This window comes from Bacteroides rodentium JCM 16496, from assembly GCF_000614125.1.
GTDB classification, from domain to species: domain Bacteria; phylum Bacteroidota; class Bacteroidia; order Bacteroidales; family Bacteroidaceae; genus Bacteroides; species Bacteroides rodentium.
Window position 1 is genome coordinate 1 of sequence record NZ_BAKJ01000030.1, and the last position, 57,671, is coordinate 57,671.

Annotated in this window: 30 protein-coding genes, 17 pseudogenes and 1 riboswitch (1 of these 48 running past the window's edge); of the genes and pseudogenes, 24 read left to right on the top strand and 23 right to left on the bottom strand. The window is 49.2% G+C overall.

The genetic code is table 11. The features are described from left to right. Positions 1 to 99 precede the first annotated feature (99 nt). The 4 genes and pseudogenes from JCM16496_RS13510 to JCM16496_RS13525 form a co-directional block, all read right to left on the bottom strand. A pseudogene (locus tag JCM16496_RS13510) lies at positions 100 to 3,132 on the bottom strand (serine hydrolase domain-containing protein). Positions 3,133 to 3,152: 20 nt separating this feature from the next. Further along, positions 3,153 to 5,900, bottom strand: a pseudogene (locus JCM16496_RS13515) (serine hydrolase). Position 5,901: 1 nt separating this feature from the next. Beyond that, positions 5,902 to 6,819: a bifunctional metallophosphatase/5'-nucleotidase gene (locus tag JCM16496_RS13520; RefSeq protein ID WP_025834933.1), complete on the bottom strand. Its 918-nt coding sequence runs from the start codon at positions 6,817 to 6,819 to the stop codon at positions 5,902 to 5,904. Positions 6,820 to 6,841: 22 nt separating this feature from the next. Beyond that, positions 6,842 to 7,611, bottom strand: a pseudogene (locus tag JCM16496_RS13525) (5'-nucleotidase C-terminal domain-containing protein). Between the two features lie 313 nt (positions 7,612 to 7,924). Here JCM16496_RS13525 and rplS point away from each other — a divergent pair. Further along, complete coding sequence (gene rplS / locus JCM16496_RS13530) at positions 7,925 to 8,278, top strand: 50S ribosomal protein L19 (RefSeq protein ID WP_009122351.1); 354 nt, start codon at positions 7,925 to 7,927, stop codon at positions 8,276 to 8,278. Between the two features lie 164 nt (positions 8,279 to 8,442). On the opposite strand, the gene JCM16496_RS13535 is transcribed toward rplS, so the two are convergent. From JCM16496_RS13535 to JCM16496_RS13545, 3 genes are all read right to left on the bottom strand, one after another. Continuing rightward, positions 8,443 to 8,652, bottom strand: a complete 210-nt coding sequence (locus JCM16496_RS13535) for a winged helix-turn-helix domain-containing protein (protein WP_025834937.1) — start codon at positions 8,650 to 8,652, stop codon at positions 8,443 to 8,445. A 261-nt stretch (positions 8,653 to 8,913) separates the two neighbouring features. Then, complete coding sequence (locus tag JCM16496_RS13540; RefSeq protein WP_025834940.1) at positions 8,914 to 9,255, bottom strand: hypothetical protein; 342 nt, start codon at positions 9,253 to 9,255, stop codon at positions 8,914 to 8,916. 144 nt (positions 9,256 to 9,399) lie between these two features. Continuing rightward, positions 9,400 to 9,942, bottom strand: a complete 543-nt coding sequence (locus JCM16496_RS13545; protein ID WP_025834941.1) for a hypothetical protein — start codon at positions 9,940 to 9,942, stop codon at positions 9,400 to 9,402. Between the two features lie 130 nt (positions 9,943 to 10,072). Here JCM16496_RS13545 and JCM16496_RS13550 point away from each other — a divergent pair, with 130 nt between their 5' ends. Next, positions 10,073 to 10,315 (top strand): hypothetical protein, encoded by a 243-nt coding sequence (locus JCM16496_RS13550; protein WP_025834943.1) that lies wholly within the window; start codon positions 10,073 to 10,075, stop codon positions 10,313 to 10,315. 98 nt (positions 10,316 to 10,413) lie between these two features. Here JCM16496_RS13550 and JCM16496_RS13555 read toward each other — a convergent pair whose 3' ends face one another. Further along, positions 10,414 to 11,283 carry a mechanosensitive ion channel family protein gene (locus JCM16496_RS13555; RefSeq protein ID WP_025834945.1) on the bottom strand — a complete coding sequence of 290 codons (870 nt, stop codon included), beginning with the start codon at positions 11,281 to 11,283 and terminating at the stop codon, positions 10,414 to 10,416. Between the two features lie 101 nt (positions 11,284 to 11,384). Further along, positions 11,385 to 11,481: riboswitch (TPP riboswitch) on the top strand. Between the two features lie 34 nt (positions 11,482 to 11,515). On the opposite strand from JCM16496_RS13555, the pseudogene JCM16496_RS13560 reads away from it, so the two are divergent. The 3 genes and pseudogenes from JCM16496_RS13560 (at position 11,516) to JCM16496_RS13570 (ending at position 15,159) form a co-directional block, all read left to right on the top strand. Next, positions 11,516 to 13,824, top strand: a pseudogene (locus JCM16496_RS13560) (TonB-dependent receptor). After that, a complete protein-coding gene (gene pnuC / locus JCM16496_RS13565; protein ID WP_025834947.1) occupies positions 13,824 to 14,474 on the top strand; it encodes a nicotinamide riboside transporter PnuC in 651 nt (216 codons plus the stop codon). The pseudogene JCM16496_RS13560 and the gene pnuC overlap by 1 nt, the downstream one beginning before the upstream one ends. A 7-nt stretch (positions 14,475 to 14,481) precedes the next feature. Continuing rightward, on the top strand, positions 14,482 to 15,159 hold the full coding sequence (locus JCM16496_RS13570; protein ID WP_025834949.1) for a thiamine diphosphokinase: 678 nt from the start codon (positions 14,482 to 14,484) through the stop codon (positions 15,157 to 15,159). On the opposite strand, the gene JCM16496_RS13575 is transcribed toward JCM16496_RS13570, so the two are convergent. After that, the gene (locus JCM16496_RS13575; protein ID WP_025834951.1) at positions 15,119 to 16,027 is read right to left on the bottom strand and encodes a DMT family transporter; all 909 of its coding nucleotides are present in this window, start codon (positions 16,025 to 16,027) and stop codon (positions 15,119 to 15,121) included. The two genes, JCM16496_RS13570 and JCM16496_RS13575, sit on opposite strands and share 41 nt — an antisense overlap. Positions 16,028 to 16,096: 69 nt before the next feature. Between JCM16496_RS13575 and JCM16496_RS21960 the strand changes: the two genes are divergently transcribed. Together JCM16496_RS21960 and JCM16496_RS13580 are read left to right on the top strand one after the other, a co-directional pair. After that, on the top strand, positions 16,097 to 16,264 hold the full coding sequence (locus JCM16496_RS21960) for a hypothetical protein (protein ID WP_165860120.1): 168 nt from the start codon (positions 16,097 to 16,099) through the stop codon (positions 16,262 to 16,264). Next, positions 16,249 to 16,572 carry a type II toxin-antitoxin system RelE/ParE family toxin gene (locus JCM16496_RS13580; protein ID WP_025834952.1) on the top strand — a complete coding sequence of 108 codons (324 nt, stop codon included), beginning with the start codon at positions 16,249 to 16,251 and terminating at the stop codon, positions 16,570 to 16,572. Before JCM16496_RS21960 ends, JCM16496_RS13580 begins: the two co-directional genes overlap by 16 nt. Before the next feature lie 36 nt (positions 16,573 to 16,608). Here the strand turns inward: JCM16496_RS13580 and JCM16496_RS22720 are convergent, their stop codons facing one another. From JCM16496_RS22720 to thrA, 4 genes and pseudogenes are all read right to left on the bottom strand, one after another. Then, positions 16,609 to 16,746: a hypothetical protein gene (locus JCM16496_RS22720; RefSeq protein WP_159102458.1), complete on the bottom strand. Its 138-nt coding sequence runs from the start codon at positions 16,744 to 16,746 to the stop codon at positions 16,609 to 16,611. Positions 16,747 to 17,057: 311 nt separating this feature from the next. Further along, the gene (gene thrC / locus JCM16496_RS13585; protein ID WP_025834954.1) at positions 17,058 to 18,359 is read right to left on the bottom strand and encodes a threonine synthase; all 1,302 of its coding nucleotides are present in this window, start codon (positions 18,357 to 18,359) and stop codon (positions 17,058 to 17,060) included. An 80-nt stretch (positions 18,360 to 18,439) separates the two neighbouring features. Next, positions 18,440 to 19,699 (bottom strand): cofactor-independent phosphoglycerate mutase, encoded by a 1,260-nt coding sequence (locus JCM16496_RS13590; RefSeq protein WP_025834956.1) that lies wholly within the window; start codon positions 19,697 to 19,699, stop codon positions 18,440 to 18,442. Between the two features lie 146 nt (positions 19,700 to 19,845). Further along, a pseudogene (gene thrA / locus JCM16496_RS13595) lies at positions 19,846 to 22,277 on the bottom strand (bifunctional aspartate kinase/homoserine dehydrogenase I). A 448-nt stretch (positions 22,278 to 22,725) separates the two neighbouring features. Here thrA and JCM16496_RS13605 point away from each other — a divergent pair. The 9 genes and pseudogenes from JCM16496_RS13605 to JCM16496_RS13645 all read left to right on the top strand — a co-directional run bounded on the left by JCM16496_RS13605 (position 22,726) and on the right by JCM16496_RS13645 (position 35,946). Next, positions 22,726 to 23,763, top strand: coding sequence for an asparaginase (locus JCM16496_RS13605; RefSeq protein WP_025834958.1), 1,038 nt, complete (start codon positions 22,726 to 22,728; stop codon positions 23,761 to 23,763). Between the two features lie 400 nt (positions 23,764 to 24,163). Then, positions 24,164 to 25,531 carry a DNA repair protein RadA gene (radA, locus tag JCM16496_RS13610; RefSeq protein WP_025834960.1) on the top strand — a complete coding sequence of 456 codons (1,368 nt, stop codon included), beginning with the start codon at positions 24,164 to 24,166 and terminating at the stop codon, positions 25,529 to 25,531. A 157-nt stretch (positions 25,532 to 25,688) separates the two neighbouring features. Further along, positions 25,689 to 26,060: a GxxExxY protein gene (locus JCM16496_RS13615; RefSeq protein WP_025834962.1), complete on the top strand. Its 372-nt coding sequence runs from the start codon at positions 25,689 to 25,691 to the stop codon at positions 26,058 to 26,060. Positions 26,061 to 26,137: 77 nt separating this feature from the next. Next, positions 26,138 to 27,760, top strand: a complete 1,623-nt coding sequence (locus JCM16496_RS13620) for an NAD(P)/FAD-dependent oxidoreductase (protein WP_025834964.1) — start codon at positions 26,138 to 26,140, stop codon at positions 27,758 to 27,760. 106 nt (positions 27,761 to 27,866) lie between these two features. Further along, positions 27,867 to 31,858: pseudogene (locus JCM16496_RS13625) on the top strand (hybrid sensor histidine kinase/response regulator transcription factor). A gap of 90 nt (positions 31,859 to 31,948) precedes the next feature. Beyond that, positions 31,949 to 32,559, top strand: a pseudogene (locus JCM16496_RS13630) (response regulator transcription factor). A gap of 143 nt (positions 32,560 to 32,702) precedes the next feature. After that, positions 32,703 to 35,109, top strand: a pseudogene (locus JCM16496_RS24645) (TonB-dependent receptor). Between the two features lie 119 nt (positions 35,110 to 35,228). Beyond that, a pseudogene (locus tag JCM16496_RS13640) lies at positions 35,229 to 35,536 on the top strand (nucleotidyltransferase domain-containing protein). Further along, positions 35,533 to 35,946, top strand: coding sequence for a HEPN domain-containing protein (locus JCM16496_RS13645; RefSeq protein ID WP_025834967.1), 414 nt, complete (start codon positions 35,533 to 35,535; stop codon positions 35,944 to 35,946). The pseudogene JCM16496_RS13640 and the gene JCM16496_RS13645 overlap by 4 nt, the downstream one beginning before the upstream one ends. Positions 35,947 to 35,959: 13 nt before the next feature. Here the strand turns inward: JCM16496_RS13645 and JCM16496_RS13650 are convergent, their stop codons facing one another. The 3 genes and pseudogenes from JCM16496_RS13650 to metA all read right to left on the bottom strand — a co-directional run bounded on the left by JCM16496_RS13650 (position 35,960) and on the right by metA (position 39,857). Then, positions 35,960 to 37,015: a hypothetical protein gene (locus JCM16496_RS13650; RefSeq protein ID WP_025834969.1), complete on the bottom strand. Its 1,056-nt coding sequence runs from the start codon at positions 37,013 to 37,015 to the stop codon at positions 35,960 to 35,962. 41 nt (positions 37,016 to 37,056) lie between these two features. Next, a pseudogene (locus JCM16496_RS13655) lies at positions 37,057 to 38,921 on the bottom strand (peptidase U32 family protein). 18 nt (positions 38,922 to 38,939) lie between these two features. Further along, positions 38,940 to 39,857: a homoserine O-acetyltransferase MetA gene (gene metA / locus JCM16496_RS13660; protein ID WP_025834971.1), complete on the bottom strand. Its 918-nt coding sequence runs from the start codon at positions 39,855 to 39,857 to the stop codon at positions 38,940 to 38,942. 344 nt (positions 39,858 to 40,201) lie between these two features. Between metA and JCM16496_RS13665 the strand changes: the two are divergent. The 5 genes and pseudogenes from JCM16496_RS13665 to JCM16496_RS13685 all read left to right on the top strand — a co-directional run bounded on the left by JCM16496_RS13665 (position 40,202) and on the right by JCM16496_RS13685 (position 46,293). Next, a pseudogene (locus JCM16496_RS13665) lies at positions 40,202 to 42,129 on the top strand (fimbrillin family protein). Positions 42,130 to 42,220: 91 nt separating this feature from the next. Beyond that, positions 42,221 to 43,173, top strand: a pseudogene (metF, locus tag JCM16496_RS13670) (methylenetetrahydrofolate reductase [NAD(P)H]). Positions 43,174 to 43,252: 79 nt separating this feature from the next. Beyond that, on the top strand, positions 43,253 to 44,380 hold the full coding sequence (holB, locus tag JCM16496_RS13675; protein WP_025834972.1) for a DNA polymerase III subunit delta': 1,128 nt from the start codon (positions 43,253 to 43,255) through the stop codon (positions 44,378 to 44,380). A 73-nt stretch (positions 44,381 to 44,453) separates the two neighbouring features. Continuing rightward, positions 44,454 to 45,830: a regulatory iron-sulfur-containing complex subunit RicT gene (locus tag JCM16496_RS13680; RefSeq protein ID WP_025834973.1), complete on the top strand. Its 1,377-nt coding sequence runs from the start codon at positions 44,454 to 44,456 to the stop codon at positions 45,828 to 45,830. Then, positions 45,808 to 46,293, top strand: a complete 486-nt coding sequence (locus JCM16496_RS13685) for a gliding motility lipoprotein GldH (RefSeq protein ID WP_025834975.1) — start codon at positions 45,808 to 45,810, stop codon at positions 46,291 to 46,293. Before JCM16496_RS13680 ends, JCM16496_RS13685 begins: the two co-directional genes overlap by 23 nt. A gap of 318 nt (positions 46,294 to 46,611) precedes the next feature. On the opposite strand, the pseudogene rodA reads toward JCM16496_RS13685, so the two are convergent. The 6 genes and pseudogenes from rodA to purH all read right to left on the bottom strand — a co-directional run bounded on the left by rodA (position 46,612) and on the right by purH (position 54,081). Continuing rightward, positions 46,612 to 48,068, bottom strand: a pseudogene (rodA, locus tag JCM16496_RS24965) (rod shape-determining protein RodA). Positions 48,069 to 48,152: 84 nt separating this feature from the next. After that, positions 48,153 to 50,021 carry a penicillin-binding protein 2 gene (gene mrdA, locus JCM16496_RS13695; RefSeq protein WP_025834977.1) on the bottom strand — a complete coding sequence of 623 codons (1,869 nt, stop codon included), beginning with the start codon at positions 50,019 to 50,021 and terminating at the stop codon, positions 48,153 to 48,155. A gap of 19 nt (positions 50,022 to 50,040) precedes the next feature. Then, the gene (mreD, locus tag JCM16496_RS13700) at positions 50,041 to 50,544 is read right to left on the bottom strand and encodes a rod shape-determining protein MreD (protein ID WP_025834979.1); all 504 of its coding nucleotides are present in this window, start codon (positions 50,542 to 50,544) and stop codon (positions 50,041 to 50,043) included. Positions 50,545 to 50,568: 24 nt separating this feature from the next. Continuing rightward, positions 50,569 to 51,413, bottom strand: a pseudogene (gene mreC, locus JCM16496_RS13705) (rod shape-determining protein MreC). Then, positions 51,413 to 52,434 (bottom strand): annotated as a pseudogene (locus JCM16496_RS13710) (rod shape-determining protein). Before JCM16496_RS13710 ends, mreC begins: the two co-directional pseudogenes overlap by 1 nt. 124 nt (positions 52,435 to 52,558) lie before the next feature. Beyond that, positions 52,559 to 54,081: pseudogene (gene purH, locus JCM16496_RS13715) on the bottom strand (bifunctional phosphoribosylaminoimidazolecarboxamide formyltransferase/IMP cyclohydrolase). Between the two features lie 429 nt (positions 54,082 to 54,510). Here purH and JCM16496_RS23925 point away from each other — a divergent pair. Then, positions 54,511 to 54,894, top strand: a pseudogene (locus JCM16496_RS23925) (DUF1016 N-terminal domain-containing protein); the annotation flags it as partial. 355 nt (positions 54,895 to 55,249) lie between these two features. Here JCM16496_RS23925 and JCM16496_RS13735 read toward each other — a convergent pair. Then, complete coding sequence (locus tag JCM16496_RS13735; protein ID WP_025834984.1) at positions 55,250 to 56,116, bottom strand: AraC family transcriptional regulator; 867 nt, start codon at positions 56,114 to 56,116, stop codon at positions 55,250 to 55,252. A gap of 130 nt (positions 56,117 to 56,246) precedes the next feature. Between JCM16496_RS13735 and JCM16496_RS13740 the strand changes: the two genes are divergently transcribed. Together JCM16496_RS13740 and JCM16496_RS13745 are read left to right on the top strand one after the other, a co-directional pair. Continuing rightward, positions 56,247 to 56,873 carry a nitroreductase family protein gene (locus JCM16496_RS13740; RefSeq protein WP_025834986.1) on the top strand — a complete coding sequence of 209 codons (627 nt, stop codon included), beginning with the start codon at positions 56,247 to 56,249 and terminating at the stop codon, positions 56,871 to 56,873. 9 nt (positions 56,874 to 56,882) lie between these two features. After that, positions 56,883 to 57,671, top strand: the 5' portion of a protein-coding gene (locus JCM16496_RS13745) for a DMT family transporter (RefSeq protein ID WP_025834988.1). The gene runs 126 nt beyond the window's last position; only the first 789 of its 915 coding nucleotides appear in the window; it begins with the start codon at positions 56,883 to 56,885; the stop codon falls past the right edge of the window.

The following is a 57,671-nucleotide window of genomic DNA, read 5'->3' on the forward strand; positions in this document are numbered from 1 at the left end:
AGGTTCTGATACAAAGTTATAAAGTTTTCCGGGAAAAAGATGATTTTCCAAAAGAAACTTTACGCCACATCAATTTCTATGCAAACAGCAATCTTGCCCTTACTTCACCAGACTCTTATATACAGCTTCCTGAATCCTCGTCCTTATATCCAGCCTCATCAACTTGTTATTCCACACATCCGGATAGGTGCGATTGCTCAAAAAGACATAAACCAAGCCGTTCTCCGGGTCTGTCCAGGCGCAAGTACCCGTGAAACCGGTATGACCGTAAACCGAAGCAGGTGCAGAGACTGCGCAGGGACTCTTCTGGGGGTTACGCCTATCCGGCTTATCAAATCCCAGTCCCCGGCGGCTTATCCTTGAGACGGTGGTAGTAAACAGTCTGCAGGTCTCCTTGCTCAAATAGCGCTTACCGTCCAGTTCCCCCCCATTCAGCAACATCTGATAGACTTTTGCCACTTCTTCGGCAGTGGAGAATAGCCCGGCATTACCGGAAACACCACCCTGAAAAGCTGCGGATTCATCATGTACAAATCCTTGCAGGGTAGTCTTACGTAAGAAAGGGTCTGTTGATGAAGGTACAATATCTTCCTTCTTCAAGAAGCGCAGAGGAAGATACCCCGTACGCTCCAATCCCATCGGAGTATAGAATTCCTTGGCCAGATATTCGTCCATAGACATGCCGGTGCGCGCCTCGACCAACTGCTGCAACAAGATAAAGCCCACACAACTATAACGGTAACGCTTGTCCCTGAGCGGAGTATCCACAATCTTCTGCAAGTACTCTTGCTTGAAGGAACGGTTCAGCCAAAGGCTGTCGGACACTTGCATCGTATATTCCGGTGTCTGCACCTTCGACGTCAGTCCCTGGCGGAAGCGGAACTTAGGATTCGCCCAAGTCTGCCGTCCGATGCGTGCGGAATGCTGGGCATCGGGGCGTGCCTTGAACAAAGTGCCGGTGTAGCTCTCTTCATCAATCGCCTCCTGATAGAACAACAAAGTAGAAGGCAGACCGGATTCATGCATCAGCAGTTCGCGTACCGTAATATTCTTCTTGTCCGTATCCTGCAGGAAAGGCAGATAGGTTGACACCCGGTCCGTAAGGCTGAGACGTCCGCATCGTACAACTTCATCACGGCAAGTAGCGTGGCCGTGGTCTTTGTCAGCGAGGCGATGTCGTACACATCCGTTTTCTTCACGGGAAGCGCCTTGCTTCCGGTCTTGTTCCAGACGTGGGTACCGAAAGCTTTATTATACATCTCCCTGCCATCCTTCAGCACCACCACCTGGCAACCGGGATAAGCCCCTTCACGAATGCCTTCTTCGGCTATCTTGTCTATTTCAGCCAGCAGACGGGAATTCATACCATGCTCTTCGGGCACAAAGCGGGGGGCGCTTTGAGGAGTCAGCGTCACTCCCGCACCGGCACCAAACCGGCTACCGATACTGGCAGACAAGCGTCCCTCTGAACAAGCACTGCCATAAACAATCCGGGCAACCTGCTGCTGTACCTCCCCGTTGGAGGAGTGTGCCAAAACCACCGCTTCGGCAGCAGCGCCCCCTTGCTTTATCTGCAGCATCTGCTTGCCGGGAATAAAGAACAGATAGACCACCGGTACGTCAGGAGCAAACTTTGCAAAGAAATTCTGATAGGGTGTCAAACGGTGTTCGGTGACACAGACCAAAATACGTTTGTACTTGGCCAGCGCATTCCTCAAACGGTTCCCGTCAGCCTCCGGCAGATTCTTGCCCAAACGGAACTCCACAGGACGGGTATACTGCGACAGTTCCTTGAGGAACGGCTGGATTTCCTGCGCTTCTCCACATTGAGCACGGCAACTTCACCGATGGAAGGGTCCAGCGGAAGCACCTCGTCCCGGTTATCCAGCACAGTGATGGCCGCCAAGTTCAGCCGGCGCATCAAATCACGCGTTTTCGGAGTATTGATGCGGGGCCCAAACCGGAAAGCTGCACATGGGGTTTCTTTTCCAACCCAAGGGCATATTTATATTTCAGCACTTTACGGCATTTCGCCTCTATCTCTTTCTCTGTCAGCTCCCCTTTTTTCACAGCGGCAAGCACAGCCTCCACTTCTTCCTTTATACGTCGGGGAACAAGCAGCAAATCATTGCCAGCCTTCAGCGCCTGCAAACAGATGCTTTCACTACCCGATACCCCTTTCATAGCAAGGGCATCCGTAAAGACAAGCCCCTGAAAGCCGAGGTCATTCACCAACAGACCGGAAACTACCTTACGCGAAAGCGAAGACGGAAGCCCCCTTTGCGGCTCTATGGCAGGCACCTCCAAGTGCCCCACCATCATACCTCCCAGTCCGGCACGAATGGCTTTTCTGAAAGGATAAAGCTCTATACTGTCCAGACGGGCACGGGTAAAAGGCAGTACGGGCAACGCCTTATGAGAATCCACATCCGTATCCCCATGCCCCGGAAAGTGCTTGCTGACAGAAAGCACACCACCATCCTCCAACCCTTTGGAGTAGGCAACAACCTTGTTGGCCACATTCAGCGGGCTTTCACCGAAGGAACGGGTATTGATAACCGGATTCTTGGGATTGATATTCACATCCGCTACGGGAGCAAAATTCACTTGCACCCCCAGTTCACGGCATTGACGGGCCACCTCGCGCCCATATTCATAAATCAGCGTATCGTTCTGTATGCAGCCCAGCACCATGTTTCGCGGAAAGTTCGGAGTACCGCGAAGGCGCATAGCCAGTCCCCATTCACCGTCAAAGGTAATCATCAGCGGAACTTCCGCCATCCGCTGCGCCTCATTGGTCAACATCACCTGATTCTGCATCAATCCGCCGGAGAATAACAGACCGCCTACCTTATAGTCCTCCACCACCTTACGCAACAGTTCCTTGTTGGCCTTGTCCTGTTGGGGGGCAATCGTATAGATGAACAGTTGTCCGATGCGTTCTTTCAAAGTCAGACGCTGCATGACGGAATCCACCCACTGCCTGCACCGCACGTCACTGTTCAAGAGACGTACAAGCGAAGGGTCGTTCGGCGGCACCGGAGTAAACGGCATCGGGCCAAGCTGCGCTTTCAGAAGCGGACAAAAGCAACACAATATAGCGATATAGGCAAGCAGGTATATTCTCTTCATTCCTTATAGATAGATTGTTTTTAGGGGATTTGCGGAATCATACTTTTATAAATCAATTCCTGGATATCTCTTCTTATATTCATGTCACCCTGTTTCGTGTTCCATACATTGGGGCACAAGCGGTTGCTGAGGAATACATACACCGTCTTGTTTTCCGGGTCCACCCAAGCACAAGTACCGGTAAATCCGGTATGTCCATATACCGCTTCCGAAGCGGAAGGGGCACAAGGACTGCGCTTCACAATGGATACATCCGGCTTATCGAACCCCAGACCGCGACGGCTGATGGCGGATTTCTCCGTCGTAAACAAACGGCAGGTAGCCTCACTCAGGAAGCGCTTGCCATTGAATTCACCGCCGTTCAGCAACATTTGATAAACCTTTGCTACCTCTTCGGCCGTAGAGAAAAGTCCTGCATTGCCGGACACCCCACCCATGCAGGCAGCAGTCTCGTCATGCACATATCCGCATATATCCTGGCGACGCAGGAAATCATTGGATGCTGTGGGCATGATTTCCGCTTTAGCGAACTTCGTCAAAGGCAGAAACATAGTACGTTGCAATCCCATCGGGGCATAGAACTCACGGGCAAGGTACAAATCCATCGGCAGCTCCGTCACCTTCTCCACCACCTGCTGCAACAGCACGAAGCCGAGGTCGCTGTAAACATAACGTTTGCCGTCCAGCTCGCACTTGGCTATCCGCTGAAGGATAGAATTCCTGAAACTCTTGTTCAGCCACATGCCATCTGCCATGTGCAGGGTATAGACCGGTGTATTCTTGCCGGACACCATCCCTTTCCGGAACTTAAAATCGGAACAATAATAGCTATGCTCGCTTACCTGTGTACGATGCCACTCGTCCACCCAGCTCTGGGAGTACGGGCCGTGTACCGAATTCGGGTCTATGATGTCCAGGTAGAAACGGATATAGGGAGGAAGCCCCGATTCGTGGAACAAAAGTTCGCGGATGGTAATGCTCCGCTTGTTGCCATTGCGCAAAAAGCAGATAAGCGGAAACCTTGTCATCCAGTTTTATCTTGCCCTCATCATACAGTTTCATGACGGCAAGCAACGTAGCCGTAGTCTTGGTCAGCGAAGCCAAATCAAAAAGGTCCGAAGGACGGACGGTAGTGGTATCCTTATCAGAGTGGGTGCCGAAGCCTTTGTCATATACCGGCAGTCCGTCTTTCCACACCAATACGCGGCAACCGGGATAAGCTCCCGCTTCCAGTCCCTTCCGGGCAACGGCATCGATACCTTGCAGCACATACGACTTCATGCCGTAATCTTCCGGAACAGTCTTTCCCGGTTTCATGCCCGGCTCAACCATACAGCCCGTTCCCGCCGGAAACAGCCTTCCGATATTCACCGACATCCTGCCACTGGCAGGCTCTTTGGCAAAAAGAACATCAGCCACGTATTGCTGCAAATCCGTCTCTGCCGAATGTGCCAGCACCACAGCACTGGACTTGGCTATGGCAGGCTGCAGAGAGAGCAACGTATGATAAGAAGTAAAGAAAGCATAGACCAGAGGTGCACGCAAATTCAAGTTTTCCAAAAAGGCCGCATCACGGTCGCCGACATGAACCGAACCGGTGATACTGATAACCACGCGACGGAAAGCTGCCAGCTGTCCCTGCACTTCCTGCCAAAGAGCCTCACCGGCATTCCAAGGCAAGTGGAAATGGCTGATGTCTGCATTCTTTTTCATAGCTTCCACAAAGGGAGCATCCGCCTCCTTCTCTCCGATGCTGAGCACGGCAATACCGCCTTCCACCGATGCCAACGGAAGGATATTGAAATAATTGTTCAATACGGTTACTGCCGAACGACGCAACTTGGCAGCCAACGTTTGTGCCTCCTCTGTATGGACACGATAGCTCATCCCGCTAATCCGAAGCTTCGGTTGGCGGTCCCTCAAGCCAAGCACATACTTATAAGCCAACACCTTGCGGCATCTGGCATCAAGTTCTTCCTTGCCCAGTTGTCCCGTTTCCACAGCTTTTACCAGTCCCTGCACGGCACACTCCGCATCTGACAGCACCCATACGATATCGTTTCCTGCCAGCAACGCTTTAACGGTTGCCTGCGAAGTACCGGACACATCATTCAGTTCCGGGCGTACACGTTCATAGCGCAAGGCGGGGAGTGCAAGACAGGAATCCGCATAGCCCTGCCCCCTGTAAGCGGGAAGCACGCCTCCGCTTTCAAGTCCATGGCCGTATGCCGCCATCTTATTGGCATTAATATATGTTTCAGGGGCCAGATGGGCACACACACCCAATTCGCGGCACTGGCGAGCCACCTCACGTCCGTATGCTTCAATCTGCCCATCGTCCACGATACATCCCAAAGCGGCATTCCGGAGATAGCAAGAAGCGCCTTTCGCCCCCATTGACACTCCCCGCTCGCCATCAAAGGCCACCATTACGGGAATCTTGCATCCTTCCGGGCCATATTGGTCAGGATAGCCTGCTCTTCCGGAGTACCTTCGGAAAACAGCAAGCCACCGACCTTGTATTTCTTTACCAGCTCGCGCATCTGCTTTTTCGTGGCCTTGTCTGCTCTGACCGGAATGGTGGCAACGATGAGCTGCCCCACTTTTTCGTGTACATTCAGACCTGACAACACGGAGTCCACCCATTGCCGGCACCGGTTGTCTGCAGCCGAAGGAAGAAACGGGCCTCCCGTCTGGGCATGAAGTGAAGATAATCCCAATATAAACAATCCTGCAACCCATAAAAGGAGGGTGAGTCTTTTCATCATGCTATTTTTCAGTTAAAGTAAGTACCATTTCTCCTACGTAGATGCCACTCTTGCCAGTGTGCAGTACGGAAACACTCTTGCCGTCCGCATTCAGATAGACGGCAGGCTTTTCCATAAAGGTATGCGAATGTCCACCCAAAATGACATCAATGCCACGTGTCTTGCTTACCAGGTTCTCGTCGGAAGCGCCTTCGGGATTTGCACTGCGGATACCCAAATGGGACATGCAAATCACGACCTCGCAATTTTCCTTCTCCCTGAGAAGGCCTGTCATTTCCTGGGCCACCTTTATCGGGTCGTTGTAGACAATGCCTACGCATTTATCCGCCTGCACCAGCCCTTCCATTTTGGGAGCCAGGCCGAAGATTCCGATTTTCACCCCTTCGCGCACCAAGGTGATATAAGGCTTCACCAGCCCTTCGAGTACAGTACCCGTCACGTCATAATTGGAACAGACCACGGGAAAATCCGCCATACGGAACAATTCCGCCATATTCTCAAGTCCGAAATCAAATTCATGATTACCTATCGTCATGGCATCATAGCCCATGAGGTTCATCATCTTGACCTCCAGCTCGCCTTTGAAAAAGTTATAATAAGGGGTGCCTTGCGAGATGTCTCCGCAATCCAACAACAACATATCCGGATGCTTGCCGCGAAACTGCTTTACAAAACCGGCACGGCGCACCACACCGCCCATCCCGGCATACTCGTCGGCAGCCTCGGCGCTGATGGGCTCTATGCGGCTGTGCATATCGCTGGTGTGCAGGATAAACAGTTGTTTTCCGGATTGGCCGGACGATACAGAATCGGCAGACACCAGGCAAAGGGGTTCTTCAGTAATGACACGCTCCTTTTGTTGTGCCGATGCGGGGAGCATGAAAAGCAGCAGGGCTGCCAAGGAATATATATGTTTCATAGAACTTCTGTTTTTTTAATGCTTACTCTTTAACGACCACTCTTCCCTCCATGCGCGAAGTTACCTTCTTGCCGGCTGCCGTCTGCTTCTCCACATACTTCATGAACAGACCACGCAGTGTAGCCCCATCCGGGCACTCCCTTTTATCCGCCTGCAGGAAAGCCGTCAGTCCGTCGTTTCCATCAGCCAGATAATCAATCGTGGCAACCGTATAGTCACGGTCATCCTCCACCGGCTTGCCGGCAATGGAAGCCCGGAGCAGCTTGCCATCCTTGCTGATTTCCAACTGTATACCACTCACCCCTTCACCAAGTCTCACCGCAATGTTTTCAAACAAGTGCTTCATGGCAGAGCCTTTCATCGTCAGCACACAGAGCGAATTCTCAAAAGGCAATATCTCATAGATGTTTTCGATAGTGATGTCTCCTTCCGTCAGGGAATTCCGGATTCCACCGATATTGATTAGCCCCATATCGGCCGGTTTGCCCAGTACTTCCACCGCAGCCTCACGCAGCACGTCTGCAATCAGATTGGATAAAAGGCTTTCGGGTCGGAATCTGTCCATTGACATCTCTGCAGTTCCCACCACATGATACATAACGCTGTCCATCCGGCTTTGTAAGGCGCCAGCAGAGCCACGGCTTCGGCATCCGGCTCGGCGTCCCAAACAGAGTTCATGGGAATTCTGCCCCCCTCTACCTTGGTCACTTCGTAGGAAGAATGGCAGGAAACCAATAGAAGTGCAACCGACAATACTGCCCCCGAAAGGAGACTGAAAGTTTGTTTCTTCATATTCATTTAGTTTTAAATTGCTACAAAGATAATTCTTTTTTCACCACAGAGGCACAGAGGAGCACAGAGTTTTACCAATTAGGGTACATTATACCCCATCCTCCTGTTGCCGCTGGATAGTTAAGAAAGAAAAAAAACTCTGTGCTCCTCTGTGTCCTCTGTGGTGAAAAACAAGAAAAAAGTCCAGAAGTATTTGTCTATCTGGCAAATAATTCGTTCCTTTGCACCGCTTTCGCGCAATCGCTGTCAGGACACCAAGAGAGAAGCCTGGTATGTTGCGTTGTAACGATGAAACAATTTAATAATAAAAACAATGGATTTAATTAAAATTGCAGAAGAAGCATTTGCTACCGGAAAACAGCACCCGAGCTTCAAGGCAGGTGACACTGTAACAGTAGCATATCGTATTGTCGAGGGTAACAAGGAACGTGTACAGCTGTACCGTGGTGTTGTTATCAAAATTGCCGGACACGGAGACAAGAAGCGTTTTACAGTACGTAAGATGTCAGGAACCGTAGGCGTAGAACGTATTTTCCCGATTGAATCACCGGCTATCGACAGCATCGAAGTGAACAAGGTGGGTAAAGTTCGTCGCGCTAAACTGTACTACCTGCGCGCTCTTACCGGTAAGAAAGCAAGAATCAAAGAAAAAAGAGTTAACGGTTAATTCCAGACTCCTATTTCGAAATAAAAAAGGGAAGCTGACAATGTCGGTTTCCCTTTTTTAGTAATATGCCGTTCCCTGGAAAGGAAACTTTTAATGGGTCAGCCATTTGCACAAGAAAAAACAGTATGTAAGCAAAATGTGTGGTAAACCTATTGTATATTTTTTCATTTTGCGATGACCCCATAGTAAACCATGTTATCAATACGCTTCTGATAAATCTGGTTATTCTGCAGCAGATAACCCAAGGCCAAACACAAATCCACATCCCTGAACTTCGTCAGTTTCTGTAATTCAAAGATTGTACACTTCTTAAGATTGCACAGAATGGAATATACCATTTTCATATTATTGGTCGCCTTCTCAATATTCTTCATATTATTATCTTATTATTAGTTCCTTTCTTAAAATGATATCCTATATTATCTACTCAAATATAAGATAAAGACAGAGCAATGACAAACATTGCCCATTCTTTTCATTTCAGATAACATTCTTTGAACTACATATACCTAAAATCTGCAAAAAATATAGAACTTTATAAATATCAGCACTTTATAGAAAGATATATTCACATTATACTATATCCGGAAACGATTACCTTTGTTTCGCTACTCTTGTCGGAAGATTCTTTTTTCTCATTCATGAAACTCTTGTCCCGCGAAGTGGTAACCGGATAAGTATCCTCCAGACAGCTCTTCCTCCAGATAGCTCTGCATTTCGTCCACTTCTCCGTCTTTGAACCACACCTTGACAGCCGACCACCTCGCAGGAGTATAAGCACGAAATGTCCAAACCTCTCCCTCCTTATTCAAATCTCTAAATGCAGGCTCTCCTAAAATGGTACACACTTCTTTAAAGCTCATACCACGTTCAATGCTGCTCAACTGCTTATAATCAAACCCGTAGCTCTCATAAATGCCACAGCCCATCACCAAGGCAGTGAGTAACAAGCCTAAAACAACTGACATCTTTTTCATAATAGAAAGTTTTAGTATTTATCCATACAGCAAATGTAGTATGATAAAAACATCCAATATTGCCGCATTAATCGAGAAAGCAGCAGAAATCTTTAAGAAGAGCATTCAGTTCCTCATCGGATGTCTTGCATGGGGGGATGAAAACTATAGCCCCTTCGTTATCACCGGCAATCCGAAACCTCCTTTCTGCAAAGTCAGGACTTTCGGTTTGCCTTTTCGTGCTTTGTTGTATGTGGCTGTGGAAACATGCAAGGTCTCTATCGCTCCATCGTCGAAAGCCACCTTTAAGTAATACTCCTTACGTACTCCGTCCGACACATAACGATGCTTGCCTACTTTACGCCTCTTTTCATGTTCTTTTATCAGCTTCTCAAGTACGGTGACCGTCACCTCCTTTGTCGAAGCAGGGGCCGCCATCTGATAATTCCCTACCAGAAAAAGCGAACAACTGATGACACCCACGCACACCACATGGCACAATATATTCACGGCCTTTTGCTCCATCGTTGTCAGCCATATCCATTTTTTATATAAAGGAAGTGTAACGACTGCCACCACAAGTCCTACCCCTACGGGTATCCACACAGCAGCCAACGTATCTTCATAGATGTTATATCCGATGCAGCCCAAAGCTACGACCAGTACAAACATCAGAGAACGGAGTATTTTTATAAACAGTTCTTTCATTGCCGCGCTTATATTTTTTGCAAATATAAAAAGAAATATCGTTCGGCCGACCATCAAGCCTGTTCAATCTACATGAACTAACTTGCTTGATAGAATGTTATAACTATAATAACTAAAAACAGAAAATATCATGGAAAAGAGCCTAATTCATAGTAATGAGCTGCATTTAATCAGTAAGAAACGCATTCATCAAGCAGTAGAGAAAATGGTTGAGTCATTGGATTTGGCTGCAGGTTCCACAATCGGCTTCAACATCTATGCAGTAGTGGAGAGCTATTTCACGGATTTGGAAAAACGAAAAGAAATCAATCAGCTACTCAACCTGGAGCAAGATGTCTGCGAAGAAATAGAGGCAGAATTAAGTTACAAATAAGCTACGGAGTTACAAGTTTCGGGCTACAAGTTGTCCTGCGGTATGATAGTGCAGGATAACTTGTAGCCCGAAACTTATGGTAGCTAATTGTAGCTCACTCAGTCTTTCGCCTGGTGTACCGTCAACTGCGGGAACGGGAAACCGATGCCCTCTTCGTTGAATACGGAGTAAATCTTCTTGTTCATATCAAAATAAACGCCCCAGTAATCTCCACTCTTCACCCAAACACGGATAACTACATTCACGCTGCTGGCATCCAAGGCATGGAGGGCTACAAACGGTTCGGGAGTATCCAGGATACGGTTGTCTTCGGAGATGATACGACGCACGGTACTTTCTACCTTGTCATAATTTTCACCGTATTCCACCCCGATCACCCAATCTACACGACGCGTATCCTCACGGCTGTAATTAGTCACAGTACCGCTACTCAAAGCACCGTTGGGGATATAAATCACTTTATTGTCGGCTGTAGTCAGAATCGTATGGAAGATTTGGATTTCGCGTACTGTGCCGGACACTCCCTGGCTTTCAATCCAGTCGCCTACCTTGAAAGGACGAAACAGCAAGACAATCAGTCCACCCGCAAAGTTCTGCAAGTTTCCGGAAAGTGCCATACCGATAGCCACACCGGCAGATGCCAACAAAGCTGCAAATGAAGTGGTTTCCACTCCCAGTTTGCCGATAACGGCAATGATTAACAGAATTGTCAGCAAGATATTGACCAAACTTTTCACAAAGCTCTGGATACTGGCATCCACATGTCTTTTTTCCAATAACCTCGCCAGCATTTTCCGAAGAAGGGATATCAAGAATCGTCCCACCACAAAGATTATAACGGCTCCAATGATGCGCCCACCGGCATTCACACTCCAATCTATCAATTGCTGAAGAAATATTTGCAGTTTGCTGAAACCATCATCAGCAGTTTGAGCGGCAAAAGCTGCCATGAATAAGGATAATAACATAACTGTACTTTTTAAAATTAACGCTACAAAATTAACAAATAACTCCGATTTTCGTTCACTTAGTTTGTCTTTTTCGACAGAAACTCCTACTTTTGCTCCCGATTTCAACTAAGGGGTGCCCTAATACGACGGGCTGAGATCATACCCATTGACCTGATCCGGGTAGTGCCGGCGGAGGGAAAAGAAGAAAAGTCTCCCCTTTTCTGTATTCATCTAAACGAAACAATTGCAAATGAAGAGACATGCAATGGCAGCCTGCCTCCTTACGGCAGCACTGGATGTCTGTGCGCAGACACAAGAGCAAGACAGCCTGCGGGTGATAAACCTGCAGGAAGTGGTAGTCATCTCCACACGTGCCACAAACAGCACACCGGTGGCATTCACCAATATAGGCAAAGAACAACTGAAAAAACAGAATTTCGGACAAGACCTGCCGTATCTGTTGAGTATGACACCCTCCGCCATTACGACCAGCGATGCCGGTGCCGGGGTGGGTTACACCACGCTGAGAGTCCGCGGAACAGACGGCACACGCATCAACGTCACCGCCAACGGCATTCCCATCAACGACGCGGAGAGTCACACGGTATTCTGGGTCAACCTGCCGGACTTCGCCTCCTCCGTCAAGGACATGCAGGTGCAACGCGGGGCTGGTACCTCAACAAACGGTGCAGGAGCTTTCGGTGCCAGCATCAACATGCAGACGGGTGATTTCTCCATGAAACCCTATGCAGAATTCAACGGTTCCTACGGCTCCTTCCATACGCACAAGGAGACGGTGAAAGTGGGAACGGGGCTCATCAACAATCATTGGTCGTTCGATGCGCGACTTTCCAACATCAGTACAGACGGGTATATAGACCGGGCGTCTGTGGGACTGAACTCCTATTATCTGCAAGGAGGGTACTACAATGACAACACCTCCGTCAAGCTGATAACCTTTACCGGCAAAGAGCGCACTTACCACGCATGGAACTATGCCAGCAAGGAGGAGATGGAACGTTACGGACGGCGTTATAATTCCTGCGGATTCATGTACGCCACCGACCGGGACGGCCATGTATACAACAAAGAATATTATGAAGAAAACGGCGAGAAGCATTACCTCACGGACGAAGGAGGTGCACTGCATTTCTATGACGACCAGACCGACAACTATACGCAGAAGAATTACCAGCTGCTGTTCAACCACAACTTCACTCCGCAATGGAACCTGAATATCGGCCTGCACTACACCAAAGGCGACGGATACTATCAGGAATATAAAGGCAAACGCTCGTTGGCAGAGTACGGTATGTCGCCTTTCGAATACAATGGCGACAAGATAAAAGCAAGCGACCTTATCCGCAAGAAGGCAATGGACAACCGGTTTGGCGGCGGAATCTTCTCCGTAAGCTACAAAGCCGACCGTCTGCATGCCTCCTTGGGCGGTGCACTGAACCGCTATGACGGCGACCACTTCGGCCGGGTGCTTTGGGTAAAAAACTATATCGGCCACTTGGACCCCGACCACGACTACTACCGCAACAACGCCACAAAGAATGACGGGAACATCTACCTGAAAGCCAACTACGAACTGGCAAGCGGCCTCAGCGCCTACCTCGACCTGCAATACCGCCACATCGACTACAAGATAAACGGACTGAACGACAAGTACGACTGGACTGCCGCCACTCCGGGAATGCAAAAATTGGACATTGACGAAGACTTCGACTTCTTCAACCCGAAAGCCGGACTGTCCTGGCAAATCGACCGCAACCACCGCCTATACGGTTCGTTCAGCGTGGCCCATAAAGAGCCTACGCGCAACAACTACACCGACGGCTACTTCACCGAACATCCCAAGGCCGAGCGTTTGTTCGACTACGAACTGGGATATACCTTCGCCAACTCATGCTCCATGCGGGTGCCAACTTCTACTATATGGACTATAAAGACCAGCTGGTACTGACGGGAGAGCTGAACGAGATAGGCGAAGCCATGGCCAGCAACGTGCCCGACAGCTACCGTACGGGCATTGAACTGATGGCCGGCATCAAACTGGACTGCGGCTTGCAATGGGATATCAATGCCACACTCAGCAAGAACCGTGTGCAGAACTTTACCGAGACACTTTTTGAGGACGAGGAGGCAGGGTCTGAAGCATGGGTCATCAAACACGGAGATACCCCCATCGCATTCTCTCCCGACTTCATACTGAACAACCGCTTCGGCTATACGTTCAAGGGATTCGAAGCCTCGTTGCAGTCACAATATATCAGCAAGCAATACATGAGTAACGCCAAGCAAGAGGAGTGCACGCTGGATGCCTATTTCGTAAGCAACCTGAATCTGTCCTATACCTTCAAGTTGCCTAAAGTAAAGTCGGTAACCGTAGGGTGCACCATCTACAATCTGTTCAATGAAGAATACGAAAACAACGGATACGCAGGCAGCGGATACTATCACGACGATAACGGAGGAAAAGTCCGTTACAACTATGCCGGCTACGCTGCCCAGGCGGGAACGAATGTATTGGGACATATAGCAATCAATTTCTGATGGAACATATTCTTGAGATTATAGGCACTGTGGTCGGGATTCTCTATCTCTGGTTGGAGTACCGGGCAAGCATTTATCTTTGGATAGCGGGCATCATTATGCCTGCCGTCTATATTTTTGTCTACTATGATGCGGGGTTGTATGCAGACTTCGGCATCAATATCTATTATCTGGGTGCTGCCATCTACGGCTGGATGATGTGGAAGTACGGAGCATTTCTGCGCCGGACTATCTTGCGGCAGAAAGGTGCAGGACAGAAAGGAGAGGACAAAAGAACAGAAGAACAAAAGCGGGAACTTCCTATCACCCATATGCCGGCTCGCTACTTGCTGCCACTTACCGCCGTATTCATCGCCGCTCTGCTTGGCATTGCCTGGATATTGATAAACTTCACGGACAGCAATGTGCCCTGGCTGGACTCCTTCACCACCGCACTGAGCATAGTCGGCATGTGGATGCTGGCACGGAAATATGTAGAGCAATGGTGGGCATGGATTGCGGTAGATGCCGTCAGCACCGGACTGTACATCTACAAAGGACTTGATTTTACAGCCGAACTATATGCCCTTTACACAATTATAGCTATCTTTGGCTACTTCAAATGGAGGAAAATGATGAATAAGGATGAAGGATTAGAGATTAGGGATTAAGAAAGATATGAAAGACGAATTATCAACGAGCAACGAGCAATTATCAGCTATTGATGCCGTAGTTTTGGCGAATGGGGAATATCCAGTCAGTCCCCTGCCTTTAAAGATATTGGCGGAAGCGCCATACGTGGTTTGCTGCGACGGCGGAGCGGACGAATACATCCGCCGGGGCCATACGCCCGACGTGATTATCGGCGACGGCGACTCCCTCAGTGATGAAAACCGCCGGAAGTTCGGACATATCCTACACCGTATCAGCGACCAGGAGACCAACGACCAGACCAAAGCCGTCAATTTCCTGCTGGCGCAAGGCAAACGCCGCATCGCCATCATCGGTGCCACAGGCAAGCGTGAAGACCATACACTGGGAAATATCAGCCTGCTCATCGACTATCTCCGTGCCGGAGCCGATGTACGTACCTATACCGATTACGGCATCTTCATTCCCTGCCGGAGTACCCGCATCTTCCCAAGCCATCCCGGACAGCAAGTATCCATCATCAACTTCACTGCACACGGTCTGCATGGCAAAGGACTGGTCTATCCCCTCAGCGACTTCACCAACTGGTGGCAAGGCACACTCAACGAATGTACCGGTACGGAATTCACCATCGAAGCGGAAGGGGAATACCTGGTATTCGTCACTACTTCTTCGCTTCCGCCACTTCAACAAAGTACACGCTGATACAAATCATGGCAATGGCAACGGCTTGCGTCCAGCTGAAACGGTCCTGCCCCAAGGCGAGGGAAACAACAGTGGTCACCACCAATATCAGGTAACTGTACATGGCCACAACCGTCGTCTTGAGATACTTCAGCCCCACCGGAACCAGGAAGTAGCTGAGATAAGTAGGGAAAATCAGTACAAACGCCAGTACCGCCCACGGCACCCAGTGCCACTCCCCATGCAGGGCATCCACCAGCAAGGGCGCATCCCAACCGGTAATGGACGACACTATCAGCCCCGTTACTGCCGCACCGCCAAAGATGTACTTCATCATCGTCACTACCCCGACCTCTTCCAGCAGTTTCTTGCTCACAATCAGGTAAACGGCAAAGACCAGCGAGCTCACCATACAGAGCATGTTGCCCGTAAATGCATCGTGCGCCAGGTCGTCACTGCCTTGCGTAAGGATGCACAGCAACGCACCGCCAAAACCCAGCGCTATGCCGATTATCTTCATCAGCGTAGCCTTTTCGTGCAGGAAAAAGACAGATAGCAGAAAGACCCAAATGGGCTGCATGGAGTTGAAGATGGCACTGGAAACCGGAGTCGTCTTACTGATGCCCAGCAGATAGCAGAACATGAACCCGTAGAGTCCGAAAGCTCCCAGACAGAATAGCCCTATCCGCTGCCGCTTTGTGACCGGTGCCTCCTTTACAAACCAGCTTGTTATCCAAAATGCCACGGCAGCAAAGACACAACGCACCGTGACACCCGTCAATGCGCCCAGCCACAAAGGGAGCAGAAATTTCAATCCATTCATATTCAACCCCGCCATGACGCGCGACGCAACCATACTGAGATTGGCTTCCAGTTTCTTATCTTTCATCAGCTTCGTATTTTTCCCCTCAAACAATTCATTACTTTGAAATGTTTTAGGGGAAAAGGAGGTAACGTTATGGCAAAAGTTAAAGAAGAACAATCGTCCCAGCAAACAAAGCAAGTCCTCGCATTCTCCACCCGGCTACGCCATGACCTTAAGAAAGCCTGCCGGCAACTGGATGAGGGAGAAGGACAAGAGGACGTCACAATCAGTAAGGAGGTGGAAGCATGGCTAAACAAATAATCTGGTCGCCACTCGCCAAGGAGACACTGAAAGACCTGCTGATTTCCTCGCAAGAAAGAGATGACAACAAGCGGTGTGACGGGACTCTGTACACCTTGTTCCAAAATGCATTGTACCGTGTCACGCAGAATCCGTTTATCGGACAGCCCACCGAAGCAGAGAACATACGGTACATCATTCCGCATCCGGACTATACGCTTCTTTACCGGCACAGTCTCCGGAAGATTGAAGTGCTTGTGCTATGGAACAACCATCATAAGTTGGGCAGCATGATAAACATCATCCGGGAAGAGCCGAATACGGAATAAAGCGGCCAATCTTGTCAAGAGCAGATTTATGGAAGATTAACGGAACAGACGCATTATCGCCCGTTCATGTAGCCGGACCGAACCATGTATCCGTCCCGAACATATCATCTGTTTATCCCCGACACACCATCTGTCGGCACCGAGCATATCATCCGAAAGCTCGGGGCTTTTCATCCGAAACATCCGGGCTTTTCGCCAAAAACATCCGGGCTTTTCGTCAAAACTTCTGGAGTTTTCCAAGCAAATGCCCGCCATTCCGCTTGCTGAAGTGGAGGATTAAATCTGTAAAGTACTGGTTTAGGAGAGTAAACCCTAAGGTTTGGCAAATGAAGTGGTGGAAGAAAACAACAAAAAAGGAGAAGCGATGCCTCTCCTTTTATGCTAATTTAAAATTGAATCTGAACTAAGATTGCAGTTACAAAGATACAACATCCGAAAGACGATGTCAAGCAATCCGGCGTTTTTCTTTACGGACGTCCCATTCTTTATACATGCATCAGGTATTGCTTGAAGTCCGCAAAGTCCTTTGACATTGGCAGGCTCTTCTTCTCACCGCGCATAAAGGCCTGAAGCTTGGCAGGTATCTCTACCGCTTCACCGATAATCTTCTCCACTGTATCCTTGAACTTCGCCGGATGGGCCGTCTCCAGGAATACGCCCGTTTCGCCGGGTTTCAGTCCTTCGGCCAGGGCCCGGAAGCCGCAGGCTCCGTGCGGGTCGAGCAGGTAATGGTCCTTCTTCCACACTTCCCGCATGGTTTCGGCAATCTGCTCGTCGGTATAAGTGGCACCGCTGATTTCGGCAGAGATGGCGGCATGGCTGCCTCCGTAAAGGTCGAGTACACGGGCAAAGTTACTCGGGTCGCCCACATCCATCGCATTGGCAATGGTGGCAATACTGGGACGCGGCGTATAAACACCCGTCTGCAAATATTGGAAGAAGATGTCATTGCGGTTGTTGGAAGCGATAAAGCGTTCCACGGGCAGTCCCATACGCTTGCCGAAGAGGCCGGCAGTGATGTTACCGAAGTTACCGCTGGGTACACAAACGACGGCATTGTCTCCCTTGCCGGCACGTTTCAGTTGAGCATAGGCATAAAAGTAATAGAACGCCTGCGGCAAGAAACGCGCCACGTTGATGGAATTGGCGCTGGTCAGTTGCAGGTGCTCGTTGAGTTCCCGGTCCATAAAAGCGGATTTAACCAAAGCCTGGCAATCGTCGAACGTGCCATCGACCTCAATGGCCGTGATATTCTGTCCTAAAGTAGTGAACTGCTTCTCCTGGATTTCACTGACCTTTCCTTTCGGATAAAGCACATAGACATGTATGCCCTCCACACCGAGGAAACCATTGGCAACGGCACTACCCGTATCACCGGAGGTAGCAACAAGCACATTGACTTGCTTCTTGCCCTCTTTCTTGATGAAGTATCCCAGCAAACGCGCCATGAAGCGGCCGCCCACATCCTTAAAGGCAAGCGTCGGACCATGGAACAGCTCAAGTGAATAAATATTCTCCGTCACGCGGACCAGTGGGACATCGAAACTGAGTGTATCATAAACAATCTGTTTCAGTGTATCGGCAGGAACATCCCCGCCAAAAAAGGCATCTGCCACACGATAGGCTATCTCCTGAAAGCTGAGCGTATCGATGCTATCGTAAAACTCTTGTGGCAAGGGCTTGATTGTAAAGGGCATGAAGAGCCCCTTGTCTGCGGCAAGTCCCTTTACCACGGCTTCTTCAAGAGTGGCTTCGGGGGCTTGTTTGTTGGTGCTATAATATTTCATTGCGGTATTTTTTTATTCACCACAGAGTAGCACAGAGTTTCACGGAGTTTTATTTATAGAGAACTCTGTGAAACTCTGTGTTACTCTGTGGTGGAACTCATAAATTCATTGATAAACTCGTCTTCTTTCATCAGTCCGTAGCTGCCATCGCAGGCGGCCACTTCGTCGAATGTTTGTACTCCGTCAGCCTCGATGCCCGGATACCAGATGAGAAACGGAATGGGTTCGGCCGTATGCGTACGGAGTTCGCAGGGAGTGGGATGGTCGGGCAATACGGAGATGGCAACGGGTTCCTCCCAGTCCTTCACAGCCTCGTATATAGGGCCAACGGCACGGCTGTCCAGATTCTCAATCGTCATAATCTTCAAGGGGACGTTTCCTTCGTGACCGGCCTCATCACTGGCCTCGATATGCAGGTAGACAAAATCATCCGTCCGCAATGCATCGAGGGCGGCAGCCACCTTATTCTCATAGTTGGTATCATAAAGCCCCGTCGCACCTTCTACGGTGATGCGCCGCAGCCCGGCATAGTAACCGATGCCGTTAATCAAATCCACGGCAGAAATCACGGCGCCGCGCCTCACCTGCGGGAACTTGTCGGAAAGGCGCTCCATCTGCGGGCGATAACCGGGGCTCCACGGCCAGATGCTATTGGCAGGATCCTTACCCTCCGCCTTCCGCTTCACGTTGACCGGATGGTTCTCCAGCAACACTTGCGAACGGAGAATCAAATCGTTAATCAAATCAGCTGTCTGCTTCGGAGTAAGCTCCGCACCGTCTTCGGGAACCGAAATATTCTCCGTACCCTCCATCGGCTTCACCATCAACGGACGGAAAGGCTTCAGGGGAACATCGTGCGGCGGGGTGCAGTCAATGCGCTTGTCCCCTCCCTTTATTACCAGCAGATGGCGGTATTGCACCCCCGTATGGAAACGTACGCGGTCATCGCCCAGATGCTCTTGAAGGTATTTCACCAGCACATCCGCTTCCTCGGTAGTGATGTGTCCGGCAGAATGATTCTTGATGTTATCTCCCTCGATACAGATAATGTTGCAGCGCATCGCCATCTCACCCGGCTGCAAGTCCACACCGATGCTCGCCGCTTCCAACGGACCGCGACCTTCGTACACCTTCGGCAAATTATAGCCCAGAACGGACATATTCGCCACCTCACTGCCGGGATGGAAGCCGTCTGCTACCGTCACCAACCGTCCCACACGTCCCATGCGTGCCAGCTTGTCCATATAGGGAGTTGCGGCTGCCTGAAGCAAGGTTTTGCCTCCCAAAGCCTTCACGGGCCAGTCGGCCATACCGTCACCCAGGATGATGATGTGCTTCAAGCCTCTCCCCCTAACCCCCTCCCCCGTAGGGAGGGGGAATGAGTTACTATTATTTTGTACTTCCATATTCTTCTCTGCTATATAAATTATGAATGCCAATCTATCCGCTCCCCCTCTACGGGGGAGGGGGCAAGGGGGGAGAGGCTTTAAACATTCGCAATACTCATAATATCCGCAAATACCCCCGCAGCCGTTACACCAGCACCGGCTCCGTAGCCTTGTATCATCATCGGATATTCCTTATAACGTGCCGTGGTCAGCAGGATAATGTTATTGCTGCCTTCCAGACCGTAGAACGGATGGTTGGCTCCGACTTCCTGCAAACCTACGGATGCCTTGCCGTTTTCCAGCTTGGCAACGAAACGCCAATGCTTGTTCTCGGCTTCCAACACCTTGCGGCGGGCTTCAAAATCGGCATCGAGGCTCGGCACCTTCTTCCAGAAGTCATCCAGAGAGCCTTCAAAGAAGTCATCGGGCACAAAGAGGTTCTTCTCCACATCGCTCTGCTCCAAACGGTAACCAGCTTCACGTGCCAGAATCACCAGCTTGCGAATCACATCCTTGCCGCTAAGGTCGATACGCGGGTCGGGCTCGGAGTAACGTTCCTCCTGCGCCATCTTGATGGTCTTGCTGAACGGTATGTCGGCACTGATTTTATTGAAGATATAGTTCAACGTACCGCTCAGCACAGCTTCAATCTTCAGTATTTTGTCACCGCTATGGATAAGGTCGTTAATGGTATTGATGATGGGGAGTCCGGCACCTACGTTCGTTTCAAACAAGTACTTCACACCGCGTTGACGGGCTATCTGTTTCAGTTCACGGTAGTTCTCGTATTCGGAAGAAGCGGCAATCTTGTTGGCAGCCACTACCGAAACATTGTGCAGCAGCAAGTCCTTGTAAAGGGAAGCCACACCTGCACTTGCCGTACAGTCCACAAAGACAGAGTTAAAGATGTTCATACCGATAATCTCATTGCGCAGTGTTTCCAAGGAACTGTCCTTCCCTTTTTCCTGCAACTCCTCACGGAAACGTCCCAAATCGAAGCCTTCGCGGCTGAACATGGCCTTGTTCGCATCGGCGATGCCCACTACATTCAATTGCAGTCCGTTCTCCTGCATCAGCTTCTGGCGCTGGCTGTGGATTTGCTCTATCAAGCTGCCGCCTACGGTTCCTATGCCGCAGATAAAGAGATTCAGTACCTGATATTCCGACAAGAAGAAAGAGTCATGGATGACATTCAGCGATTTACGCAATGACTTGCTGTCTACTACAAACGAGATGTTGGTTTCCGAAGCACCCTGCGCACAAGCAATCACATTGATACCGTTACGTCCCAACGTACCGAACAGCTTTCCGGCAATACCCGGCGTATGCTTCATGTTCTCGCCTACGATGGCCACGGTAGCCAGGTTCTTTTCTGCCTGAATAGGAGAAATCTCTCCCATCTCTATTTCTTTGGCAAACTCCTCGTTCAGTACCTCGCAAGCCAGGTCGGCATCCGCATTGCGCACACCGATAGACGTTGAATTCTCCGAAGAAGCCTGGGACACAAGGAACACGCTGATACCATTCTTTGCCAGCGCCTTGAAGATACGGTAGTTCACACCGATGACACCTACCATACCAAGACCTTGCACCGTAATCAGGCTCGTATCGTTAATGGAAGAAATACCCTTGATGGCCTTGCTCTGCGGGTCTGAAACCTCTTGCTTGATGACAGTTCCCGCCCCTCCGGGTTGAAAGTATTCTTTACCAAAATGGGAATGTTCTTGTGGCAAACCGGATAGATTGTAGGCGGATAGACCACTTTCGCACCGAAGTTACAAAGCTCCGTAGCTTCCACATAGCTCAATTCATTGATAGTGTATGCTCTGGAAATCACACGCGGGTCTGCTGTCATGAATCCGTCTACATCCGTCCAGATTTCCAGACTGTCGGCATCCAGTGCGGCAGCAATGATTGCCGCCGTATAGTCAGAACCACCTCTACCCAGGTTCGTTACCTCTCCCGTCATTTTGTCTGTGGAGATAAAACCCGGAACCAATACGCGTTTGGGCAGGCTGCTGAATGTTTCGCGCACCAACGAATTTGTCAACTCCGTATCCAGCACATGCTTGGAATGCTTCTTCTCCGTCTTGATAAACTTGCGCGAGTCAAACCACTCCGCTCCCGTCAACTGAGCAACGATGATAGATGAAAGACGTTCTCCATAGCTCACAATCGTATCGGACGTCTTCTGCGAAAGGTCTTTTATCAGATAAATGCCCTGGAAGATGTCCTTCAGCTCGTTGAGCAGTTCACCAATCTGGCGCTGCAAGGCCACCTGCGCCTCGCCTGCCGGAATCACTTCCTTAATCATTTCCACATGGCGGTAGACAATCTCCCGGAACTCATTCTCGTAAGAAGCATCACCGACTGCCGCCATTTTGGAGGTGTTTATCAACTTATCCGTGATGCCACCCAATGCGGACACTACCACGATAACCGGTTCGTCGACTGCTTCTACAATTCTCTTGACGCTCAAAATACTGTTCACGGAACCTACGGACGTTCCGCCGAATTTCATTACTTTCATTTCTCTTTATATTGTTGAGATGGTTGATACAATGTGTCGGAAACAAGCTGCTACGGCTTGCATTGACTTTAATTAAATGGAAAAACTGCTTGAAAATGGTGTAACACGTAGAAACACAAAATACTATCCCTAACCCCTAAGGGTCATGGTCCACATGGATGTGACTGTATGTTGATAGTACTTGTTCATAGTCTCTTGTTTCTATCGTTTATGATAAGTGTTGCAAAAGTAACAATAAAAACATTCAATCTATCACTTTTTGCGACTTTTTTGCGATAAAAATATAGAAAGCCTCTAAAAAGGCAAGAAATATGCACAACTTCCGGCTTACACTTTCACACTTTTCACACCTTTTTTCCGTATATCCGTCCATTCTTTTCTAACATTTTGCCACCATTCTCAAGATATATCATTATATTTGCATGGAAAACATGAAAGAAAAGTGCGTATGAGCCCAGAAAACACTTCCGTTTTGCTAATATACACCGGTGGAACTATCGGCATGATAGAGAATACAGAAACCGGTGCCCTGGAAAGCTTCAACTTCGAGCAGTTGCAGAAACATGTTCCCGAACTCCAGAGGTTTGCGTTCCGTATCGACACTTATCAGTTCGACCCGCCCATGGACTCCTCGGACATGGACCCCGATGCCTGGCGCAAACTGGTACGCATCATCAGCGACAACTACGACCGGTATACGGGCTTCGTCATTCTGCACGGCACAGACACCATGGCATACACAGCTTCTGCACTCAGCTTCATGCTTGAAGGGCTGAACAAGCCCGTCATCCTGACCGGCTCGCAACTGCCCATCGGCGTACTGCGCACAGACGGCAAGGAGAATCTGCTGACCAGTATCGAAATAGCCACCGCCCGCCACGCCAACGGACGCCCTATCGTGCCCGAAGTCTGTATCTTCTTCGAAAACCACCTGATGCGCGGCAACCGTACCACCAAAATGAACGCGGAGAACTTCAATGCTTTCCGTTCCTTCAATTATCCGGTACTCGCTTCCGCCGGTATACATATTAAATATAATAATGTGCAGATTCATACGCACGGCACTCCCCGCGAACTGGAGCCTCATTATCTGCTCGATACCAACATCGCCATACTGAAGCTTTTTCCAGGCATTCAGGAAAATGTCGTGGCAGCCATACTTGCCACTGAAGGGCTGAAAGCCGTAGTCCTCGAAACCTACGGTTCCGGCAACGCTCCCCGAAAGGAATGGTTTTTACGCCGCCTGCACGATGCCTGCGAGCAGGGCATCGTCATCGTGAACGTCACCCAATGCAGTGCCGGCACCGTTGAGATGGAACGCTATGAAACCGGTTACCAACTGATGCAGGCAGGAGTCGTCTGCGGATATGACAGCACGACGGAATCTGCCGTAACCAAGCTGATGTTCCTTCTGGGTCACGACTATCCGCCTGCCGAGATACGCGAACTGATGGGACAGCCGCTGGCAGGAGAAATTACAGTATAAGCATCCGGTGCACAGCCCAAGAGTCCAATCCGAAAGGGCATACGACTGAACCCGGCACACGATACGACTGAATCCTATACACGATATGACTGTATTCCCCGAACATCCGAATGTCTTCCCACAGAGCATCCCCATGTCTTTCTCCAAAACATCCCCATGTTCTACCCCAAAACACCCGGATGTTTTACTATAAAACATCCCCATGTTTTGCCCCAAAACATCCGGGTGTTTTCGGTATTCAGTCGTATAGTGTAAGGGATTAAGTATAGGGATGATTCCTATAAAGCAACGGACTTGCAGAGGCAGAGTCTATTTGTCCCTAAAAAACCCTGTACGATTCTGCCGGGCTTGCATCGAAAAGTTGTACCTTTGGCAATCATTTCAGAAGGAATACTCAATTATGGCTAAAGAAAAGACGGTTTATGTATGCAGCAACTGCGGGCAAGACTCTCCCAAATGGGTAGGCAAGTGTCCGTCGTGCGGAATGTGGAACACGTATGTGGAAGAGGTAGTGCGGAAAGAAGTGGTGAACAAGCGTCCCGTATCGGGCATAGAAACCGCCAAAGCCAAGCCCCTGACCCTCCACGAGATTGTAGCCGACGATGAACCGCGCATCGACCTCCACGATGCCGAACTGAACCGGGTGTTGGGCGGCGGACTGGTGCAAGGCTCCCTCGTGCTGATTGGCGGCGAGCCGGGCATCGGGAAATCTACCCTGGTGCTGCAGACCGTACTCCGCATACCGGAGAAACGCATCCTCTACGTCTCCGGTGAAGAGAGCACCCGACAGCTGAAACTGCGTGCCGACCGGCTGACACAAACCTCCAGCGACTGCCTCATCGTATGCGAGACTTCCCTGGAACAGATTTACGTCCACATCAAGAACACCCGCCCGGACATAGTCATCATCGACTCCATACAGACGATTTCTACCGAAACCCTTGAATCGTCGCCGGGAAGTATCGCCCAGGTACGGGAATGCTCCGCCTCCATCCTGCGTTTTGCCAAGGAGACGCATACGGCGGTCGTCCTCATCGGGCATATCAATAAGGAAGGAAGCATAGCCGGACCGAAGGTACTGGAACATATCGTGGATACCGTACTCCAGTTCGAGGGCGACCAGCACTACATGTACCGCATCCTGCGCAGCATCAAGAACCGCTTCGGAAGCACTGCCGAACTGGGCATCTACGAAATGCGGCAAGACGGGCTGCGCCAGGTGAGCAACCCGTCCGAACTGCTGCTGAGCCAAGACCATGAAGGTATGAGCGGTATAGCCATCGCCTCGGCCATAGAGGGCGTGAGACCGTTCCTCATCGAAACACAGGCATTGGTCAGCAGTGCCGTATATGGTAACCCGCAACGCTCTGCCACGGGGTTCGACATCCGCCGCATGAATATGCTACTGGCCGTATTGGAAAAACGTGTAGGCTTCAAACTGGCACAGAAAGATGTATTTCTCAATATCGCCGGTGGATTGAAAGTGAACGACCCGGCCATAGACCTTGCCGTCATCAGCGCCATCCTCTCCAGCAACATGGACACGGCCATAGAGCCGGAGGTGTGCATGGCGGGAGAAATAGGTCTGTCGGGAGAGATACGCCCGGTAAACCGCATTGAGCAGCGCATCGGAGAAGCAGAGAAACTTGGCTTCAAGCGTTTTATACTTCCCAAGTATAATATGCAGGGACTGAACGCGAAAAAGATTAAAATAGAATTGATACCGGTGCGGAAGGTGGAGGAGGCATTCCGTAGCTTATTTGGTTAGGTTCACCACAGAGGACACAGAGTTTCACAGAGTTTTTTATTTTTCAAACAAGGAGATTCATCACGAAAGGGTGGTACAGCGGTTTTCATAGATGCAATTTATAGAACTCCGTGAAACTCGGCGTCCTCTGTGGTGAATAAAATATAAAAGATACATCATGGAAATCAACGAAATGACGGGGCTAATACTCAAAAAGGCTTATGAGGTTCATTCAATTTTAGGCCCCGGATTGCTAGAAAGTGCCTATGAGGAATGTCTAGCTTATGAACTTATGCAGTGCGGCTTCAAGGTAGAAAGACAAAAAGCACTACCTATTATATATAAGAATATAAAGCTGGATGCTGGTTATAGATTGGATATAGTGGTCAATGATTCAGTAATCATAGAGCTGAAATCTGTTGAAGCACTCAATCCGATACATACTTCCCAGCTTTTAACCTATCTGAAACTATCAAAGATACGCTACGGCTTACTAATCAATTTCAATGTAAAAAGCCTAAAAGAAGGAATCAAACGATATATAATGTAAAACTCCGTGAGACCCAGCGTCCTCTATAGTGAAAAAACTCTGTGAGACTCTGTGTCCTCTGTGGTGAATAAAAAGATATGATACAAGAATACCAACTACGCGTATTGCCCGAAGTAGCGGCAAACGAGCAACGCCTGAAAGAGTACTTAATACACGAAAAAGGACTGAATGCACGGGAGATAACCGCAACGCGCATCTTGAAGCGCAGCATCGACGCCCGCCAGCGGACCATCTACGTCAACCTCAACGTGCGTGCCTACTTGAACGAAATGCCCCGGGAGGACGAATACCAACATACCTTATATAATAATGTAGAAGGAAAGCCCCAAGTGATAGTGGTAGGTGCCGGTCCCGGAGGACTCTTCGCCGCCCTGCGACTGATAGAGCTGGGGCTGCGCCCCGTCATTGTGGAACGTGGAAAGGACGTACGGGAACGAAAGAAAGACCTGGCACAAATCAGCCGCCGGCAACTCGTCAACCCGGAGTCCAATTACAGCTTCGGAGAGGGAGGTGCCGGAGCCTACTCGGACGGCAAGCTGTACACACGCAGCAAGAAGCGCGGCAATGTGGACAAGATTCTGAATGTCTTCTGCCAACATGGAGCCTCCACTTCCATACTGGTAGATGCACATCCGCACATAGGCACAGACAAACTGCCGCGTGTCATTGAGAACATGCGGAACACCATCATCCAATGTGGTGGCGAGGTTCACTTCGAAACACGCATGGACGCCCTGCTCATAGAGAAGGATGAAGTCAAAGGCATTGAAACAAATACCGGCAAGGCCTTCCTCGGTCCGGTGATACTTGCCACCGGTCACTCCGCCCGGGACGTATACCGCTGGCTTGCCGCCAACAATGTAGAGATTGAAGCTAAAGGCATTGCCGTAGGCGTACGACTGGAACATCCCGCCACCCTGATAGACCAGATACAATATCACAACCGGAACGGACGGGGAAAATATCTGCCTGCAGCCGAATATAGCTTTGTAAACCAGGTGGACGGACGAGGAGTATATAGCTTCTGCATGTGTCCCGGCGGCTTCGTTGTGCCCGCCGCCAGCGGTCCCGAGCAGATTGTAGTCAACGGGATGAGTCCCAGCAACCGCGGTTCCCGTTGGAGCAATTCGGGAATGGTGGTAGAGCTACGCCCGGAAGACTTGGAGCAATTTACTATTGACAATTTACAATTTACAATTGCCATGCAGCATGATAGCGCAGCCAATTGTCAATTGTCAACTGTCAATTCTCAATTGAACATGATGTATTTTCAAGAGTATCTGGAGCGCCTCTGCTGGCAACAAGGCAATATGAAGCAGACGGCACCGGCACAGAGAATGGCGGACTTCACCAAGAAGAAACTAAGCTACGACCTGCCGGAGACTTCGTATGCGCCGGGATTGGTATCCTCGCCCCTGCACTTCTGGATGCCGTCTTTCATTGCAGAACGCTTGAGCAAAGGCTTCCAGCTATTCGGGAAATACAGCCGGGGGTTCTTGACGAACGAGGCGACAATGATTGGAGTGGAAACCCGCACATCGGCACCGGTACGCATCATAAGAGACAAGGAAACACTGCAACATGTACGTGTCAAAGGATTGTTCCCTTGCGGAGAAGGTGCCGGATATGCCGGAGGCATCGTTTCTGCCGGGATTGACGGTGAACGGTGTGCAGAAGCGGCAAAGGCATTCTTTGGTTAAGCTGCAATATTGACATCTAAATTTTGAATTCTCACTTTTTCTCGTTTAATTTGTAAACTATTATCACATATATGCTGTTATATTATATTTATAGATAAATATTTATATGAGATTCATCATAAACATTGTATGCTTTCTATTCCTTTTGCCTCTCATTGCCACAGCGCAAACTTATAAATACATAGGAGTGGAAAACGGATTGAGTAACCGCAGAATCTTCGACATTCAAAAGGATTCGATAGGTTACATGTGGTTCCTCACCAACGAAGGCATAGACCGGTACAATGGAAAAGACATCAAACACTATAAATTAATAGAAGAAAATAAAGAATCGAGTTCCCCCATCCATCTCGGCTGGCTGTATTTTGAAGAGAAGGGGAAGTTATGGGTCATAGGTAAAGCCGGTCGCATTTTTCAATACAACCAAGAACGCGATGTCTTCAATAGAGTATATAAACTGCCCAAGACACCGGTCAATATCAGCTACGGCTATATGGACCACAATCATAGGATTTGGCTGTGTAGCAGATACAGCATCGCTCTTTACGACACACAAACCGGAGAGCCCCATCAAATGCCCAATGAACTGAAAAGTAACATTACAAGTATCGAACAAGCGGACAACGACCACTTCTTCATGGCCACCGACAAGGGAGTGCGATACGTCAAACTCGAAAACGAAGCATTGCAGATTGTCCCTCTTGAACCTCTTGATAAAATCCAGGCCCAAATCAGCGCACTCTATTTCCACCAAGAATCACAAAGACTTTTCATCGGTACTTTTGAAAAAGGAGTCTTCGCCTACGACATGCGGCAACAACGGATTATACACTCCAACACGGATTTGAGCGATGTAAACATTGCCCGAATCAGACCTCTGAACCAGACAGAACTATTGATAGCGACAGAAGGTATGGGCATACACAAAATCAATGTAGACTCGTGCATCTCGGAACCGTACATCACCTCCAGCTACAAAAGTTACAACGAGATGAACAGCAATAACATCAATGATATTTATATTGATGAAGAAAAGCGGATATGGATAGCCAACTACCCGGAAGGGATTACCATTATAGACAACCGGTACAAAAACTATAACTGGATAAAGCATTCCATCGGAAACAGACAATCGCTGGTCAACGACCAGGTACACTCTGTCATTGAAGACAGTGACGGAGACCTATGGTTCGGAACAAGCAACGGAATCAGCCTTTATCAATCGAAAACCGGACAGTGGCACTCATTCCTGAGTTCCTTCGACCATCAACTGAAAGACAAGAACCATATATTCATTACGCTATGCGAGGTATCACCCGGCATTATCTGGGCAGGAGGATATACTTCGGGAGTATACAAAATAAACAAAAGGACACTCTCGGTAGAATATTTCTCCCCTTACCTGCTCAGTCCGGACAACATACGTCCTGACAAGTATATCCGCGACATTGTAAAAGACTCCAAAGGATATATCTGGTCCGGAGGGTTCTATAATCTGAAATGCTTCGATTTGTCTCTGAATTCTGTCCGTCTGTATCCCGGAATAAATTCCGTCACCGCCATTACAGAAAAGGACGACGGACACATGTGGATTGGAACAAGCGCCGGACTGTATCTGCTGGACAGAGAATCGGGTAGATTCCAATATATCGCCTTACAGGAAGAGGCAACCTACATCAATACACTTTACCAAGCGGAAGACGGCTCTCTCTATATAGGTACAAACGGCTCCGGGGTGGTTGTCTACAACGCAAAGGACAGTACGTTCAAGCATTATCATAAGGACAACTGCGCCTTGATTTCAAACAACATCTACACCATACTCCCCGAGTCGGACGGGCATATCCTGATGAGTACCGAAAACGGAATAAGCTGTTTCCACCCTACGGAGAAGATATTCCACAACTGGACCAAAGAGCAAGGCTGATATCTTCCTGCTTCAGCGCCTCGTCCGGAACGCTGCGCAAGAACAAGGGGTTTGTCTTTGGCAGCACAGACGGAGCCATCGAATTCCCCGAAGGAACAAAGTTGCCGGACTATGTCTACTCTCCCATGATACTCAGCGATTTTCAGATACTCTATCAGACAGTCTTTCCCGGCAGTGCAGATTCCCCCTTGAAGGAAAATATCAACCAGACAGACCGGTTAAAGCTGAAATACAACCAGAACACTTTCTCCCTCAGCATTTCATCCATCAATTATGACGCACCGGACAATGTCACTTTCTACTGGAAGCTGAAAGGCTTTTACGACGACTGGAACCGCCTGGGTGAAGAAGGGCATCTCCGCTTCACCAATCTTGCCTCGGGCGATTACAAACTTTGCATACGGGCGGTGTCCAAGGAAGAGCCGTATCTATACTTTGAAGAGCGAAGTATCGACATCAGCATTGCGCGCCCCGTCTGGTTCAGTTTTTGGGCCATAGCTTGCTATGCCCTGCTGGCAGCATTGATGCTCATCGCCGGTTTCCGTATCATAGCACTGAAAAAACAAAAAAAGATATCCGATGAGAAAACCCGCTTCTTTGTCAATACCGCACACGATATCCGCACGCCATTGACACTGATAAAGGCACCTCTGGAAGAAATGCTTGAAAACAAGACTCTGGACGAAGCCGAGAGCAGCAATATGCACATGGCACTGAGAAATGTCAACTCCCTCCTGCACATGACTACCAATCTGATAAACTTTGAACGGACTGAAGTATATTCCCCCCATCTGTACATAGCGGAATATGAGTTGAACACTTACATCAAGGAGATATACAGCATTTTCCAGACCTATGCCACCATAAAACACATCACTTTCAGATATGAAAGCAACTTCAGCTACTTGAATGTATGGTTCGACAAAGAGAAGATGGACTCTATCCTAGAGAATGTCATATCCAATGCTCTGAAGTATACTCCGGAAAATGGTGATATACTCATTTCTGTATATGATATGAAAAGCTCCTGGAGACTGGAAGTCAAGGACAACGGAATAGGTATCCCTGCCAAAGAACAGAGAAAATTGTTCAAGATGCACTTCCGTGGGACAAATGCCATCAACTCCAAGATAACGGGAAGCGGCATCGGCCTGATGCTGGTACGGAAGCTGGTAAGCCTGCACAACGGAAAAATCCATATTGAGAGCACTGAACATCAAGGAACTACCATCAGAATCACCCTTCCCAAAGAGAAAGAGCAGTTCAAGAACTTCACGCTGTCCGTCAAGGACAAGAAGAGCATCCACGAACCGGATGTCCCCACCGCTCCCTTGAAACTTGCCGGGGAACTCCGGACTGAAGACAATGACAAACTGCAGCGCATCCTGATTGTAGAAGACAATGACGAGCTGCGCAACTACCTCTTCCAGTCTTTCTCCCAAAATTACAATGTACAGGTGTGCTACAACGGCAAGGAAGCGCTGACCATTGTAAAACAATTCTGGCCGGCACTGATTCTTTCCGACATCATGATGCCGGAAATGCGAGGTGACGAATTATGCATCGCCATCAAGAACGATATTGAAACGTCCCACATCCCGATAGTACTGCTGACGGCATTGGGAGATGAGAAGAATATTCTCGAAGGACTCCATATCGGTGCGGACGAATATATTGTAAAACCTTTCAGCATAAACATACTGAAAGCCAGCATTGCCAATCTGCTTGCCAACCGCGCATTGCTGCGCAAGAGATATGCAGATTTGGAAATCAATGCAGAAGAAGAGCCCTCTACAACTACCTCTTGCTCCAACAGTCTCGACTGGAAATTCATGTCGAACGTAAAGAGACATATCGAGGAGAACATGGATAATCCCGATTTCACAGTAGACGTATTATGCTCGCTCCTGAACATGAGCCGTACCAGCTTCTACAATAAACTGAAAGCGCTGACCGGCCAGGCACCGGCAGATTTCGTACGGAATATCCGCTTGAAACATGCTGCCGAGCTGTTGAAAGAAGGGAGATATTCCGTGACTGAAGTAGCAGAAAGAACCGGTTTCTGCGATGGAAAATACTTCCGGGAAGTCTTTAAGAAGTATTTCAATGTCAGCCCCAGCCAATATGCGAAAGGAGACACTCCCCGCTCCCCAAAAGGAGAGGGAGAATAGTTCTACATAGGATAATTTTTCATTTTGCAGCCCCGCACAGACAAACCCTAAAAAATAATCCGTATTTTTGCAGAAACTAAAAAAACGAGAATGACTCCCGAAATAGCAATCGTCGACTCCAACACCCTCTCCTGCCTGGGACTGCAGAACTTGCTGGAGGGAATCATCCCGACAGCCGTCATCCGCTCTTTCCGTTCCTTTGGCGAACTGATGGATGATACGCCTGACATGTATGTGCATTATTTCATCTCTTCGCAAATCTACTTCGAGCATACCGCCTTCTTTCTGGAGCGCAAGCCCAAAACCATTGTGCTGGTCAACGGCGAAACCGTTCCCCAACTCTTGGGCATACCGACGCTGAACATCTATCAGGACGAACAAAATCTGGCAAAGAACATTCTGCAGCTACGCCAATACGGAAACCAATACAGACAAAACCACGGAAAGCCGGCACCCGCCAGACACTCGGATATGACAGTAAATACAGCCGCCGGACACGACCTTTCCGCCCGGGAAATAGAAGTACTGGTGCTGATTACCAAAGGCCTCATCAACAAGGAGATTGCCGACAAGCTGAACATCAGCCTGACCACCGTCATCTCACACCGCAAGAATATCACCGAGAAGCTGGGCATCAAGTCCGTATCCGGCTGACTATCTACGCCGTGATGCACGGATATGTGGAAGCGGACAGAATATAATCCTACCACCGGAATACATCAGAAGCGGAGTCTTTTCAGAAAAACTTCGCCCCAATTAGTGTACTTGTATGCTAATCCTAATAAATGAGGATTGTCTCTTCCACCGGAATTCACTTACTTTGCAAGCGAAATAAAAACAGCTTATGAACAGATATAAAATTCTCGCCGGCATCTTCGCTCTATTGGCAACCGGCAATGCACTCGCCGACGAGGCAGACACCCTGAAAGTAGTGGATGTGGAAGAAGTGACCGTCATCGCCGCTCCCAAAGAAAACCGGAAGTTGAGAGAACAACCGGCTGCCGTCACGCTGCTTTCCCAGCAAGACATGCAGAATTCGCAAGTAAACTCCATAAAGAATCTGACTTCTGTCATTCCCAACATGTTCATTCCCGATTACGGTTCGCGTCTGACCTCTGCGGTCTACATACGCGGCATCGGCTCGCGCATCAACACTCCTTCAGTAGGGCTTTATGTAGACAACATACCTTATATAGACAAGTCTGCCTTCGACTTCAGCTATGCCGACGTAGAGCGCATCGACGTGCTGCGCGGCCCGCAAGGCACGCTCTACGGACGCAATGCCATGGGCGGATTGATTAAGGTGCACACCAAATCGCCCTTCTCCTACCAGGGAACGGACTTCCGCATGGGGGCAGGCACGCACAATGCCTATAACACCTCGCTGACCCACTATCACCGCTTTTCAGAACGGTTCGCCTTTTCTGCCGGAGGATTCTACGATTATCAAGGAGGATTCTTCCGCAACGCGGTGAGAGACGAGAAGGCAGACAAAGGACAATCGGCAGGCGGACGCATCCGCGCCATCTACCTCCCTTCGGACAACTGGAAGGCAGACCTGAACATTAACTACGAGTACAGTGACCAGGGAGGATACCCCTATTTCTACCAGGCAGTCTGAACCCTGCCGGACAGAAAGAGGAGTTGAAGCCCTACATCGGCAAAATCTCCAACGACGAGGCAAGTAGCTACTACCGCAACTTGCTGAACGCCGGGCTGAACCTGGAATATCAGGCGCGGAACTTCACCCTGAGTATGGTTACCGGCTATCAGCACCTCAAAGACCGCATGTTCATGGATCAGGACTTCAGCCACGCCAATATATTCAACATCGAACAGAAGCAGAAGATGAATACCATCTCCGAGGAAGTCGTACTCAAATCGAAACCCAACCGCCGCTGGCAGTGGACCACCGGTGCCTTCGGGTTCTATCAATGGCTGCACACAGACGGGCCGGTGGTGTTCCACAAGGAAGGCATCAACCAGGTGATAGAAGGGAATGCAAACAATGTATTCGCCGGGCTTTCGGGAGCGCCGGACATGCATCTGACCATCAATGACCAAAGTATGCGGGTAAGCGGCAGCTTCGACACGCCCACACTAAGCGGAGCCATCTTCCACCAGTCCACTTTCAATGACCTACTGATAGAGGGCTTGTCCGCTACCGTCGGTCTGCGCCTGGATTATGAAAAGATACGGATGGACTATAACTCAGCCTCTACTCCTACCGATTTTGATTTCAAGGTGACGGTAAACAGACCGGGCATGCCGTTCCCCATCGTCATTAAAAACGCAGCTCCCCTACAAGGAAATGCCGCTTATCTGGGCAAGGAATCGACGGACTACGTACAGTTGTTGCCCAAATTCGCCCTGCAATACGAATGGAGCAAAGGGAACAATGTATATGCCACTGCTGCCCGCGGCTATCGTTCCGGGGGATACAACATCCAGATGTTCTCCGACTTGATAACCGGCGTATTGAGCAATTCGATGATAGATGCCATCGCAGCGGACGACAACCTGAAGATGATAAACCAGATGATTGACGTGAACACCATCAAGCAAAAGGTGCCGGATGTACGTGAAGCCACCCGTTACAAGCCCGAATATACCTGGAACTACGAAATAGGTACCATCTTACGCTTTGGGAAGGCCGTCTGCTTGCCGATGTCTCCGTTTTCTATATGGACACCCGCGACCAGCAAATATCCAAATTCGCAGAAAGCGGACTGGGACGTATCACCGTGAACGCCGGAAAAAGCCGGAGCTACGGAGCCGAAGCAAGCCTGCGTGCCGCCATAACCGACGCGTTCGCGCTAAATGCCTGCTACGGATATACATACGCCACTTTCAAAGAGTATGTCAGCAATGCCCGTGTCAACGGACAGCTCCAAGAAGTGAGCTACAACGGCAAGTATGTACCTTTCGTCCCCAAGCATACCATGAATGTGGGCGGTCAGTACATCTTCCGCATCCGTCCGGGGCACTGGCTGGACCGCATCCAGCTGAATGCCAACTACACCGGTGCCGGACGCATCTACTGGACCGAAGAGAACAGCGTGAGCCAAGCCTTCTACGGCACGCTGAACGGACGCATCAGCTTCCAGAAAGGACATGGACAGATTGACTTCTGGGTGCGCAATGCACTGGACAAAGAGTATGCTTCGTTCTATTTTGAGAGTATGGGGAACGGATTTATGCAGAAAGGACGTCCCGTGCAAGCGGGAATAGAGTTGAGGTGCAGGTTCTGATTGGAGAACTTTGTCCCTCCGAATACAAAAAGGATAATATTTTATCAAAATGGATGCCACTTTCTTCACAGAATCCATTATCTTTGTATTCAACAACCCACTAAAAGTATAGATTCCTTATGAAAGCAACCGTCCTCAACGCCTTACGTGAAACCCTAAAAAGGATAGCACCCGATGCACGTGCCATCCTTTTTGGTTCGCAAGCCAGGGGAAACGCACGCCCTGACAGCGACTGGGACATCTTGATACTTGTAGACAAACCCCGTCTTACCGCAGAAGATTATGACAATCTTGCCTATCCTCTACGGGAGTTAGGATGGGAACTGGGTGAAACCATCAACCCGTACTCTATACCCTAAAGGACTGGGCACGCAACAGTTTCACCTATTTCTATAAGAATGTAACTAAAGAAGGAATTGCACTATGAGCCTCAGTACAGAAGAACGCAAGCAAATAGTTTGCTATCGCCTTGAAAAAGCACAAACTGCATTCACCCATGCACAAGGAAATGCCTCTATGGGATATTGGGAAGTAACCGCTAACCGCCTGTATTATGCCGCCTATTACGCAGTAAGTGCGTTGCTCATACAAAACGGACATGTGGCACAAACCCACAATGGAGTCATACAACTTTTTGGCTTACATTTCATCAAACCCGGTATTGTCGAACGACATATTGGCAAACTCTACAATCAGTTGTTCACCCTTCGACTGACAGGCGATTACAACGATTCCTATACATTGGAAGCAGATGATGTCATCCCCTTGATTGAACCAACCGGCAAACTTATAGAGATTATCACTGCATTGGCACAACAAGCCCCAATTATCCCATAATCCAATACATCCGTCATTCATTGATAGCTCCGCAATGCGGGCAGACTCCCTTCTCCCTCAATTTCTGCCCGCACCTGCCGCAACGATAGCGTGAAGCCAGCAGCGAAATACGAAGCCTTTTGAGGAATACCCATACAAAAGCAGCCAAAAACAAGTATCCGACGTAAATAGATGTAGTCAGGATAAAGAAGAAATAACAGAAGATGCAGCAGGAGGCCAGCCCCAACAGATAGAATACGGCCGCCGCCGGACTTAATTGGCGGAACAAATCGTCGAGTACCGCCAGCAACACCACTATAAACAGCCAGATACCCATCAGAAAAGCAGAAAGCACAAGCGGTACCTTGAACGGCGACAAGGTAGGATTAAAATAGAAGTGTTGCCACGTCTCCGGCGCAAACACTTGTATAGATTCGTAAATAGTGGCACAGAACGCCATCAGCAGACATAGTAACAACGGATAGAGACTGTCTATATCATTAAAGTACACCATCCTCAACTGCTTGCGCCGAAAAGCCCGGAACAGCCAGACAGCCACAAACAAGGCAAAAATAATGATAAAATAAGAGGCATGGGTATCACTGAACAAGTAGATGGCCTGCGAAATGCTGTCTGTAGGAACAAAGGCATGCATCATTTCGGACTCCCGCAACCAGCCCTGCACTTCCTGCGAATGGGCAAGCTTCACCCATACACTATCCACACTGTCGGCAGGATGGATGGCGAACTCGGCCACCACCACGCGGTCTCCCCGATAAAGCATATTATAGCAGTCCTTCACGGGCAGGCAAGCCAAATTCACAGAATCCGCCAGCACTTCCAGATTGGTATTCCAAGTATAGTGCCGTTCAAAAAGATAGGCCAGCGAATCACGCGTCTCCTTAGACAGATGTTCGTCTTCAAGATTAGGGCGGGAATAATGGCAGGAAACTAAAGCAATGAAGCATGAAAAATAAAGAATGCAGAATAGGAGGGAACGCAGTGAACGCAAAGGATGTTTGTCCCTGCCTGCTTCCCGGTACCGGTCATTTGCCGGCCTTTCATTATGTGCCCGTTCCTCGCTCCTCATTTTCAAGTCTTTATTAGTAATTCCTCATTCTTCGTCCTTCATTAAAGCGGCTCTTCATGAGCAATGACTTTCATCTGGCAATTCTTGCAATCGAATGCCAGGCGGAAACGCTTGCCATCCGTCCCCACCAGATAATAGGGTTCCCGATAGGGAGAATGCCCTTTCTGATGTGTGGGACACCACCCCATACTGAAACGCAGGCAATGCTTGCAGAACATAAGCACAGCATCGGGCACCGCTTGCGCCTCGTAGGCAGGCGCTATGGACGACAGCCCATGCTCTTGATAAAAACTCCGGGCAGCACTGTTCATCACATTACCCAGATAGGTCAGCGAAGTAGCAGGAAAAGCATGGCTGGTCGGTTTCCAGACAGCCAGCTCACGACGATAAGTAACACGCCGAGCCGCAATCAGCTTATCTATCACCTGCCGGCGCCAGTCCGCCACCACAGAAGCAGGAAGGAACCAGTTCGCAGAAAGATTGAGCCTGATGCCCGATGCCTCTTCAGACAAATGTCCGGCTATCTCAAAAGGAGTATTCCCCAACTTGCCCAACTGATTACGCAGATTATCCGCCTGCGGTGTACGTGCCAACTCTTTCGGATAAGGGAAAGAAAGCGTCACGCGGTTATCATCCTCGTCCGCAGCCGTCAGGCTAAACCCGAAAGAAGTATCTGACAACTCCCAACAAACACCGATTTTACGCTCGGAGGATTTGCGGGTAAGAATACGTTCAAACTCCTGGTCGAAGTTACGATAAAGCCGGGTACGAGGTTTGATACGGGGCACTTCCCCTGCCGGATAGAGCTTGTTACCATCCACCCGGTTGATGTGGAAACCCTGCAAACGTCCTTGCTCGTCCAGAAAGCAAACGCCGTCTCCGTTGTGGAAAGCTTCACGCCTGCCACCGTAACATATCCGCCGCGCTGTTCTTTTAGAGTCCCCATCTCCTCTCCCAAAGACTTGGGTGTATCGAATGAAGCGATTTCCCCTCCCCTGCCTTGCAGGAAGTAATGCGTGAAACCACGGCTGAAACTCTTGTCAAGCTGCGGCTGGAAGTCGAAATGGCAAGTACCCGAAGAAGCACGGGTATATTCCTTGCGACGGGCAAAAATGGTATCGAGTTTTTTGCGATAAGCCGCCGTCACATTCTTCACGTACGACACATCCTTCAAGCGGCCTTCTATCTTCAGGGAAGTGGCTCCGGCGTCCAGCAGTTCTTCCAACACCTCGCTTTGGTTGAGGTCTTTCAAAGAAAGCAGATGCTTGTCGCGTACAATGGTCTTGCCATCGGCATCTACCAGGCTAAAAGGCAAGCGGCAGAATTGCGCACATTCCCCCCGGTTGGCACTCCGTCCGAAGCAAGCTTGGCTGACATAGCACTGTCCGCTATAACTGACACAAAGCGCTCCATGTACAAAAACCTCAAGCGGCACGTCGGGACACGCCTCATGGATACCGCGTATTTCCTGCAAAGAAAGTTCGCGTGCCAGCACCACCTGACGGAAACCGGCATCGGCAAGGAAACGTACTTTCTCCGGTGTGCGGTTATCCATCTGTGTACTGCCATGCAACGGGATGGGCGGCAAATTCAGCCGTGTAATCCCCATGTCCTGCACAATCAGCGCATCCACACCGATGCGGTACAGCTCCCAAATCATCCTCTCCGTCTCTTTCAGCTCTTCTTCTTTCAGAATGGTATTGACCGTCACATAGATACGGGCATTATACAGATGGGCATGCTCCACCAAAGCGGCAATATCCTCCAAAGAGTTGACAGCAGCAGCACGTGCACCGAACTTGGGTGCACCGATATATACTGCATCTGCCCCATGATTCACAGCTTCTATGCCACACTCCAAATTCTTGGCAGGAGCCAGCAGCTCTATTTTACGTTGCTTTATCATCGTTTAGTTACGAGTAACTCATCCAATATCATTAATATTATACGGCGTCTCCTGATATACAAAATAATTCAGCCAATTGGAGAACAACAGATTGGCATGGGCACGCCAGCGCACCAGCACTCCTTTGTCCGGGTCATCGTCCACATAGTAGTTACGGGGTATCTCAATGGGCAGGCCCTTATTCAAGTCACGGCGATACTCTGTATCCAGCGTCAACGGAGAGTATTCCGAATGGCCGGTCACGAAGAACTCACGCCCTCCACGGGCCACCGCCATATATACACCGGCATCCTCCGACTCGGAAAGCAGCGTCAATTCCGGAACCTTCTGTATATCTTCCCGGCGCACTTCCGTGTGGCGGCTATGCGGCACATAGAACATATCATCAAATCCACGGAAAATGGGATGCAACGGTTGCAAGGTACGATGTTCAAAGATACCGAACATCTTCTTATCCAGTGCATACTTCGGCACTCCATAATGATGATAGAGCCCTGCCTGCGCCGCCCAGCAGATGTAGAGCGTAGAGGTGACATGCGTACGCGCCCAGTCGAAGATTTCAGTAATCTCATCCCAATAAGTCACCTCCTCAAAATCCATCTGCTCTACCGGAGCACCGGTGATAATCATGCCATCGTACTTTTCACCGCGCATCTTGTCGAAATCCGTATAAAATGTTTTCATGTGTTCTATCGGAGTGTTCTTGGAAGTATGGCTTTTTATCTTCATGAACGAGATTTCCACCTGAAGCGGAGTATTGGAAAGCAGACGCACCAGGTCCGTTTCCGTTGTAATCTTTAGCGGCATCAAGTTCAGAATCACGATACGCAGCGGACGGATATCCTGCTGGGTTGCCCGGGAATTGTCAATGACAAAAATATTCTCCTCTTTCAGCAACTCGATAGCGGGTAGTTTATCGGGTAAATTTAAAGGCATGAGTTTATATCTATGGTTTAACTTATTACTGTCTACGATTTTAGCGTGTAAAGTTAGGCAAAAAATCAGAGTGTGATAAATAAATTATAAAAGTTTTATTGATTTATCCCTCTTCATTTAACACGTTTAATTACATTTGCGCCCGAAACCTACTAAAAGTTATTAAAAAATAAGATTAAAAAGCACTGCGGCATCAGGCGTGATACCGATAATTAGCATTCAAAAGCGTAAAAGACTTTTCTATACCGGCTATAGCTCTGCTAAATCCACATTTTTAAGACAAGGTTCATGGAGCATAACTGGGAAAGCGGAAAACTGCTAACCCCCAATAAAAAATAATACCAATGAAAAAGAACACTTTTGCAAGAGGAGTTTTATCAGCCTCTCTATTCTGCTGTATCTTGTTAGGAGATACAGCCTGTGTCAACCAAATCGAGGAGGATGCCGAGACCGAAGTCCAAGAGAGCGACATCCCCATCCTCTTCTCCATCAAAATGGAGAAAGCAACAACCAAAGCCACCAATACCGCATTTGAGAAAGGAGACCAAATGGGGCTGTTTGCCACTACCGCCTCCAATTCTATCAAAGGGAAACGGTATATTGACAACCTGGCATTGGAATATGCTGAAAACTCCACACTTGTACCCAAGAAAACCGTATTCTACCCTGAAGGGGATATAGCCCTGAACTTCATCAGCTACCACCCTTATCGGGCAGACGGAATAGCAACAGGAACATCCGTCATCCCCGTGTCCGTACAGCCAGACCAAAGTGCTGCAAGGAACCGCTCACTAAGCGATTTCCTGGTTGCCAGAAACCAAGGGATTACCAGTAGCGAGAAATCAGTTACACTGAAATATCAGCATAAGCTCTCCAAGTTGGCAGTCACCCTGACACCGGACCAAAAGACCCCGATAGACAAACTGAAGAAAGACAACCCGAGAATCATTGTAACCGGACTCAAAACATCTGCCGACTATGACTTGGAAGACGGCACATTCAGCAATCTTGGAGAGACAAAAGACATTATAGCTTCCGGAGAATGGAACATCAAGGACAATAAGTTGACCGGAAAAGAGTTTATCATCATTCCTCAAACCATAAACGGTGAAGGGCAATCCTTCGTCATGGAATGGAACGGTCGTATATACAGTTGTGCAATACCCGATATGTCAATGAGCAGCAGCACACAGTGCCCTATTGACATATCAACCATGCAAAGCAACAGTAACACTCTAAACTGCCTTGCCGGCGAAATAAGCGATTGGAACAGTATAGACACTATCAGGACCGACAACCTGGAAGATTATAACGCCATACACATCTCAGCGCTGTCCTTTTCCCTCTCAAACGTTTATCGGATTTACCACGAAGGGATACCTGTTGCCGAAGTCTGCCGGGAATATCTCAAATCCGGTTCGCTCACTTCCAGAGCCATCACAGTTTACCCCATAGGCGAGAAAGAAAAAACAGACTTGAGAAACGGGATTATCCTACAACTTGCTGACAACAACGACTCCATTTGCGGTGGCAGTATAAGCTGGAATGCGGATGACTACGGATTTACCTTTACAGAAGGGAATGCCACCAACATAGACAAGTTCTACATCGACGATGCCCACCAACTCCAGTTGACAAAACCGGCGAACGCCATCAAAGTGAACATAGCCTGCCACACCTTGCTGGACATCAGGAAAGGAACCACTGCCGAATACCCTATCACGAAGATAGGTACACAATACTGGATGGGAAAAGAGTTGAGCGCCACAACCTATCGTGACGGGACGGCCTTAACCAAACAGACCGATTTAGGTAAAGACAAAGCCGGATATTACAAACCGGCCAAATACGACATTTATTTTTACAACGGAGAAGCCATACTGGAGGAGAATTAGCACCCGAAGGCTGGAAAATCCCATCGAATGCAGACTGGCAACAACTAAAAAGCTACATCGGAAACGACGCATCCCTGCTGAAAGCCGGAGAATGGCAAGCCATGGTATCGGGAGAGGTGCTTCCCATCAACAACAATACCCGGTTCAACGCTTTCCCGGTAGGGATGTGGTTCAACAGCGAGCACAACAGCCCACATAAAATGACAGCTTTCTGGAGTTGGGACGACACCAACAATACCCTTTCGGAAAACACCATTTATTTTTTAGGCGAAAGCAACGAATTTGTTTACAGCAAAGCCCTTGTCGCTGACAGTAAATCGCCAACAGGGTACAAAGACTATTATAAAGCCCTTTCCATCCGCTGCATAAAAGAATAGCCGGTAATTTCGGCATTTCTCATTTCTTTTTCGTATTTTTGTTCCCAATGTGCAAGATTTTTGCCAATCGGACAAAGATAACGAAAGAGAAATGAGAGTAATCGACCTGATAAACAGTAACGAAAAAACAGCTTTTTCCTTTGAAATATTGCCACCACTGAAAGGTACGGGCATCGAAAAGCTGTATCAGACCATAGATACGTTACGGGAATTCGACCCCAAATACATCAACATCACCACGCACCGCAGCGAGTACGTGTACAAAGACCTCGGCAACGGATTGTTCCAACGAAACCGCCTGCGCCGCCGCCCCGGCACCGTAGCCGTAGCTGCTGCCATCCAGAACAAGTACAACATCACCATGGTGCCGCACATCCTTTGCAGCGGCTTCACCCGCGAAGAGACGGAGTACGTGCTGCTCGACCTGCAATTCCTCGGCATCACCGACCTGCTGGTGCTTCGCGGTGACAAGGCAAAGCACGAATCCTCGTTTATCCCCGTAGGCAACGGTTACCACCACGCCGTCGAACTGCAAGAGCAAATCAACAACTTCAATAAAGGCATTTTTGTGGACGGCTCCGAGATGAAAGTCACCAACACCCCCTTCTCGTACGGCGTAGCCTGCTATCCGGAGAAACACGAGGAAGCCCCCAACATGGATACAGACATCTACTGGCTGAGGAAGAAGATGGAGATGGGTGCAGAGTATGCCGTGACCCAGCTCTTCTACGACAACCGGAAGTATTTCGACTTCGTGGAACGTGCCCGCCAAGCCGGTGTCACCATCCCGATTATCCCGGGCATCAAGCCCTTCAAGAAGCTGTCACAACTCAGCATGATACCCAAGACTTTCAAAGTCGACTTGCCCGAGGGACTGACCCAAGAAGTCTTGAAGTGCAACACCGACGCAGAAGCCCAGCAAGTAGGCATCGAATGGTGCGTGCAGCAATGCAAAGAGCTGATAGCCCACGCGTCCCCAGCCTGCACTTCTACTCGGTAGGAGCCACGGACAGTATCAAGGAAGTAGCCAAACAAATATACTGAACAATTGATAATTGACAGTTGACAATTAGTAGTATCACAAGCAATAACTCATAACTTATAACTCATAACCCATTACCCCGTGTTCAGTTTCAAGGACATAATAGGACAAGAGCCTGCCAAGCAAAGGCTGATACAAGAAGTGCAGGAAGGACGTATCCCCCACGCACAACTCTTCTGCGGCCCTGCCGGAGTAGGAAAACTCCCTTTGGCACTTGCCTATGCCCGCTACATCTGCTGTCCCCACCGGACGGAAACCGATGCCTGCGGCACTTGCCCCTCCTGCGTGAAATGGAATAAGCTGGTGCACCCGGACGTACACTTCGTGTACCCCATCGTCAAGAGCGCCAAGGGGAAAAAGGAAGTCTGCAACGACTATATCGCCAACTGGCGGCACCTGCTGCTGAACAGCCCCTACTTCGGACTGAACCACTGGCTGAACGAGATGGATGCCGAAAACGGACAAGCCATCATTTATGCCAAAGAGAGCGACGAGATAACCCGCAAGCTCAGTCTGAAATCCAGCGAAGGAGGTTACAAAGTCACCATCGTATGGCTGCCCGAAAAGATGCACGAAGTCTGTGCCAACAAGCTGCTGAAGTTGCTGGAAGAGCCGCCCGAGAAAACGATATTCCTCCTCATCTCCGAAGCTCCGGAAATGATACTACCCACCATCCTTAGCCGCACGCAACGCTTCAACATCCCCAAGATTGAAGAAGCCGACATAGCCGAAGCCCTGCAGCAGAAGTACGGAGTGCAGCCCCGCGACAGCGAGACAATAGCCCACTTGGCAAACGGAGACTTCATCAAAGCATTGGAGACCATCCATCTGAACGAAGAGAACGAACTGTTCTTCAACCTCTTTGTCAGCCTGATGCGACTCTCCTACCAGCGCAAGATACGGGAAATGAAACAATGGAGCGAGCAGCTTGCCGCCATGGGACGCGAACGGCAGAAGAACTTCCTGGACTACTGCCAGCGCATGACCCGCGAGAACTTCATCTACAACCTGCACCGCAAGGAGATGAACTACATGACGCTGCCCGAACAGAACTTCGCCACCCGCTTCGCCCCCTTTGTCAACGAACGTAACGTTGTGGGCATCATGGACGAACTGAGTGAAGCGCAGCGCCACATCGAGCAGAACGTAAACGCCCGCATGGTGTTCTTTGACTTCTCCCTCAAAATGATTGTTTTATTGAAACAATGAAAAGTGGCAAGATAATGAAATGCAAAGTATCAAATCGTAAATAGTAAATAGTCAAATCGTAAATAAACAGATGATGGAATTTAAACTACATAACGGAAGCGGAGGCCTGTGCTGCAAGAGTTGCGGCAGGCAGGACAAGCAACTGAACACCTACGACTGGCTGGCCGACATACCGGGCAATGCCGATGAGAGCGAGCTGGTGGAAGTTCAGTTCAAGAACACCCGCAAGGGATATTTCCGCAACAGCAACAAGATACCCCTGGAGAAAGGCGACATCGTAGCCGTAGAAGCCACCCCCGGACACGACATCGGCGTGGTGACCCTGACCGGACGCCTCGTGCCGCTGCAAATGAAGAAAGCCAATATCAAGTCCGAGGCAGACATCAAGCGCATCTACCGCAAGGCGAAGCCCGTAGATATGGAGAAGTACAACGAGGCAAAAGCCCGCGAGCACGCCACCATGATACGCTCGCGCCAGATTGCCCTGGACCTCAACCTCAACATGAAGATTGGCGACGTGGAATACCAGGGAGACGGCAACAAAGCCATCTTCTACTACATCGCCGACGAGCGGGTGGACTTCCGCCAGCTCATCAAGGTCCTTGCCGACGCTTTCCGCGTGCGCATCGAGATGAAACAGATTGGTGCCCGCCAGGAAGCCGGACGCATCGGCGGCATCGGTCCCTGCGGACGCGAACTGTGCTGCGCCACCTGGATGACCTCCTTCGTGTCGGTATCTACCAGCGCTGCACGCTTCCAGGACATATCACTGAACCCGCAGAAGCTTGCCGGACAATGTGCCAAGCTGAAGTGCTGCCTCAACTACGAAGTAGACTGCTACGTGGAAGCACAGAAGCGCCTGCCCTCGCGCGAGATTACCCTGGAAACCAAAGACGGCGAGTTCTTCTTCTTCAAAGCCGACATTCTGAGCAACCAGATCACCTACTCGAGCGACAAGAACATCCCTGCCAACCTGGTGACCATCAGCGGCAGACGCGCCTTCGAGATTATCGGTTTGAACAAACGTGGCATCAAGCCCGACAGCCTGATAGAAGAAACCCATCGCTCCGAGCCCAAAAAGCCGGTGGACTTGCTGGAACAAGAGAGCCTCACACGCTTTGACCGCAGCCGGAAAGGCAAGAGTGGCGGTGACGGCAACGGTGGCGAGAACAGCAACAACAGCCGTAACAAGAGAAAGAAAAAGAGTGGAAACGGTCGTCCGCAAGGAGGTGAGCAGCAAGGTGCTCCCCAATCCAACAACCAGAGAGAACAATCCAGGCAAGACCGGCAACCGAGACCAAAACAAGACCGGCAAGCACCCAAACAAGGTGAACAGCCACAAGGCGAACGTCAACAACGGAACAATAACAACCGTCGTCCGCCCCGTAACAATAAGCCCAAACCTCAAGGTGAAAGACCTGCCCAAAATGACAAACCGGCCCAAGAATAGGAATCTCTGCCTGAAAGGTATCATACTACTGTTTGTCGCAAGCCTGCTGAGCGCTTGCGACAAACAGACTGTATACCATTCCTTCCAATCCCTTCCCACCGAAGGCTGGCTGCGCGAAGACACGCTCTCTTTCGACGTGAAGGTCACCGACTCACTGACTTACTACAAACTGTCTCTGGAAGTTCGTAACCGAAGCAACTACCCCTATCAGAATCTACCTCTATCCATCTGCTACACCACCGCAGATTCCATCCCGTCACCCGCAGACACCATACAGCTAATCCTGGCGGACAAAGAAGGAATCTGGAAAGGTGACGGCTGGGGAGGTCTCTATCAGACTGCCGTCTCCGCAGGAAGTGTCCGAATCGGCAAACCCGGCACCTACCTCTTTAAAGTGGCCTATACGCTACCGGACGAAAGGCTGCAAGGAATCAACGACATCGGCATCAAACTGAAGAAATAGGAACTCCCTATTGTTCTTTATCACCTTCTTCCAACAACCATCTCAGTCTCCACTCACGTCTCCTTGAAGCGGAAACGGACACGGGGTATCATAACTTGCCCTCTTACCTCATAGCGTTACGTCTTTTACACCAGGATGTAACGACCGTTACACCAGCATGTAAAGGGCGTTACCATATAGTGTAAAGGACGTTACAATACAGCGTAAAGGACGTTACAATGCGGTGTAACGGCCTTTACATTACGATGTAAACAATGTGTAAATACAATATAATGATAATCAAGCTTATTCGCATGCCCCACAAGGAAACGGTCACAACTAAATTCGGCGATTACGTCCCGCATCAATCCGCAGGAAGATAAACAGCAGGATTGTGAATCCCCAGAGCGAGGAACCTCCGTAACTGAAGAAAGGCAACGGGATACCGATAACGGGGGTCAGTCCCAGCACCATACCTATATTGATGAATAGATGGAACAAGAATATACTAAGCACAGAGTAACCATACACCCGGCCAAAGGGGGATTGCTGCCGCTCGGCCACGGCAATCAGCCGTAAAATAAGAATAAGGAACAGTAACAGTACAGCCGTAGACCCTACGAATCCTTCCTCCTCGCCCACGGTGCAAAAAATGAAGTCCGTATCCTGCTCCGGCACATACTTCAGCTTTGTCTGCGTACCGTTCAGGAAACCTTTGCCGGTCAGCCCCCCGGAACCGATGGCTATCTTCGACTGGTTCACGTTATAGCCGGCACCGGCAAGGTCCTCCTCCATACCGAGCACCACCTTGATACGTATCTGCTGATGGGGTTCCAGCACTTTATTGAAGAAGTAGTCGCTGGAGTAGAGGAAACCTATCGAGCCCAAAGCAAACAGCCCAATCAGAAAATAAGATAAATGCGCTCGCTTAAAGAAAGAAAGACAAGATACCCGACAACAAGTGCACAAAGCCCCCACTGCACCCACACCAAGTTGAAGGGTATCACGTATTCCGAAATCAGATAAGCCACGAGCAGCACTCCCAGCGAACCGCCGATAATATTCCGCGTGGGCTCCCAGCGCTTTTTATAAACCCACACCATGCCTCCGGCAAAAAGCAGTACCATCAGCAACACGGCAAATTCTCCGATAGGCGTCGGCGTATCGGCAATCATCACCGCATCAAAACGGATGCCCACCACAAAGTAGACCACTGCACATATACCCGAGAACAGTACCACGCCCGGCATTCCCTCCCGATAAAGCATCAGGAAAAATGCAGAGTACACCAATGCCGAACCCGTCTCCCGCTGCAGGATAATCAGCAACATGGGGAAGAGAATCAGGAAAGCCAGCATAAGGGAGCTTTTCCAGTTCTTCATCGTAAACGAGTAGGCGCTCATATACTTGGCAAGCGCCAGCGCCGTGGCAAACTTGGCAAACTCCGCCGGCTGCAAACTGACCGGCCCCAGGATGAGCCACGACCGCGACCCTTTCGTGTCGGGCGCAATGAATATCGTGACAATCAGCAGCAGCATCAGCCCTATATATATAAGGTAGGAGAACATGTCATAGAGGGAATCGTCCAGCATCAGCAGCACAAACCCCAGCCCGAAGGAACATATAATCCAGACAAACTGCTTGCCGGCACGCGTAGAGAAGTCCAGAAAGTCACGGTCACCATAATCATAACTCGCCCCACAGACACTGAACCAGCCGAATACAATCAGCAGCAGGTAAACGACAATCGTCACCCAGTCCAATGATTTCCATATGCTATCTCTCCTTGTCACCAATTTATTTACGATTTTACGATTTACTATTTACTATTGAAGTCATTCACCGTTCATCCCTAATCCTCAATCCCTAATCCTCAATCCTCATCTCTCCTCATCTCCGTAAAGTATCACCCGGTTACTGAATTCTTCCGCCCGTATCTCATTCTCGGGCGACAGCTTTCCATGCAGGTACTGGTCCATCATTATGGAGCCGATGGGCACGCCATACGTGGCACCGAAACCACCGTTCTCCACATAGACGGCAATGGCTATCTTAGGGTTGTCCATCGGGGCAAAGCCCATAAAGACGGAATGGTCCTTGCCACGGTTCTGTGCCGTGCCCGTCTTTCCGCAGACCTCCACACCCGGCAGGATGGCTCCCGCCATGCGGCAAGTGGCGCTACCCGTACTTCCGTCTACGGCGGCACGCATGCCTTTCACCACCATTTCATAATATTCGCGGTCGATGGTGGGATAACGGGGATTGCGATAGATGCTGTCCAGTTCATTGTCTTCTATCTCCTTCACGATGTGCGGAGTTATGAAATGCCCCCGGTTGGCAATGGTGGCACCCAGATTGGCTATCTGCAACGGGGTGGCGAGAATCTCCCCCTGCCCGATGGAGATACTAATCACCGTCAGACCGTTCCACGAACCCCGATAGGGCTTGTCGTAGAACTTGGCATTCGGTATCAGTCCACGCTGTTCGCCGGGGAGGTCGGTACCGAGCCGATAGCCGAAGCCCTGCGACACCATGTGGTCTTTCCATACGGTAATGGCATTCTGCGGCGAACCGTATTTTTTATCGCCGAACATGCGGTACAATCCCCAACAGAAATAGGAATTACAAGAGGTAGCGATGGCAGGAATCAGCGACAGAGGCGAACCATGTCCGTGACATCCCACATGAAGGCCTTTATGATTGAAACCATGCGCACAAGGGAAAGCCGGATAATCTTCGTGGATAATCTCTTCCTGAAGAAAGGTCAGCGCCTGCGCCGTCTTGAAGGTGGAGCCCGGTGGATAAGCTCCCATGATGGCACGGTTCAACAAAGGCTTCCGCTTGTCCATCTGCAACAGGCGGTGGTTCTTTCCCCGCTGGCGTCCTATCATCAGATGAGGGTCAAAGGTAGGCGAGGAAACCATGCATAGTATCTCACCCGTAGCCGGTTCGATGGCCACAATGGCACCGATTTTGTGTTGAAGCAGCCGTTCTCCCAACATCTGAAGGTCAATGTCGATGCCCAACGTCAGATTCTTGCCGGGTACGGAGGAACGGTCCAACTGTCCGTCCATGTAGTGTCCCTGGATACGCCCGTGAGCGTCACGAAGCAGAATCTCCACCCCCTTCTCTCCACGCAGATACTTTTCATAGGATTTCTCGATGCCTTGCTTGCCTATATAGTCTCCGCGGATATAATAGTCATCGTTCTCAATGTCTTTCTTGGACACTTCGCCGATGTCTCCCAGCAAATGGCCGGCAGAGTTATAGGTATATTGGCGGATAGTACGCCGCTGAATATAGAAACCTGGAAATTTGAACAGCTTCTCTTGAAACACGCCGCACTCTTCGGCAGAAAGCTGCGTCATAAACACTTGATGGGTGTATTTGGAATAACCGGGGTTCATCCAGCGGTTCTTGACGTCCTTCATCCGTTTGTCAAACTGTTCACGGGTAATGTTCAAGGCGCTGCAAAGGTCGAGTGTATCCAGCTGCGTCACCTCCCGAGGCACAAACGTAATGTCGTATGCAGGCTGGTTAAACACGAGCAACTTACCGTTACGGTCGTAGATAGCCCCCCGTGACGGATATTGTATCTTGTTCAGAAAGGCGTTGCTGTCCGCGTTCTTCTTGTAGTCATCAGTCATGATTTGCAGGTCGAACAGCCGGAACACGTAAATAAGAACGATGACAATAGCCGCCGCTCCAATTACATATTTCCGCTTTTCCAGTGTATAGTCTTTCATCAATTCCTAATCCTTAATCCCTTTATCCTTTCTTTCTTATTCCCTCAACAGCCATAATGCAGGTCACAGTAAGCAGGGTACTTGCCGCAATTCTCAACAACAGCGTACCGATATGGGCAAAAGAGAAGAATTCGAGGGTAAGCAACAAGCCGTGATGTATCAGCACACTCACAACCAGATATTTCAGGAAAGGAAGAATCCCCATTGTACGGATGGCCGGAACCAGCGTATCCAGCGTGTCACGAGGAACGAACAGCCGCAGGAAAACGGGGCGCAAGAAAGCCAGCAACACCGTAGCGGCAGCGTTCATCCCCGGTGTGTCGGAAAAGACATCGACAGCCAGCCCTAAAAAGAATGCCCACAACATCAATGCATTGCGGGGAGTGTCCGACTCAAACTTCAGTATCAAGTAGATATACAGAAATGGAGTAGCATATCCTGCAATATGCACATTGTTCAATATCAGCACCTGCAACAGTACCAAGCCTATGAACCATCCTATTTTATGCAGATAATTAATTAACAACGCTAATGAGTTATAAGTTATAAGTTACTTCTCGTCCGCCCTCGACTCCAATGCCTTTTGTTCATCCTGCCCGTTGCGGGAAATGACGCGCACATTGCTCACCTTTCCAAAGTCCGTAGCCAGCTTTATCTTCAACAGATACGAAAGCCCGTCGTGCGAGTCGGACATGTCATCCACCGTCCCCACCATGACACCTTCTGGAAACACGGTGGAATAGCCGCTGGTCACTACCGTATCTCCCAAATTGAATTCGGCATGCGGGGCAAATCCTTCAGATAGGCAAAACGGGAATTACCTCCCTCCCACTTCAAATAACCGAAATAATCACTGCCCACAATCTTACAGCTGATGCTCGACTTGCTGTTCAGCAACGGAATGACCAACGAGTAATGGGGAGAGGTCTTATACACAATACCCACCACGCCATTGGCATCTACAACTCCCATCTCAGGACGGATACCTTCTGTTGTTCCACGGTCCAGGGTGATATAATTGTCAGCCTTGTTCAAGCTGTTCTTTATGACATTCGCCTTGAATATCCGGTACTCCGTAGGGGCAAGCCGTTCCATGCTGTACAGCCTGGCGGAATCCAATCCTTTCTCCTTCAAGACATTTTCCAGAAACGAAAGCCGTTGCTCCAGCCACATGTTGCGGTCGAGCAAGTCTTCGTTGACCGTCTTCAAGTGGAAATAGGAAGTGATGCCACCCGATATTTCATAAACCTTCCCCGCCACGCCATTGGCAGAGGTGAAATACACACTCTGCTGGTAATGATTGAAGCGAAACAATAAAACAAAACTGGTCACCTCTAACAGAAGAAAGAGGAACCAGTAATTATATTTAATGAGAAAGTTTAACAGGTTCCGCATTACCGCATCAGGAATGAGAAGCGGTCAACGTTCTTCAATGCCACGCCCGTACCTTTGGCAACGGCATGCAAGGGGTCTTCCGCAATGTGGAACGGTATGTTTATTTTATCAGTCAGACGCTTATCCAGTCCACGAAGCAATGCACCGCCACCGGCAAGGTAGATACCGTTGTGAACGATGTCGGCATACAACTCGGGAGGCGTATTTTCCAATGCGCTCAAGATGCTGTCTCAATCTTAGAGATAGACTTCTCCAGGCAATGCGCCACTTCCTGATAGCATACCGGCACTTCCATGGGCAATGCCGTGATGCGGTTCGGACCATGAACGATATAGTCTTCGGGAGCATCCTCACCGAGTTCCGTCAAGGCAGCACCCACATTAATCTTGATGCGCTCGGCCATACGCTCGCTCACCTTCACGTTGTGCTGGCGGCTCATGTATTCCTGGATATCGGCAGTCAGGTCGTCACCGGCAATACGGATGGAGTTGTTGCTTACGATACCTCCCAAAGAGATAACGGCAATTTCCGTAGAGCCACCGCCTATGTCAACAATCATGTTGCCTTCGGGAGCCTCCACATCGATACCGATACCGATGGCAGCAGCCATCGGTTCGAAAATCAGGTAGACGTCGCGCCCGCCGGCATGCTCGGCAGAGTCGCGCACGGCACGCAGCTCCACTTCGGTACTGCCCGAAGGGACACCAATCACCATGCGGAGTGACGGAGAGAAAAGACGGTTACGGTTGTTCACCATCTTGATAAGTCCGCGTATCATCTGCTCGCAGGCATAGAAGTCGGCAATCACACCGTCGCGCAACGGACGGATGGTACGTATGTTTTCGTGGGTCTTTTCGTGCATCATCTTTGCCTTGTCACCCACGGCAATCATCTTGTCGGTACGACGATCCAAAGCCACCACCGAAGGCTCATCCACCACAATCTTGCCATTCGTGGTGATGATGGTATTGGCAGTGCCAAGGTCCATCGCTATTTCTTGTGTAAAAGAGAATAATCCCATCTATTGATTTACTATTAAATGATTTATTATTTACTATTTGGCAGATCTGCTATCTGACGACCCCCACCTACAATGACGCCTCCCGGCAAATAGTAAATAGTAAATCGTCAAATAGTAAATGACCTTAGTGTTTAAAGTGACGGAACCCGGTAGTTACCATGGCAATGCCATGCTCGTTGCAATATTCAAACGAGAGTTCATCCTTGATGCTTCCACCCGGCTGGATGACGGCTGTTACGCCTTCGTTGCCGGCAATTTCCACGCAGTCGGGGAAGGGGAAGAATGCGTCACTTGCCATTACAGCGCCCTTCAAGTCGAAACCGAAGTTCTTGGCTTTCTCGATGGCCTGCTTCAAAGCATCCACACGGCTGGTCTGGCCTACACCGCTTGCCAACAACTGCTTTCCTTTTGCCAACACAATGGCATTCGACTTGCTGTTCTTCACAATCTTGTTTGCAAAGAGCATGTCCTCAATTTCCTGTGCCGTGGGAGCCTTCGTAGTTACAGTCTTCAATTCTTCAGGAGTTTCCACCTTAAGGTCGCGGTCCTGAACCAATACGCCATTCAGCAAAGAACGGAACTGCTTCTTAGGCAGAGCTGCCGGCTTGCGAACCAGGATAATACGGTTCTTCTTCTGACCGAGGATTTCCAACGCATCCACATCATAATCGGGAGCGATAATCACCTCAAAGAAAATTTTATTGATTTCTTCGGCAGCAGCTTGTCAATCACAGCATTGGTGATGAGCACACCACCAAAAGCGGATACCGGGTCACCGGCAAGCGCATCGTTCCATGCTTCGAGCACAGTGGGACGTGAAGCCAGTCCACAAGCATTGTTATGTTTCAGGATAGCGAAAGTCGTATCCTTGAATTCGTCAATCAAGTCAACGGCAGCATTGATGTCGAGCAGGTTGTTATAAGAGATTTCCTTACCGTGAATCTGGTCGAACATAGCATCGAGGTTACCATAGAAATAACCTTTCTGGTGCGGATTCTCGCCATAGCGTAAAGTCTTCTGGTTGTTGGCAGACTGGCGGAAAGCGGAACCTTCCTCGCCATCGAAATAGTTGAAGATGGCAGAATCATAGTGTGAAGACACTCCGAACGCCTCTTTGGCAAACCAACGGCGTTCTTCGATGGTAGTAGTGGCACCATGTTCCATCAGCATGTCGCGGAACGGTTGATATTGTGCTTGTGAAGCGATAATAACCACGTCGTTGTAGTTCTTGGCTGCGGCACGAATCAGGGAGATACCGCCTATGTCAATCTTTTCGATGATGGCAGGTTCTTCGGCACCACTGGCAACGGTAGCCTCAAACGGATAGAGGTCAACGATGACGAGGTCTATTTCAGGGATTTCATATTTCTCAATCTGTTGCATGTCTTGCTCCAATCCGCGGCGGCAAAGGATACCTCCAAACACCTTCGGATGCAAAGTCTTCACGCGTCCGCCCAGGATAGAAGGGTATGTAGTGAGGTCTTCCACTGCCTTGCAGGGATAACCCAGGGATTCTATAAACTGACGGGTTCCACCGGTTGAGAGGAATTCTACACCTTCTTCATGCAGTTTGGTAATGATTTCGTCCAAACCTTCCTTATGGTAAACAGATACCAGAGCTGTTTTGATTCTTTTTGTTTCAGACATGATTTGCTTATTTAAAAGGTACGCGTATATTTTAAATTGAGCTGCAAAGGTACAAATTTTGTTAGTACATACCTATATGAAAGAAGAATTATTATATTTCTTATAGAAAGAAATGCACTTCTTTCAAAATTATCTCCACATTCATATTCCTTTTTCTGAAGTTAGTGAGAAATCGGCACAGGAAGGGGATTTCGATAAGAAGATAACCCATGTAGAGGTATGCTCAAATAATCGTAATATTTTGAAGCACAATCAAATAAAATGAGTAACGTTGCAAATAAATTAAAGAGAAACATGGCTAAAGATACGAACATACAAGTAGCTGGTAACTTGACGGATAATTTTCGGGGATATGCGGCATTGCTGCGCAAAATCAAGCAGAGGGTGCAGATTGCCCGGTAACGGGCGATTTACGCCGCCAACGAAGAGATGCTTCGGATGTATTGAGACGTGGGCGAAATGTTGCAGCAAAGCCAGAATGCTGACGGTTGGGGCAAGAAAACCCTGCAACGGTTGGCAGTGGATTTGAAGAACGGTTACGCCGATATAAAAGGGGTTACCGTGCGTAATATGCAATATATAGTGCAGTTCTTCAATGAATATAATCAAGAACTTACAATGGTAAAAGAGGGTACTGCTCCAATTACGAAATCACTGATTTCGCAATTAGACGAATATAATTTCACCTTGCCTATAAAGCATCTGGATTGGACGCACAATCTTATTTTGATAAAACAAGTCAAGGACATTTGCGCACGCTATTGGTATATGGTACAAAGCATTACCAATCATTGGACGACACGCTATCTGCAAGTTCAAAAGGTTCGCCCACCAGAACCGTTCCTTACTGAACACGCTATAAATAACGGCATTTTTCGTGAATTTGCCAACAGAAACATAGCACAACCTATCTTTGGGAAGGGGTAGTTTAAACGGTTTTTTTTGTGGATAATAACCGTTGATTTATTCTCATAAAAGTGCTATGATAGATGAATAAATCATGAAAATCCGTATCATCAGAAGATAGAGTAGATAAATTCCATGTGGAATTATAAGATTAATACTTCGTTAAGTTTATATTGCAATTATATATTATTTGAATAACAAAATAGTACCATATAATAATAAGAATAATATCTACAAAGGCCTACTTTTCCTCAAAAAGCATTCAAGTATTCGTCACTTGAAATTGTTTCCGATACTTGCTCGGCGACAGCCCCATTGCTGCCGTGAACACCCGCACGAAATGAGGCAGGTCGTTAAAACCAACCATATAGCAAATCTCCGACACTCCTTTTTGCGAGTGCTTCAACAACTCGCAAGCTGTGTTCAGACGGTATTGCGTGACGAACTGTGAAAAGGTCATCATTTTGTGCTTTTTGAAATAGGAGCAAAACGCCGAACGGTTCATCCCCACCTCCTCCGCAATGTCGTCCAATGTGATGGAATGAACGTAGTGTTTCATCACGTATGCGCAAATCTGCTGCATACGCCGAACGTCCTTCTCGATGCGCATCGGTTTCCCTGCAAATATATGGTCGGACGAGGTGAAAATAACAGGAAGCAAACGAAACATCGCACTTAAACGTCCCAATTCGTCCATACCGTTTATTTCGGACAATGACTTACGGATAATCCGCGCGCTTTCCGAACCGAATTTCAATGCGTCGGTAGGAAACATCACGCCCGCCAGTCTGTTCCGCAATTCGGGAAATACTTCCATGCACCGCTCCACCAAAGAATGGCCGAAAGCCACCATCAGATAACGGACACAACCGTCCTCGTCCACACTGTTGGCTGCGTATTCCCAGCGATGAAGCATAGACGGCGGAATCAACGCCACATCGCCTGCCGTAAAAGGTTGTAATGTGTCGCCAGCCATTCGGTTACCCTGTCCATGAACGACATAATATAATTCCCACGCATCGTGCCGGTGGAGCTTGGCTTCAAGGCTCGGCTTCACCCGTTGGTCAATGAAGAAAAACGAATGATTCTCCGTTTCGGGCAGTTCGTATGGTATGGCTGTATCTTCCATAAATAATTGCTTTAATTTACGCGACTGCAAATCTACAACAATTATATGAAACGATAAAACAAATTCAGAACAACAAAGCGACGTAACTTTGCAACCGGAAACAAGAAATGTAACTTAAAAATGTATTGTTATGAAATTATACGAAGTACTGGAAAAACGTCGCACTTACCGCGACTACTCCGACCGTGAAGTGAGCGATGAAATCCTTAAAAGAGTGATCGGCGCAGCATTCAAGGCCCCAACGAACGATCACCTGCGCCAGCTTGAATTCATTGTGGTGCGTGGACGCGAAAACATCGCCAAAGTAATCGCCCCGCTCGCCAAAAATATGGCTGCCTTCAAGAATCTGGTACATGAAGTGGATGAATCGGGCGACAAGGATAAGATGGATATGTTTGCCGATGCCCTGCCCAAGCAACAGCGTATGCTGATGCAGAGCGGTCTGCTGATTATCCCGTTCTTCCGCCAACAGACGTGGCCATTGCTCAAACCTACGGAACAAAGTTCGCTCAACTACTTTGCTTCGGCATGGTGCGCACTGGAAAATATGCTGCTCGCCGCCACTGCCGAAGGCTTGGGAACCGTGTTCCACATTCCCGTTGCCGACGAAGTGGAAAAAATCAAGAAGATTGTCGGTGCTCCGGAAGACTACGAGTTCACTTGCCTGCTGACGATGGGCTATCCTGCGGAAAACGCCTTTCTGCCCAAACAAAAAGAAATCGACATCGAGGAGCGGATACATAAGAATCTCTGGTAACCCGGCAACATGAAAGGACATATTCTGATATTGTCGGCGAATATCCTGTTCGGCGTCAGTATGCCGGTATTCAAATACCTGCTGACTTCAGATGTACCTCCGGAAGCAATTACCATCATGCGGGCGATTTTCGCCTGCATGATGTTTTGGTTCGTGTCCCTCTTCATGCCGAAAGAAAAAGTTCTGCCGAAAGATTTGAGAACACTTTTCATCTGCGCCTTGTGCGGCGTGGGCATCAACCAATGGCTGTTTGTCGTAGGGTTGAAAAGTTCTTCGCCTGTCGATGCCTCCATTATCGCTACCGCAGTGCCTATTTTCGTATTATTGCTGGCTGCCGTCGTCCTCAAAGAGCCTATTACGGCAAAAAAGTCATTTGGCGTATTTCTTGGCGTAAGCGGAGGAATTTTGCTCGTGTTCAGCACCGCACATACCGCTGACGGAACCAACAGTCTTTGGGGAGATACACTGATGTTACTGAACCAGTTGATGTATTCCGTTTATCTGGTCTTGTCTAAACCTTTGTCTCGACGCTACTCGTCCGTGACGATGATGAAATGGATGTTTCTGTTCTCCACAATAGTACTCGCACCGTTTTGTCTCCCGCACGTGCAGCACGTCCCCATATTCCATCGGGAAACTTTCGACATGACGCAAATGTGCGCGCTCTTTTATCTGCTGTTCGGAGCCACGTTCGTCGCATTCATGCTTATCCCGATGGCATTGAAACACATCCGTCCCACTACGGTCAGCATGTACAATTATGTGCAGCCCATTGTTGCTTCCGTAATAGCCATTGCT

Excerpts from the sequence above, each read along its gene's own strand:
- JCM16496_RS13520 (WP_025834933.1), bottom strand. The coding sequence starts at position 6,819 with ATGAAACATATATATTCCTTGGCAGCCCTGCTGCTTTTCATGCTCCCC.
- rplS (WP_009122351.1), top strand. The coding sequence starts at position 7,925 with ATGGATTTAATTAAAATTGCAGAAGAAGCATTTGCTACCGGAAAACAG.
- JCM16496_RS13535 (WP_025834937.1), bottom strand. The coding sequence starts at position 8,652 with ATGAAGAATATTGAGAAGGCGACCAATAATATGAAAATGGTATATTCC.
- JCM16496_RS13540 (WP_025834940.1), bottom strand. The coding sequence starts at position 9,255 with ATGAAAAAGATGTCAGTTGTTTTAGGCTTGTTACTCACTGCCTTGGTG.
- JCM16496_RS13545 (WP_025834941.1), bottom strand. The coding sequence starts at position 9,942 with ATGAAAGAACTGTTTATAAAAATACTCCGTTCTCTGATGTTTGTACTG.
- JCM16496_RS13550 (WP_025834943.1), top strand. The coding sequence starts at position 10,073 with ATGGAAAAGAGCCTAATTCATAGTAATGAGCTGCATTTAATCAGTAAG.
- JCM16496_RS13555 (WP_025834945.1), bottom strand. The coding sequence starts at position 11,283 with ATGTTATTATCCTTATTCATGGCAGCTTTTGCCGCTCAAACTGCTGAT.
- pnuC (WP_025834947.1), top strand. The coding sequence starts at position 13,824 with ATGGAACATATTCTTGAGATTATAGGCACTGTGGTCGGGATTCTCTAT.
- JCM16496_RS13570 (WP_025834949.1), top strand. The coding sequence starts at position 14,482 with ATGAAAGACGAATTATCAACGAGCAACGAGCAATTATCAGCTATTGAT.
- JCM16496_RS13575 (WP_025834951.1), bottom strand. The coding sequence starts at position 16,027 with ATGAAAGATAAGAAACTGGAAGCCAATCTCAGTATGGTTGCGTCGCGC.
- JCM16496_RS21960 (WP_165860120.1), top strand. The coding sequence starts at position 16,097 with ATGGCAAAAGTTAAAGAAGAACAATCGTCCCAGCAAACAAAGCAAGTC.
- JCM16496_RS13580 (WP_025834952.1), top strand. The coding sequence starts at position 16,249 with ATGGCTAAACAAATAATCTGGTCGCCACTCGCCAAGGAGACACTGAAA.
- JCM16496_RS22720 (WP_159102458.1), bottom strand. The coding sequence starts at position 16,746 with ATGAAAAGCCCCGAGCTTTCGGATGATATGCTCGGTGCCGACAGATGG.
- thrC (WP_025834954.1), bottom strand. The coding sequence starts at position 18,359 with ATGAAATATTATAGCACCAACAAACAAGCCCCCGAAGCCACTCTTGAA.
- JCM16496_RS13605 (WP_025834958.1), top strand. The coding sequence starts at position 22,726 with ATGAGCCCAGAAAACACTTCCGTTTTGCTAATATACACCGGTGGAACT.
- radA (WP_025834960.1), top strand. The coding sequence starts at position 24,164 with ATGGCTAAAGAAAAGACGGTTTATGTATGCAGCAACTGCGGGCAAGAC.
- JCM16496_RS13615 (WP_025834962.1), top strand. The coding sequence starts at position 25,689 with ATGGAAATCAACGAAATGACGGGGCTAATACTCAAAAAGGCTTATGAG.
- JCM16496_RS13620 (WP_025834964.1), top strand. The coding sequence starts at position 26,138 with ATGATACAAGAATACCAACTACGCGTATTGCCCGAAGTAGCGGCAAAC.
- JCM16496_RS13645 (WP_025834967.1), top strand. The coding sequence starts at position 35,533 with ATGAGCCTCAGTACAGAAGAACGCAAGCAAATAGTTTGCTATCGCCTT.
- JCM16496_RS13650 (WP_025834969.1), bottom strand. The coding sequence starts at position 37,015 with ATGAGGAGCGAGGAACGGGCACATAATGAAAGGCCGGCAAATGACCGG.
- metA (WP_025834971.1), bottom strand. The coding sequence starts at position 39,857 with ATGCCTTTAAATTTACCCGATAAACTACCCGCTATCGAGTTGCTGAAA.
- JCM16496_RS13680 (WP_025834973.1), top strand. The coding sequence starts at position 44,454 with ATGGAATTTAAACTACATAACGGAAGCGGAGGCCTGTGCTGCAAGAGT.
- JCM16496_RS13685 (WP_025834975.1), top strand. The coding sequence starts at position 45,808 with ATGACAAACCGGCCCAAGAATAGGAATCTCTGCCTGAAAGGTATCATA.
- JCM16496_RS13735 (WP_025834984.1), bottom strand. The coding sequence starts at position 56,116 with ATGGAAGATACAGCCATACCATACGAACTGCCCGAAACGGAGAATCAT.
- JCM16496_RS13740 (WP_025834986.1), top strand. The coding sequence starts at position 56,247 with ATGAAATTATACGAAGTACTGGAAAAACGTCGCACTTACCGCGACTAC.